The organism is Pseudomonas sp. UBA1879 (genome assembly GCF_002338065.1).
GTDB lineage: Bacteria > Pseudomonadota > Gammaproteobacteria > Pseudomonadales > Pseudomonadaceae > Aquipseudomonas.
Genome location: NZ_DDHJ01000026.1, coordinates 57,672 through 113,709, shown reverse-complemented (window position 1 = coordinate 113,709; position 56,038 = coordinate 57,672). Strand labels below are relative to the sequence as shown.

At 63.2% G+C, this 56,038-nt stretch carries 27 protein-coding genes and 1 pseudogene (1 of these 28 running past the window's edge); 11 read left to right on the top strand and 17 right to left on the bottom strand.

Features of this window, described 5'->3' with window-relative positions:
- The coding region (locus tag B3N48_RS26715; RefSeq protein ID WP_296188837.1) for a DEAD/DEAH box helicase family protein at window positions 1-995 on the bottom strand (995 nt) is incomplete at its 3' end.
- A gap of 338 nt (window positions 996-1,333) precedes the next feature.
- Between B3N48_RS26715 and B3N48_RS26710 the strand changes: the two genes are divergently transcribed.
- Window positions 1,334-2,530, top strand: a complete 1,197-nt coding sequence (locus tag B3N48_RS26710; RefSeq protein WP_296188835.1) for an amino acid aminotransferase — start codon at window positions 1,334-1,336, stop codon at window positions 2,528-2,530.
- Between the two features lie 615 nt (window positions 2,531-3,145).
- On the opposite strand, the gene B3N48_RS26705 is transcribed toward B3N48_RS26710, so the two are convergent.
- Window positions 3,146-4,111 carry an isopenicillin N synthase family dioxygenase gene (locus B3N48_RS26705; protein WP_296188833.1) on the bottom strand — a complete coding sequence of 322 codons (966 nt, stop codon included), beginning with the start codon at window positions 4,109-4,111 and terminating at the stop codon, window positions 3,146-3,148.
- Between the two features lie 415 nt (window positions 4,112-4,526).
- On the opposite strand from B3N48_RS26705, the gene B3N48_RS26700 reads away from it, so the two are divergent.
- From B3N48_RS26700 to B3N48_RS26655, 10 genes are all read left to right on the top strand, one after another.
- Window positions 4,527-5,714, top strand: coding sequence for an alpha-hydroxy acid oxidase (locus B3N48_RS26700; RefSeq protein ID WP_296188831.1), 1,188 nt, complete (start codon window positions 4,527-4,529; stop codon window positions 5,712-5,714).
- 4 nt (window positions 5,715-5,718) lie between these two features.
- Window positions 5,719-7,095, top strand: a complete 1,377-nt coding sequence (locus tag B3N48_RS26695) for an FAD-binding oxidoreductase (RefSeq protein WP_296188829.1) — start codon at window positions 5,719-5,721, stop codon at window positions 7,093-7,095.
- A gap of 122 nt (window positions 7,096-7,217) precedes the next feature.
- A complete protein-coding gene (locus B3N48_RS26690; RefSeq protein ID WP_296188827.1) occupies window positions 7,218-8,069 on the top strand; it encodes a transporter substrate-binding domain-containing protein in 852 nt (283 codons plus the stop codon).
- A gap of 213 nt (window positions 8,070-8,282) precedes the next feature.
- Entirely contained in the window at window positions 8,283-8,942 is a 660-nt protein-coding gene (locus B3N48_RS26685) for an amino acid ABC transporter permease (RefSeq protein WP_296188825.1), read from the top strand.
- Window positions 8,939-9,610 carry an amino acid ABC transporter permease gene (locus B3N48_RS26680; protein ID WP_296188824.1) on the top strand — a complete coding sequence of 224 codons (672 nt, stop codon included), beginning with the start codon at window positions 8,939-8,941 and terminating at the stop codon, window positions 9,608-9,610. The genes B3N48_RS26685 and B3N48_RS26680 overlap by 4 nt, the downstream gene beginning before the upstream one ends.
- A 62-nt stretch (window positions 9,611-9,672) precedes the next feature.
- A complete protein-coding gene (locus B3N48_RS26675; protein ID WP_296188844.1) occupies window positions 9,673-10,497 on the top strand; it encodes an amino acid ABC transporter ATP-binding protein in 825 nt (274 codons plus the stop codon).
- Window positions 10,498-10,700: 203 nt separating this feature from the next.
- Window positions 10,701-11,438 (top strand): histidine utilization repressor, encoded by a 738-nt coding sequence (gene hutC / locus B3N48_RS26670; RefSeq protein ID WP_296188822.1) that lies wholly within the window; start codon window positions 10,701-10,703, stop codon window positions 11,436-11,438.
- Window positions 11,439-11,538: 100 nt separating this feature from the next.
- A complete protein-coding gene (locus B3N48_RS26665; RefSeq protein ID WP_296188821.1) occupies window positions 11,539-11,817 on the top strand; it encodes a hypothetical protein in 279 nt (92 codons plus the stop codon).
- Between the two features lie 531 nt (window positions 11,818-12,348).
- Window positions 12,349-13,710, top strand: a complete 1,362-nt coding sequence (locus tag B3N48_RS26660; protein ID WP_414704293.1) for an MFS transporter — start codon at window positions 12,349-12,351, stop codon at window positions 13,708-13,710.
- 147 nt (window positions 13,711-13,857) lie between these two features.
- Window positions 13,858-14,691 (top strand): oxidoreductase, encoded by an 834-nt coding sequence (locus tag B3N48_RS26655; RefSeq protein WP_296188820.1) that lies wholly within the window; start codon window positions 13,858-13,860, stop codon window positions 14,689-14,691.
- 171 nt (window positions 14,692-14,862) lie between these two features.
- On the opposite strand, the gene B3N48_RS26650 is transcribed toward B3N48_RS26655, so the two are convergent.
- The 15 genes and pseudogenes from B3N48_RS26650 to B3N48_RS26585 all read right to left on the bottom strand — a co-directional run.
- Complete coding sequence (locus B3N48_RS26650) at window positions 14,863-16,224, bottom strand: cytochrome c (protein WP_296188818.1); 1,362 nt, start codon at window positions 16,222-16,224, stop codon at window positions 14,863-14,865.
- 12 nt (window positions 16,225-16,236) lie between these two features.
- Window positions 16,237-18,012: a GMC family oxidoreductase gene (locus B3N48_RS26645; protein ID WP_296188817.1), complete on the bottom strand. Its 1,776-nt coding sequence runs from the start codon at window positions 18,010-18,012 to the stop codon at window positions 16,237-16,239.
- A gap of 2 nt (window positions 18,013-18,014) precedes the next feature.
- Window positions 18,015-18,764, bottom strand: coding sequence for a gluconate 2-dehydrogenase subunit 3 family protein (locus tag B3N48_RS26640; protein WP_296188815.1), 750 nt, complete (start codon window positions 18,762-18,764; stop codon window positions 18,015-18,017).
- A 205-nt stretch (window positions 18,765-18,969) separates the two neighbouring features.
- Window positions 18,970-19,725 (bottom strand): methyl-accepting chemotaxis protein, encoded by a 756-nt coding sequence (locus B3N48_RS27030; protein WP_414704295.1) that lies wholly within the window; start codon window positions 19,723-19,725, stop codon window positions 18,970-18,972.
- Window positions 19,726-19,827: 102 nt separating this feature from the next.
- Window positions 19,828-20,535, bottom strand: a pseudogene (locus tag B3N48_RS27025) (cache domain-containing protein); the annotation flags it as partial.
- A 265-nt stretch (window positions 20,536-20,800) separates the two neighbouring features.
- On the bottom strand, window positions 20,801-21,559 hold the full coding sequence (fhuF, locus tag B3N48_RS26630) for a siderophore-iron reductase FhuF (RefSeq protein ID WP_296188812.1): 759 nt from the start codon (window positions 21,557-21,559) through the stop codon (window positions 20,801-20,803).
- A gap of 42 nt (window positions 21,560-21,601) precedes the next feature.
- On the bottom strand, window positions 21,602-22,435 hold the full coding sequence (locus tag B3N48_RS26625; RefSeq protein WP_296188810.1) for a formyltransferase family protein: 834 nt from the start codon (window positions 22,433-22,435) through the stop codon (window positions 21,602-21,604).
- A gap of 11 nt (window positions 22,436-22,446) precedes the next feature.
- The gene (locus B3N48_RS26620; RefSeq protein WP_414704294.1) at window positions 22,447-23,433 is read right to left on the bottom strand and encodes a TauD/TfdA family dioxygenase; all 987 of its coding nucleotides are present in this window, start codon (window positions 23,431-23,433) and stop codon (window positions 22,447-22,449) included.
- A gap of 44 nt (window positions 23,434-23,477) precedes the next feature.
- The gene (locus B3N48_RS26615) at window positions 23,478-23,678 is read right to left on the bottom strand and encodes an MbtH family protein (RefSeq protein ID WP_296188807.1); all 201 of its coding nucleotides are present in this window, start codon (window positions 23,676-23,678) and stop codon (window positions 23,478-23,480) included.
- A gap of 1,690 nt (window positions 23,679-25,368) precedes the next feature.
- Entirely contained in the window at window positions 25,369-25,497 is a 129-nt protein-coding gene (locus B3N48_RS26610) for a hypothetical protein (RefSeq protein ID WP_296188806.1), read from the bottom strand.
- 228 nt (window positions 25,498-25,725) lie between these two features.
- Window positions 25,726-27,921 (bottom strand): TonB-dependent siderophore receptor, encoded by a 2,196-nt coding sequence (locus B3N48_RS26605; protein ID WP_296188804.1) that lies wholly within the window; start codon window positions 27,919-27,921, stop codon window positions 25,726-25,728.
- A 169-nt stretch (window positions 27,922-28,090) separates the two neighbouring features.
- Window positions 28,091-29,497 (bottom strand): aspartate aminotransferase family protein, encoded by a 1,407-nt coding sequence (locus tag B3N48_RS26600; RefSeq protein ID WP_296188802.1) that lies wholly within the window; start codon window positions 29,495-29,497, stop codon window positions 28,091-28,093.
- A complete protein-coding gene (locus B3N48_RS26595) occupies window positions 29,490-45,641 on the bottom strand; it encodes a non-ribosomal peptide synthase/polyketide synthase (RefSeq protein ID WP_296188800.1) in 16,152 nt (5,383 codons plus the stop codon). Before B3N48_RS26595 ends, B3N48_RS26600 begins: the two co-directional genes overlap by 8 nt.
- Complete coding sequence (locus B3N48_RS26590; protein ID WP_296188798.1) at window positions 45,641-55,384, bottom strand: non-ribosomal peptide synthetase; 9,744 nt, start codon at window positions 55,382-55,384, stop codon at window positions 45,641-45,643. Before B3N48_RS26590 ends, B3N48_RS26595 begins: the two co-directional genes overlap by 1 nt.
- Before the next feature lie 109 nt (window positions 55,385-55,493).
- Window positions 55,494-56,038: the 3' end of a lysine N(6)-hydroxylase/L-ornithine N(5)-oxygenase family protein gene (locus tag B3N48_RS26585; protein ID WP_296188796.1), read on the bottom strand. It continues 784 nt past the right edge of the window; 545 of the gene's 1,329 nt are visible here — the last part of the coding sequence; the start codon falls outside the window, past its right edge — the gene reads right to left on this strand; it ends in the stop codon at window positions 55,494-55,496.

Sequence of the window (56,038 nt, the reverse complement as noted above, 5' to 3'; positions counted from 1 at the left end):
AAGTCGTCCGGGAAGTAAGCCAGCGGGGAGTGCGGGGCGGAGCCGGCGGGACGGCCGTCGGTGTGGCGCGGGTAGTTCTCGATGCCGTTGCAGTAACCGAGTTCGAGGATCATCTCCAGGTCGAATCGGGTGCGCTGTTCGAGCCGCTGCGCTTCCACCAGCTTGTTGGCGCCACGCAAGTATTCCAGGCGCTCCTGCAGCTCGACCTTGATCCCTTCGATGGCGTCCAGCAGCGTTTCCCGCGGCGTCACATAGTGGCTCTTGGGATAGAAGGTGAAGCGTGGCAGTTTGCGGATGACCTCGCCGGTCAGCGGGTCGAAGGCCGACAGGCTCTCGACTTCATCGTCGAACAGCTCGATACGGATCGCTTCCAGGTCGGATTCCGCCGGGAAGATGTCGATCACGTCGCCGCGCACACGGAACGTCGCGCGGGCGAAGTCCATATCGTTGCGGGTGTATTGCAGATCGGCCAGGCGGCGCAGCAAGGCGCGCTGGTCCATTTTGTCGCCGCGGTCCACGTGCAGGACCATGCGCAGGTAGGTTTCCGGGCTGCCCAGACCATAAATGCACGACACGGTGGTGACGATGATCGCGTCCTTGCGTTCCAGCAACGCCTTGGTGGCAGACAGGCGCATCTGCTCGATGTGGTCGTTGATCGAAGCGTCTTTCTCAATGAAGGTGTCCGACGACGGTACGTAGGCTTCGGGCTGGTAGTAGTCGTAATACGAGACGAAGTATTCGACGGCGTTGTTCGGGAAGAACGCCTTGAACTCGCCGTACAACTGCGCGGCCAGGGTCTTGTTCGGTGCCAGCACCATGGTCGGCCGCTGCACCTGCTGGATCACGTTGGCAATGCTGAAGGTCTTGCCAGATCCGGTTACCCCGAGCAGGGTCTGGTGCGACAACCCGGCGTCGATACCTTCTACCAATTGACGAATCGCCTCCGGTTGATCACCGGCCGGCTCAAAACGGGTAACGAGCTGAAACTCGGACATGACGTACCTCTGTGTTCGCCTTCGCTTGCGGGAAGATTCCGAGCCAAGGCGTAATAAGCGCGGACGACTGATCTCGTCAGGAGAAAAGACGTACATGAAGGGGTGAGATGGGACTACAAATGGAGTCGCCAACGCCAGCTTTCAAGCCATCCTCTGGACATTAGTCCGCGAGACAGGACTAACGGTCGAAAATAATCGGAAAAACCCGGAAAAAACCAGCCCTGCCCTGTCGCCCCCGCCCGCGATGGTCTCTATACTGACTCCCCGTTTGCGCACCGCTCCAGTGCATTCGGCCGGAGCGATGCAGTCCATTCACTCCCACTCAGAGCCCCTGCAAAATGAGCCTGTTTTCCGCTGTCGAATTGGCACCACGCGATCCTATCCTGGGCCTCAACGAAGCATTCAACGCCGATACCCGGACCACCAAGGTCAACCTGGGTGTCGGCGTTTACAGCAACGAAGAAGGGAAGATTCCGCTGCTGCGCGCCGTTGCCGAGGCAGAGGAAATTCGCGTCGCCCAACACGTCCCTCGCGGCTATTTGCCGATCGACGGCATCGCAGCCTACGACAAAGCCGTGCAAACCCTGCTGTTCGGTGCCGAGTCACCGCTGCTGGCCTCGGGCCGGGTCATGACCGTTCAGGCCGTGGGCGGCACGGGCGCCCTGAAGATCGGCGCCGACTTCCTCAAGCAGTTGTCGCCGAACGCTGTCGTGGCCATCAGCGACCCGAGCTGGGAAAACCACCGCGCGCTGTTCGAAACCGCCGGCTTCCCGGTGCAGAACTACCGCTATTACGACGCCGCGACCCATGACGTGAACCGCACGGGCATGCTGGAAGACCTGCAAAACCTGCCGTCCGGCTCCATCGTCGTGCTGCACGCCTGCTGCCACAACCCGACCGGTGTGGACCTGACCCTCGAAGACTGGAAAAAAGTCCTCGACGTGCTGAAAACCAAAGGCCACGTGCCGTTCCTCGACATGGCGTATCAGGGCTTCGGCGACGGTATCGATGAAGACGCGGCGGCGGTACGCCTGTTCGCGGATTCAGGCCTGACGTTCTTCGCATCGAGCTCGTTCTCGAAATCCTTCTCGCTGTATGGCGAACGGGTGGGCGCGCTGTCGATCGTCACCGAGTCGAAAGAAGAAACCGGCCGCGTGCTGTCGCAAGTCAAGCGGGTGATCCGCACCAACTACTCCAACCCGCCGACCCACGGTGCGACCATCGTTGCTGCTGTGCTGAACAACCCTGAGTTGCGTCAGAAGTGGGAAGACGAACTGGCTGAAATGCGTGTCCGAATCAAAAGCATGCGCGAAGAAATGACTCAGCGCCTGGCGAACAACGCCGCGGGCCAGGACTTCAGCTTCGTGGCGCGTCAGCGTGGGATGTTCTCCTACTCTGGCTTGACCACCCCGCAAGTCCACCGCCTGCGCAACGAGTTCGGCATCTACGCGCTGGACACCGGCCGCATCTGCGTCGCTGCGTTGAACACACGCAACATCGAAGCCGTGACGCAGGCGATCCTGGCCGTTATCTAAAAGTAGCCGACGCGTTGCGTTGCAAGAGGGGAAGCAGCTTTACGCTGCTTCCCCTTTTTCTGCTGATCGAAAACTACGCCGGTGCTCACCTTGTCGCTTTTCCAGTGGGAGCTGGCTTGCTGGCGAAAGCGGCGTGTCAGTCGCGATAGATGCGTCAGATCCTACGTATTCGCCAGCAAGCCGGCTCCCACAGGGGTCATGCATAGGTCATGAAACCTGCGACCAACATCGTATCCGTGGGAGCCGGCTTGCTGGCGAATGCGATGAGTCAGTGATACCTGAATGACCTGACACTCCGCGTTCGCCCGACCACGGCGCGCACCGGGACGGCACCCACAGGGGTCATGCATAGGTCATGAAATCTGCGACCGACATCGTATCCGTGGGAGCCGGCTTGCTGGCGAATGCGATGAGTCAGTGATACCTGAATGACCTGACACTCCGCGTTCGCCCGACCACGGCCCTCATCAGGACGGCCCCCACAGGGGTCATGCATAGGTCATAAAATCTGCGACCGACATCGTATCCGTGGGAGCCGGCTTGCTGGCGAAAGCGGTTTGCCAGCCAACGCAGAATTGCCCATAGCCCAATCGCTATGAAGATTGCGCAAAACCTTTATTGCGCCTTCTTGCGGTACGCCATCGAGTCGTCGATCCGCTTCAGAATATAGGCCCCGGCGGTCACCGGGGAGTAGAGACAAGCCTCGGTCGCGACGCCCAGATCACAGGGGTCGACCACCGCGCTGAAGGTCGGGTCATAAAACGTGGCGATGGAATAGCGCTCGTGCCCCGACCTATTGATCACCCGGTGCAAGGTGGAGCGGAACCGATCGTTCGACCAGCGCGCCAGTAAATCCCCCACGTTCACCACCAGACTGCCCTCGATGGGCGTCGCCTCGATCCAACTGTCCGTCGACAGCTCACGCACCTGCAACCCGCCGCTGTTGTCTTGATACAGCAATGTGATGCAGCCGTAATCCGTGTGGGGCGCGACGCCGAACTGGTCGGATTCCGCCATGGGTGGGTGCGGCGGGTAATACACCATCTGCGTGCGTTGCAGGCGCTTGCCATATTTCGGCGCGAAGAATCCCGGGGCGATCCCCAGCCCCACGGCCACCGCGCGCAGCAAATCGGCCCCCGCCAGACCGATCGCCTCGTAATAGGCGTCCAGCGCCTGGCGCAATTCGGGCATGAAGTCCGGCCACTGGTTCGGCCCGCGCAACGCCTCCCCTGCCAACACGCACGGGTCGTCCTCCGGCAGTTCCAGGCCCATGCTGAAGAACTCCTTGAAGTCCGGTTTGGTCGCCTCGTACATCAGCGCCCCACCCAACGCATGCCAGCCGCGATGGCGCTTGTTCACCGCCACCTGGCGCTTCACTTCGGTCGGGAAGGCAAAAAAGGTTTTCGCCGCGGCCATCGCGGCGTCGATCACGGGCTGAGGCACACCGTGGTTGATGATGTAGAAGAACCCGGTCTCGCTGCAGGCCTTGCGAATGGCGTCGCCGACCCGCCGAAGTGCGGCCTCGTCGCCTTCGCGGACACCGGCCATGTCGATCAGCGGGAGATTGGCAGTAGCAGTCATACGGGCTCCAGTCAAAGGGGGAAATGGGCTGTATAGACAGGAAGAAGCATTTTGTATGCCGCACCTAACCTCACCGCGAACACTGTAGGAGCGTGGCTTGTCCCGCGATCGCGCCGGGGTCGCGTCTGACGGCAGTCGTCTCAGAAACGGTTCTCGCAGTGTCGGTGAGACAACGTGTCCACAATCAACGACGGGTGCCTCGTCGATCGCGGGACACGCCACGCTCCCGCACCGGGCTGCGTCAGGTGTCGCAACGCCCCAACGGCGGGCATGCTGGACGCATTCGGTGCAACTTTTGGTGACACCCCACGCGCCCTGCACAGGTTGAAAGCCCACTGTCACGCGGCATCGGCGCTCAGTCCCGACTGGCCTGCATCTTGCCTCAGCTGTCTATACAGCTCGTTCAAGGATCCTCATGCGTCGTTATCACAGCGGTTCCGATTATCTGCGCGCTCACAGCATTGCCGAGCTGGCCCACATGGCCCGTCGACGGCTGCCGCACTTCGCTTGGGAATACCTCAACGGCGGCGCAGAAGAAGAACTGACCCTGGCCCGCAACCGCCAGGCCTTCGCCGAGGTCAGCCTGTTGCCGCGCACGCTGGTGCCCTGGAAAACCCCTGACACCCGCCGCACCCTCTTCGGCTGCGAACAACCCTTGCCGATGGTGATCGCCCCCACTGGCTACAACGGCATGCTGCACCGCGACGCGGACATTCACTTGGCCCGCGCCGCCACCGAGCGCGGCTTGCCGTTTACCCTCAGCACCGTGTCGACCAACTCTTTAGAACAGATCGTCAAGGCCGTGCCGGATGTCAATCTGTGGTTTCAGCTGTACGCCATGAGTGACCCGCGGGTGCAGGAAGACTTGCTCGCACGGGCCGATACCGTGGGCTGTCGGACGCTGCTGCTGACCACCGACGCCGTACGGCTGGGTAACCGCGAATGGGACAAGCGCAACTTCAAACGCCCGCGCCAGTTGAGCCTGCGCAACAAGCTCGACGTGCTGCGCCGCCCGCGGTGGATCCGGCAAACCCTCTGGCCCCACGGTATGCCGAGCATGGCCAATCTCGACCGCTACCTGCCCGCCGATCAGCGCAATGCGGCCGGTGCTGCGCATTTCATCGGCGAGAAAATGGAACACCAGTTGAGCTGGGAGTTTCTCGCCCGTTTGCGTGACCGCTGGCCCCATCGTCTGCTGCTCAAGGGCGTCATGCACCCGCAGGACGCCGAACAGGCCGTGCGGCTGGGGCTCGATGGCATTGTCGTCACCAACCACGGCGGCCGACAGCTGGACGGCGTACCCGCCAGCCTCGATTGCCTGCCCGCCATCGCGGACGTGGCCAAGGGCAAACTGAGCATTCTGCTGGACAGTGGCATCCGCCGCGGCGCCGACATCCTCAAGGCCTGCGCACTGGGTGCCGACGCCGTGCTGCTGGGCCGCGCTACCCTGTATGGCGTGGCGGTGGGTGGTCAGGCCGGTGCCGGACATGCGCTGGATTTGCTGAGCCAAGAGCTGCACCTGGCGCTGACCCTGCTCGGCCAGCCCGATCTGAATCACCTGCGCGTCAGCCGTCAAAGCGACGCGACTTTTTCCGTGAGTTGACCCCATGAGCGATGTGCAACAGACCCTCTCACAGTTACGCGCGGCGCTAGGCGATGACCAAGTGCTGACCGGCGACGCCATCAGCCCACGCCACTTCACCGACTGGACCCGCCACGCGCCTGCCTGCCCTGCGGCGCTGATCCTGCCCAAAAACACCGAGCAGGTGGCCGCGGTGCTGCGCATCTGCAACACCGCGAAGCAAACCGTCGTGCCCCAAGGCGGCATGACCGGGCTGGCAGGCGGCGCGGTGCCGCGTCCGACCGACTTCGCCCTGTCGCTGGATCGGTTGCAGGGCATCGAAGAAATCGACGCAGCGGCGGCCACTGTGACTGTGAAAGCGGCCACCACGCTGCAGGCGATTCAACAGGCAGTGGCCGACGCGGGCTATCTGTTTCCGCTTGACCTCGGTGCGCGGGGTTCGTGCCAGATCGGCGGCAACATCGCCACCAACGCTGGCGGCAATGCGGTGATTCGCTACGGCATGACCCGCGATCTGGTGCTGGGCCTGGAAGTGGTGCTGGCCGACGGTCGCGTGCTGAACCTGATGAACAAGATGATCAAGAACAACTGCGGTTATGACCTGAAACAGTGCTTCATTGGCAGCGAAGGCACCCTTGGGGTGATCACCCGCGCCGTGCTGAAGATGGCGCCGCAGCCCGGCCACAGCACCACGCTGCTGTGCGCGCTGCCCGATTACGCCAGCGCCGTGGCGTTTTTGCGCCGCCTGCAACGCAGTGCCGGGACGCCGCAGGCCTACGAATTGATGTGGCAGGACTTCTACCGCATGGGCGTTTCCTGGCTGGAAAACCCCGTCGCGCCGATGCCCGATCACCATCCGCTGTACGTGCTGCTGGAGTCCTCGGCCAGCGCCGAGGGGTTGGAGCAGACGTTGAACGCCGCCCTTGAAGCCGGCGAGGTCGTCGATGCGATCCTCGCCAGTTCGCAGACCCAGGCTCGCAGCCTGTGGAAGATCCGCGAGGCCACGGGCGAATTCCCGGTGCGCCTGGCGCCGCTGAACTTCGACATCAGCCTGCCCATCGGCCAGATCGGTGAATTCGCCGACCTGTGCCGACAGCGTCTGGACCTGCGCTGGCCGGGCAATCGCAGCGTGTATTTCGGCCACATCGGCGACAGCAACTTGCACCTGACCGTGGACCTGAACAGCCTGCCCCAGCCCGCCCCGGTCTTCGAGATCGAGGATCTGGTGTACCGCGCCGTGGGTCAGCTGGGCGGCGCGGTGTCGGCGGAACACGGCATTGGCCTGCTCAAGCGCGAGTTTCTGCACCACTCCGTGAGCGCCGAAGCGTTGCAAACCATGGGCGAGCTCAAGCGAAGCTTCGACCCCAACGGCATTTTGAATCCGGGAAAAATCTTCGGATAAACGCTGTGCGGGTTGTATAGACCGGTATGGCACGCTAACTGCACATTCACATCACACAGACGCTCCACCTGGCCCCGATCACGACGACACAACACTGCATCTGATGAATGAGGAGTGACTCCATGCAACGCGATTCCCGTTTCGGTACACACGTGTTCAGCAAGACAGTCAAACGCCTGAGCGTTGCAGTGGCGTTTGCCCTGCTGCCTCTGGCGGCCCACGCCGACCAATTGGCCGACGTGAAGAAAGCCGGTGAGTTGGTGGTGGGGACGGAGATGCAATTCGCGCCGTTCGATTTTCTTGAAGCGGGCAAGCAGCAGGGCCTGAACACCGAGTTGTTCGCTGAGTTGGGCAAGGAGCTGGGGGTCAAGATCAAATTCCTCGACCTGCCATGGCCGAGCGTGCTGCCAGGCCTGGAAGCGAAGAAATTCGACGTCGTGGCCGGGCCGATCATCGTGACCAAGGCGCGCAAGGAGCGCTACCACTTCGTCTCGCCGATCGCCGAAGCCACCGTTGCGTTGATGGTCGGCGCCAAGGACGACAGCATCAAGAAACCAGAGGACATCGCCGGCAAAACCGTCGGTGCCGGCAAAGGCTCGGCGCAGCTGGAAGAGTTGAAAACCTTCGCCGCGACCCTCCCGGAGAAGGTCACCATTCGCGAATACGTCGACAACAACCAGGCTTACGCCGACCTCGCCGCCAAGCGCATCGTCGCGGTGGCCAACTCGCTGCCGAACATCTCCTTCGTCGCGGCGCAGAAAGCCAATCTGTACAAAGTGGTGCAGCCGCCATTCGGCAAGAAATCCTACTTCGCCTACCTGGGCCGCAAGGACGCCGATGCCGACAGCCTGATCGCCGCGCTGGACGCCGCCGTAAACAAAATGCACGACGACGGCCGCCTCGCCGCGCTGCAGAAAAAATGGCTCGGCGCTGAGATGGACGTGCCGAAGGGTGATTTTGAGCCGACGTGGTAAGCCTTCGCGTCGTTCCATTTCCACTGGAACGACGCGCCTCCCTGTAGGGGTGAGCTTGCTCGCGATAGCGGCTGGGTTATGGCCAGTGATGTGTTTGACCTACCGCTATCGCGAGCAAGCTCACTCCTACAGTGTTTTGAGCCGTGTTCAAGATTGAGCGCGATCTGACTGCCAAGATCTTCATAAGCACCGATCCAAACCTGGAGTCACACCGTGTTCGATTGGCCTTTGCTGCAACAGAACGCACCGTTATTGCTCGACGCCCTGTGGGTGACATTGCAGGTGTCCATCGCCGCGCTGGCCATCGGTTTCGTCATCGGCGTGGTCGTCGGGGCGTTGCGGCTGTCGCCGATTCCCTCGCTCCGCCGTCTGGGCGGTGCTTACATTTTTGTGTTCCGCGGCATCCCGCTGTTGGTGCAATTGCTGTTCATTTATTACTTCCTGCCCCGCGTCGGCCTGCCCAATGTGTCGCCCACGGTTGCCGCGGTGATCGGCCTGTCGCTGGCGGCGGGCGCCTACACCGCCGAGATTCTGCGGGGCGGGTTTCTCGCCATTCCTGGCGGCCAGCTGGAAGCCGCAGGATTGCTGGGCCTGAGCGCCAGCCAGATGCTGGTGCGTATTCGCGTGCCCCAGGCCGTGCGCTTGACCCTGCCAGCGTTGATCAACGAAATGATCCTGCTGATCAAGGCCTCGTCACTGGTCTCGGTGGTGGGCCTCGCCGACCTCACCCGCACCGCGCAAAACCTGGCCGCCAGCGACTACATGTTCGTCCAGGACTACCTGATGCTCGCGGGCTTCTATTGCCTGATCAACATACCGCTGGCCTGTCTTGGCAGCGTGCTGGAACGCCGGTTGAAGGAGCAAGGCGCATGATCTTCGATCCGACAATCATCACCGATCACCTGGACGATATCGGCTCCGGTTTCCTCGTCACTCTCGGCACTTGGAGCAGCGGCGTGGTACTCGGCATCGTGCTGGGCATGCTGATCGCTGTCGCGCAAATCTTCGGCAACGCCCTGATACGCGCCCCATTGCGAGTGTTCATCGAACTGATCCGCAGCACGCCGTTTCTGGTACAGCTGTTTCTGGTGTATTACGGCGGTCCCTCCTTCGGCCTGAGCCTCGACCCGATCCCCGCCGGCATCCTCGGACTCGGTGTCTACGGCAGCGTGTACTTCGCCGAGATCTTCCGCTCCGGTTTCGATTCGGTGGCCCGGGGTCAGCTGGAAGCCGCGGATTGCCTGGGCATCACCCGCCTGCAATGCATCTGGCGGATTCAGCTGCCACAGATGCTGGTGATCATCCTTCCGGCGCTGATCAACATGATCACCGTGCTGTGCAAGGAAACCGCCGTGCTGTCGATCATCACCATTCCGGAGCTGACGATGGTCCTCACCGGCATCGGTTCGCAGACCTTTGCCTTCGTCGAAACCCTGCTGATGCTGTGCATCGGCTACCTGATACTGGTGGAACTGTGCTCGCGGCTGGGCATGTTTCTGGAACGCCGTGTCGGCCACTTCATGAGCAGGCAAACCCGATGAACAGCTTTCTGATTCCCAACGGCGCCGTGTCCGCGAGCACCGCCGAGCAACCAGGTGAACGTATGAAGACTTCGGCAGCGAGCCCCGATCAGCAGCCCACCATCCTGACGCTGAGCAAGGTTGGCAAAAGCTTCGGCAACTTGCGCGTGCTCAAGGGCATCGACTTGCAGGTTCGGCGTTCGGAAGTGGTGTGCCTGATCGGCCCCTCGGGTTCCGGCAAAAGCACGCTGTTGCGCAGCATGGCGTTTCTCGAAGAGTACGACGAAGGCGCGATTCACATCGAAGGCCAGTTGCTGGGCTGGCAGGACACCGACAAGGGTCGTCGGCGCGCGCCGCAGTCGCAGATCAATCAGGTGCGGCGCAACGTCGGCATGGTCTTTCAGCAGTTCAATCTGTGGCCGCACATGACCGCGCTCGGCAACGTCTGCGAGGCCCTGCGCCGGGTGCGCAAACTGTCCGCCGATGAAGCGAACCAGCGTGGCATGGCGATGCTGGACAAAGTCGGCCTCGCGCACAAGGCCTCGTCCTATCCGGCGCAGTTGTCGGGCGGTCAGCAGCAGCGCGTGGCGATTGCCCGGGCGTTGGCGATGGAGCCGCACATCATGCTGTTCGACGAGCCAACCTCGGCGCTCGACCCGGAACTGGTGGGTGAAGTGCTGCAGGTGATGAAGACCCTGGCGAAGGAAGGCATGACCATGGTCGTGGTCACTCACGAGATGGGGTTCGCCGCGCAGGTGGCGGATTCGGTGATCTTTCTCGACCAGGGCGAAGTGGTCGCACGGGGCACGCCGCAGCAGATTTTCCACAACGCCGAACAACCGCGGTTGCAGCAGTTCTTGCAGAATTATCTGGACCGCAATGCGTTTTGGCAGGATGGCAAAGCATAAGGTTGGTGCGGATCAACCGCCTGTAGGAGCGTGGCTTGTCCCGCGATCGCGCCGGTGGCGCGGCCGACCGTAGCAGCCGTAGATTCAAGCGTATTGGCCATCTCAGGCATGGCCGCGCCCAATGAATTTACGACGACTTCGTCGCCGATCGCGGGACAAGCCACGCTCCTACAAAAGGACATACGTCAACTCAGGAGGCGCTGATGGACAAGCCCGCACCTCAGGCCCTGTACCGAAAAGCCAAGGATTTCGTGCTGGGCAAGCTGGTGGCCGGGGTGTGGAAACCCGGCGATCTGATCCCCTCGGAGAACCGTCTGGTGCTGGAACTGGGCATGTCGCGCATGACCGTCAATCGGGCCTTGCGCGAACTGACCGAGGAAGGTCGTCTGCTGCGCATTTCCGGGGTCGGCACCTTCGTCGCCGAGAGCAAGCCGCAATCCAATCTGCTGCACATCACCAACATCGCCGACGAAATCCTCGCTCGCGGGCACCGCTATCGCTGTCGCGTGCTGCACCTGGCCCGGGAATCGGCATCGATGCCCATTGCCGCCGCCTTGGCGCTGCCCACCCGGGCGTCGGTGTTTCATCTGCTGTGCGTGCATTACGAGGACGACGTGGCGGTGCAACTGGAGGACCGCTACGTCAACCCGCAGACCGCGCCGGCATTCCTGCAACAGCCCTTCGGCGACACGTTGCAGTCGGCGCGCTACCTGCTGCAGATCCTTCAGCCGGATGAAATGGAGCACATCGTCGAGGCCAGCCATCCCTCTGCGGAAGAACGCAAGCATTTGCAGATCGAGGCTGACGAGCCCTGCCTGGTGCTGATCCGCCGCACCTGGAACAATGGCCGCGTGGTGACCTACGTGCGTCTCGCCCATCCTTCCTCACGCTACCGCCTCGGCAGCCGCCTGCCGGTGACCGGGGCTTACCGCGACAGCTGACCCCTTTACAACCGCCCGGCAGATTCATCGAACGCCTGCGCTGCGCTGCCCTCAATATCGCTAAGACCCGGAGAACCCGGGGTATCGAGAAGAGGTGCCTATGACTGCCCAAGATCAGCAAATCCCAGAACGCAACGACCCCGCCATCGACCCGGATACGCCTGATAACGATATGGGTCAGGACAAGGCTCCGGCGTCCCAAGGCCCGCAAAGCCAAAGCAATGACGGTGCGGAACGTCAGGAGAGCCATGGCGGCCAATCAGGGGAGAACAGCTTCACCCCGGATTTTGAGCCTGAAGAACACGAGTCGCCGGATAAGACCAAGGAAGAAAACCGGACCGGGGATACCGACGGCGATATCGATACCGCCGGGGGTTGAACCCGAGCTTGCGAAAAGAGTACGGGGCCGGCTCGCTGGAGGGGGTGGTGTGTCATTCAGCACTGTTGTGCCTGATCCCACGCATTCGCCAGCGAGTTGGCTCCCGCATACCTGATGTCGGTCACAGAGGGCGTGACCTATATACAGCCTTGCTGAAATCGGTTTGCTGGGGGAAACGGTGTGGCGTCCGGCAATGATGCGGCTGAGCCATTCGCCAGCAAGCCGGCTCCCACAGGAGATAGCGATTTGTTATAGGGCACGCTTGGCCGCGGGGTTCGTGGAGTGTGGTGTCACACGGTGTGCGGCTGGCGGTCGGGCGTTATCGCGGGCAGGCGCGTGCCTTGACGTCCAATGCCCTCGACCGGTCCTTTGAATGTTCCAATAATCCGCTTCAATCCCGGCGATCTGTCCATTGCATAGCCCCCTAACAAACCGGCACCATACGCGTTGGTTTTGCCTGCACCCGTCTCCGGAGCGTTGTCGATAATGGTCCAGCCCGCAACCCAGCCCGCCCCTCAAGATGCCCCGCCCATGAATGATAAGCTCACGTCACGCGAGTTTCGCGGCATGCTCGCGATTTTGCTGTCTATCGCCCTCGCCACGCTCGACACCGCTATCGCCAACACAGCCCTGCCCGCCATCGCCGCCGATCTCAACGCGTCCCCTGCCGCATCGGTGTGGATCATCAATGCCTACCAGTTGGCTGCGGTCGCGACACTGCTGCCGTTTGCTGCGTTGGGCGGAGTGCTGGGGCAGCGCAAGGTGTACCTCGGTGGCCTGATTCTGTTCGTAGTGTCGTCGGCGCTGTGCACCTTCTCCTGGTCACTGCCGACCCTGACGGTCGCCCGCGTGCTGCAAGGCATCGGCGCCAGCGCGATCATGAGCGTGAATGCCGGACTGATCAGCTCGATCTTCCCTGCCGAGCGCCTCGGTCGTGGCCTGGGCATGAATGCGCTGGTAGTGGGTACGTCATTCTCCATCGGCCCGACCATCGCCTCCCTCGTGCTGTCGGTGGCGCATTGGCCGTGGCTGTTCGCGATCAACATTCCCATCGGCCTGTTCGCGCTGGTGTTCGCCTGGAACTCGCTGCCGCTGACCAAACCCGGCAGCCTGACCTTCGACCGCGTCACCGCGATTCTCAACGTCATCACGTTCGGGGCGTTGATCTTCGCGCTAAGCCAAGCCGCGCAACTGGGCTCGATGAGCAGCGTCCTGATTGCCCTGGCTGTCTTCCTGGTGGGCGGCGCGGCGATGCTCAAACGCGAAGCCGGGCATCCGGCGCCAATGTTTCCGCTGGACCTACTGAAACGCCCGATGTTCGCCCTGTCGGCGCTGACTGCCTTTTGCTCGTTCGCGACCCAGGGCCTGGCGTTCGTGTCGCTGCCGTTCTTTTTTGAAATCACCCTGGGCCGTGACCCGGTGCAGACCGGGTTTCTGATGACGCCGTGGTCGGTGGTGGTGGCGATGATTGCGCCGGTCGCGGGGCGTCTGTCAGACCGCTATCCGCCGGGGTTACTGGGCGGGATCGGGCTGGCGATGCTGTGCATTGGCATGATTTCCTTGGCGACCATGCCCGCCGACGCCAGCGTCCTCTCGATCACAGCGCGGATGATTCTGTGCGGCATCGGCTTCGGCTTCTTCCAGGCGCCGAACCAGAAAGCCCTGATGACCAGCGCGCCGAAGGAGCGTTCCAGCGGCGCCAGCGGGACCATCGCCACCGCCCGTTTGATCGGGCAAGCCACCGGCGCGGCGTTAGTGGCGTTGAGTTTCGGCATTTCCAACGCCCACGGGCCGGTGCTGGCGTTGAGCATTGGTGCGGGGTTCGCGGCGGTGGGCAGCATTGCCAGCGGGTTGCGGTTGGTGAAGAAAAATACGCTCATTCCTCGGGTATGAGTCACGACGTTTCTACCCACACAGCCCTGCAGGAGCTCACGGCAGGATCAGGCAATCATCGCGTAGAACTGGGTGAGCGGGTTTCGCTCTGCCGTTCCTAGCATGGGGACTTTCAGCCACCGCAACGCGCTTCGAGAGGGAAACGTTATGAGTTCGACGAAAACCCTGTTCATCACCGGCGTCAGCACAGGTTTCGGCAAGGCGCTGGCCGCTCAGGCACTAGCGGCGGGACATAAGGTCATCGGCACGCTGCGCAACCAGGACGCCATTGAAAGCTTCGAAGCCCAGGCCCCCGGCCGCGCCCATGGCGTGCTGCTGGACGTGACTGAATTCGCCGCCATCGACAGCGTCATCAATGACGTCGACAAGGCCTTCGGCCCGGTGGATGTACTGGTCAACAACGCAGGTTATGGCCACGAAGGCGTGTTCGAGGAATCGACGCTGGAGGAGATGCGTCACCAGTTCGAGGTCAACGTGTTCGGCGCGGTGGCCATCGCCAAGGCCTTTGTGCCGCTGTTCCGTCAACGCCGCAACGGCCACATCATCAACATCACCTCCATGGGCGGCTTCATTACCATGCCGGGGATCTCGTTCTATCACGGCAGCAAGTTCGCGCTGGAGGGGATTTCCGAGTCGTTGGGCAAGGAATTGAAGCCGTTCAACGTGTTCGTGACGGCAGTCGCACCCGGCGGTTTCCGCACCGACTGGGCCGGTCGTTCGATGCAGCGCTCGCCACGGCAGATCGCCGATTACGACGAGAGCTTCGACCCGATCCGCAAGGCCCGGGAAGAACGCAGCGGCAAGCAACCGGGTGATCCGGTCAAGGCCGCGAACGCGATCCTGACGCTGATCGCCAGCGACGCCCCGCCTGCACACCTGCTACTGGGCAGCGATGCGTTGAAGCTGGTGCGGGACAAGCTGGAACAGCTGCAGGCTGAGATCACGGCGTGGGAAGCGGTGACCAAGTCGACGGATATCTGATGCCATGGCTCGTTCGTGCCATTGATGTCGCCTGAAAAACCGTTCGCGAATGCATTCGCTCCCACAGGGTAGATCGCATGGCGAAATCGCGCGCAAACCTGTGAGAGCGAATGTATTCGGGATGCGACCGTCCAGACACCGTTGCAGCGTCCGGATGATCGCTTCACGTGGTTACGGCTTGGCTATGTCCGTACGGTCCACCGCCGGCGACGGCTCGGGCAAGGTCGCCCGCAGCTGCGCCACCTGCCCCGCGTTGACGGCAGGCGCGTGGTTACCCCAGCTGCTGCGGATGAAGGTCAGCAGTTGCGCCACTTCCTCATCCGACATCCTCCAGGCAAAACCGGGCATGCCCAGTTCCGAAGGCGCAGTGGCGGTGGCCGGCAGTTTGCTGCCCGCCAGCACCAGGCGGATCATCGACACCGGGTCTTCCGAGAGTACCGACGAGTTACCGGCTATTTTTGGGAACACCCGCTGATAGCCCTGGCCGTCGGTGCGGTGGCAAGCTGCGCAGTTGTCGACGTACAGCTCGGCACCGCGACTGCCTTCTTGTCCCGCCTGCAGGGCCTTGGCGGTGGATGGGTCGGCGTTGAACGCGGACACCTGACGAGCACTCGCCGGCAGGGTTTTCAGGTAGGCAGCCACAGCCTTCAGGTCTTGGTCGTTGAGGTGCTGAGTGCTGTGCACCACCACATCGCCCATCGCCCCGCCGAGTACCGCGTGGGTCTCGCTGCGCGCGCTGCGCAGGGTGGCCACGATGTCATCGGCGCTCCAATTACCCAGACCGTCTGCAGGATTGCCACGCAGGTTCACGGCCAGCCAGCCATCAATCACTGGCCCACCCGACAGGAACGCGTCGCCGGATTCATCCAGCGCCTTCTCCTGCAGGGTCAGCGCCCGTGGCGTGTGGCAACTGCCGCAATGCCCCAGCCCTTGGACCAGATAGGCGCCGCGTGCCACTTGCGGGTCCTGATACCGCGCCGGGTTGAATGCCACGTCTTGCGGGGCGGGTGCGAAGACCTTGCGCCAGACCGCCAGCGGCCAGCGCATCGACAACGGCCAGGGCACGTCGTTGGCGCGGTTTTCGGCGTAGACCGGCGCGACACCGTGCATGAAGTACGCGTACAGCGCCCGCACGTCGTCGTCGCGGGTGCGCGCGTAAGCCGGATACGGCATCGCCGGGTACAGGCTGTTGCCATTGGCGGCAATCCCATGGCGCAGTGCGCGGTCGAAGTCGTCCAGCGTGTAACTGCCAATGCCGGAGGCTTTGTCAGGCGTAATGTTGCTGCTGTACAGCGTACCGATCGGTGACGCAATCGGCAGACCGCCAGCGAATGGCTTGCCGCCTTTGGCGGTGTGACACGCCGTGCAATCACCGGCATCGGCCAGGTAACGGCCTCTTTCGATCAGCGCGGCTTGATCGGTGGACGTATCGGCGGCCAGTTTTGGGGTGGACGTTGGCCAGAAGGCAACGCCAAGCACCCCACCCAACGCGACGACGGCAATGACGAGCAGACTTGAGAGAAGCTTTTTCATGATCGTCTCTCCTTAGGCCTGAACCAGCGGGCCGGGGTTTCTCAGGTATTGCTCGCGAATGGCCTTGGCCGACCAGTACGCCAGTGCACCGACCATGCCGGTCGGGTTGTAGCCGTTGTTCTGCGGGAAGGCGTTGGCGCCGATGGCGAACACGTTGTGCACGTCCCAGCTTTGCAGATAACGGTTCAGCGCCGAGGTCTTCGGATCGCTGCCCATGATCGCGCCGCCGCAAGTGTGGGTGCTCTGGTACTTGGTGATGTTGTAGTGCTCGCCCGGCTTCTTGGCGTCGCCAGACAATGCGGTCGGGTTGAGGATTTTCGACATCTCCATGGCCTTGCCCACCAGGAACTGCGAAGCCTTGACCTCGTTGTCGTGCCAGTCGAAGGTCATGCGCAGCAGTGGCCGACCGAAGCCGTCCTTGTAGGTCGGGTCCAGGCTCAGGTAATGCTGCTTGTACGACATGCAGGCACCCTGCACTTCAAAATAGAACGAGTGGCGGAAGGCGTCGCTGGCGGCCTGTTTCCACGCCGTGCCCCAGTTCGGCGTGCCCGGCGGCACGTTGATCCCGCGCACGGGCCCCGCCCCCGGCTGTCGCGCCCAGATGATGCCGCCGCCGACGAAACCGGCCTTGGCATTGTCCAGCTGGTTGCCGTTGAGGTTGTCCATGGTCGTGCCCGCGCCACCGATGCCGATGAACTGATTGGCCTGCACGTCCTTGTTGAAAAACAGCACCACGCGGTTGAGGTTCTGGTACGAGTAGTTGCGCCCGACCGTGCCCTCGCCTGTCTGTGGGTCGTAGGGTTTGCCGATGCCGGACAGCAGCATCAGGTGCACGTTGTACAACGAAAACGCGCACAGCAGCACCAGATCCGCCTGCTGCTCGACTTCGCGGCCCTGGGCGTCAAGGTAGGTCACGCCGGTGGCTTTCTTGCCGTCGCTGTCGAGGTTGACTTTGAGCACCTGAGCATGGGTGCGCAGTTCGAAGTTCTTGCGCTGGCGCAGCACCGGCAGAATGCTGATGTTCGGGCTGGCCTTGGAGTAGTTCAAGCAGCCGTAATCGCTACAGAAACCACAGGCGTTGCACGGGCCCATCTGGCAACCATACGGGTTGACGTAGGGGCCGGAGGCATTGGATGCAGGGATCGGATACGGGTCCCAGCCCATTTCGCGCGCGCCTTTGTAGAACATTTCCGCGCCGAGGTAATTCGGGTTTGGGCCCAGCGGAAACTCCCGAGAGCGAGAGCCTTCGAAGGGGTTGCCACCGATCTGCTTCACGCCGTTGAGGACCCCGGCCTTGCCCGAAGTGCCGCAAACGTATTCGAAGTGATCGAAGTGCGGTTCCAGGTCCTCGTAGGTGACGGGAAAGTCCTGAATGCTCATGTCCTGAGGAATGAACTTCGCGCCGTAACGCTGCTCGACGTTGCTGCGCAGCTTGAAGTCTTCCGGGAGGGCGCGGAAATGACAGCCCGACCAGTGACTGCCCGCGCCGCCCACGCCGGTGCCCGGCTTGAACGAGCCCATCTGCCGATATGGCACAGCGGTCGAGGTGAGGTTGTGCCGTGCGGTCACGGTCTCTTGCGCCAGGCTCTGCAAGTAGCGTCGATGCACCGAACCTTCCAGCTCATCCACCACTTTGGGGTAGGCGAAATCCGGCTGGGTATCGCGATCGGCGCCGCGCTCCAGCACCACCACATTCAGGCCGGCGTCGGTAAGTTCTTTGGCCAGAATCGCACCAGTCCAGCCCATGCCAACAATGACGGCGTCCACTTTCGGTTTTGCGTTCGCCATGTTCAGCCCCTCCGTCCGGCCAGATCGACCGGTGGCAATGGATACGGCTTGTCGCGCACCGTGATCCAGTCCATATAGTCAGCGCGCATGCCGGGGTAGCCGATCATCTTCCAGGCGCCCATGTTCTTGTTCCCGCCGTGGGAAGGGTCGGCGAAATAGCCGTTGCGCACCTCGTTGAGCAGGCTGCTGAAAAACAGCTTCGAGGCGATGTCGTCCAGAGCCAACTTGCCGCTTTCGGCGGACTTGAGCAGGTCTTCCTGCTGGGCCGACGACAGCTCGGCGAACGCCTTGCCCGAGAAATTCTTCCTGCAGTTGGCGTTCATGGCCTTGATACCGATGCGCAGGGTCTCACGCAGGTTCAGGCGGCCCTGATAACCGAACTCGGGAGCGGCCTCCAGAAACGGCCCCTGCATATACCAGATGCCGCCGTTCGCGTAGGGCGTCTGCATGTGGCGGTCGAGAAACTCGGGAACTCCCAGCTCCACAGCGCCAGGGCCAACGTGGTCGGAGGGGATCAGGCGATCACAGGCGGCAATCAGGAAAGCCCATTCTTCGGGGGTGAAGAACGTGGGCGTGTAATTCCCTGCGGACGAGGCAGGGACTGCAGCGGGCTTGGCCGCTGCATCGCTGGCCGGCGTCTGGGCGAACGTACTGGAAGGAAGGCCGGCACCGGCCAGGGTTACGACGGGGATGAGGGTCAACGATTTGCGTAGAAAATCGCGACGCGCCGGGGAGGTGTCGTCATCGAACATCTTTCATTTCTCCTGAGACTGAACACGGGTGTGCTTCTTTTTCTGGTGTTTCTTGTTGTAGGGTCGCCGTGCGCCGCCTGCTGCAATGACAGACGGCCACCGGGGATTCGATTGCCAGCTATTAATTACCTAGCTAAGCATCTACACGTTACTTAAACAGCTTCCACTGCCGGAGACTACCTGGGTCGCAGGGTTAAACGATTCATCAGATCTTGAATTGCCCGACCAGCGCGCTGAGGTTGCCGCCCAGTGCAGACACGTCGCGCATGGTGCGGGCGCTCTGCTCGGTTTCCTCGGCAAGGTTTTCAACGGCTCCGGCGATCTGATGCACGCTGCGGTTGATCTCTTCAGCCACTGACGTCTGCTCTTCGGCGGCGCTGGCGATCTGCGCGTTCATCGCATTGATGGTGCCGATGAGGCCGGAGATGGAGTCCAGCGAAACTCCGACTTCGTTGGTCTGCTGGTTGGCGCCCTCGCCCGCTTCGGTGGAACGGCGCATCGCTGCGACAGAGGCATGGGTGCCTGTTTCAAGGCGCGTGATCATGCCCTGGATTTCCTGGGTGCTCTGCTGAGTACGGCTGGCCAGCGCCCGCACTTCATCGGCGACCACGGCAAACCCGCGACCGGCCTCACCAGCCCGCGCAGCTTCGATGGCGGCGTTGAGGGCCAGCAGGTTGGTCTGCTCGGCGATCGAACGAATCACATCGAGCACCGACACGATGGAGCGCACGTCCTGCTGCAGGTTGTCGAGGCTGGTGCCGCTCAAGCGAATGTCGTCCACCAGCGAACTCATGCCGATGATGCTGTTGCCCACCACCTTGCGCGCGGCCTGGCCTTGGTGATCGGTTTCGGAAGCCGCCTCAGCAGCGCGTTGGGCGCTGTGGGCCACTTCCTGAGCGGCAGCGGACATCTCGTGAATCGCCGTGGCCACCTGATCGGTTTCTTCGCGCTGACGCTGCATGGCTTGCTCGGATCGCAAGGTCTGTTGCGTGGCCTGGTCGACGAGGCCTGCAAGGTCGGTGGTCATCTGCGCGACTTGCCGGACCATGCCGTGGATCTTGTCGACGAAGAGGTTGAACGAGGTGGCCAGATCGCCCAATTCGTCGCGACTGGTCACCACCAGACGGTGGGTCAGGTCGCCATCGCCAGCCGCAATGTCATCCAGATTGGTCTTGAGAACGCGCAGCGGGCGAACGATGCCGTTTGCGGTCCAGATCCCGGCCGTAGCGGTGATCAGGAGCAGGATCAGGGTGACCACGAACACGCTGGTAAGAATGCTGTGGGTACGGTGGGTGACGGCTTGCTGCTCCAGCACCATGGCGGCATCGATGTCGTCCATGTTGATCGCGCTGCCGAGCACCATGTCCCATTTTTCCAGGTACACGGTGTAGCCGAGTTTGGGCACTTGCACGGCCTCATCGCCCGGCTTGGGCGCGGCATAATCGATGTAATGCTTACCGTTTTTTGCGACCTCGACAAAGGTCTGGTAATGGTAGGAACCGTCCGGATCTCGGGTGTCCCAGAAGCTTTTGCCGACGCCTGCGGGGCTGTCGCCACGGAAGACCCGCACACCCTTGGTGTCGTAGCCGAAGAAGTACCCGTCGTCGCCATACTTCATAGGCTTCAGCAGCTCTAGCGCCTTGTCCCGCGCGGTCATGTCGCCCTGAGCGGAAGCATCGTGCAGCGGCTTGATCGTGGTCAGCGCCACGTCGACGTAGTTCTTCAACACTTGGCGGTTGCGCTCCACCAATTGCTCACGGGTTTCCTTCATTTCCTGATCGGCGCTGCTCTGCAACATCCACGAAGCCACGGCACTGAGAATCAGGGCGAACAGCAAAGCGGGAATGATGGCTAAACAGAGCAGTTTGCCCTTCACGGTAAGCTTCATGGTACGAATCACCTCCTGGTCGTATGGTTATTCACTATCGGCAGGAGATCGTACATCTTGAAAAGTTTTGCTGGCATTTTGACGTCAGCCGTTTGACTTAACCGTTTCAGCGTCCCGTTTTCCGAGGCGTCAGGCCACGCATTTTTTGTCAGAGGTCGGTGATCAAGGTCATCTTCGGCATACAACGGCGTTGTGCGCTCAATGGGCAGTTGTCACAGGCGACCAGTCCACCGACACGATACCGCAGGCAACAGACCCGCCGCTGGCGCTTCATTTCGGTTTGTCCCTCAACCTTGAGATAACGCACCGGCTGATACAGTGGATTACGTCGGCCATCGGGCAGATGCTTGGCGTTGAGCAAGTCATGCCCATGGCGCAAATCGGCGTGAGGCATCGCCCCCGCCAGTACGCCCAGCAACCATTCAACATAATTGCCCGCGTTGCTCCACAGCACGTGGGGTGACAGCCGTATGCAACGCGTCACACCCTCAATGAAGGGGCGCAGGTGATGCTCGATCAGGTCTCCGAAACGCTGAAATCCATCGTCAGGTTCAGGCATCCAGCGCTCGCCGGAGTCCGGCAGCTTGAAGCCCAGCGGCATGCCCTGCCCGTCCAGCATCAGGTGCAGTTCATCGAGGTCCAGCGGCAGCCGATGATCCAGGATCAGCGAAGCCGCCACCACAGGTGGAACCAGTTTCACGAAGTAATACTTGGCCCAGATCGAGGCCAACCCACGTTGGTCGCTGTCGGGATATTGCTCGCCGAAACGGCTCAGGGTGTCGTCGAATGCACCCGACGTGAAGAAGATGCGCAGCGGCATGCTCGGGCGTGGATCGTCGTCGAGCACGAGCACGTCGCGGTAGTGTGCGAAATCGGCAATGAACAACGGCGCCAGCGCCGGGATCACGATACGAATCCCCGGGCCGACGCCGCTTTTTTTAGCGGGATGTTAATGAGGCTGACGCCGCGCCAACACCAGCAATCCCTGCTCCAGCGCCGGAAACAGACTGTTGTTGAAGTTGTTCCAGCGCAATTCGAGGATCGTGTCGTCCGGTGCGATGGGCGTGTCCAGCACATCGAAAATCACCTCGCCGGAATCGATGCCGTTGTCGACGTAGTGAAAAGACGCGCCGGTCATGTCCACCACCGGAATGTCGAGGGTTGCCCCGGTCTTCCAGTCGACCACCTTCTTGCCTCGCGCACCGAACAGCGCATCGAGAGTGGCGTAGGCGCCGCGACGTTCATAGGGCGATTCCAGTCGGGTGATGCCCGGGTGGATGTTGACGATGCGACGATGGAAATCCGCGCCCGGACGCACCAGTTCGTCGAGGATCACCAGCAGCCCGTCGAGGACCACGACTTCGGCTTGCAGCGCTTTCAAACGCTCGCCCAGACGTCGCTCGAAATCCGATTTCCCCGCGGGCCGTTGGCTGTCGTCCAGCGCCAACGCGCGGTAGGTCGATGGCACGTTTTCCAGCAACTCATTGACCGGACGCCCCTGCACCTTGAGGTCTGCCGGGTAGAACCAGTGCTGACCCTGCCCCGGCGCGAAGCCGTAATCTTTGATGTTTTCACGATCCCGCGCCGACTCGGGGTTGTCGTCGCAAATGATGCCTTCCAGGGAGTAATGATCGCCCAGTGGCGTGTCGTTGAGCGCCTGGACGAGGTATTCCAGCGGCGACTTCATGTAGCGTTGCTCGCCGTGGTAATCGACGTATTGACCGGCCTTGTCAGCGGCGGCATTGCGCAGCGACCAGACGTACACCAGTTTGGTTTTTTGCATGGGTTTCGAACTCATGGGGTGTTGAGCAGCGCGTCGCCACTGACGCCTTCGGCCATCGCCACGACCACTTTGCGTTCGCCGCTGAAGGGCTTGCGCGAGTGGGCAGTGAGCATGTTGTCGAGCATCAGCACGTCGCCGGTGTTCCAGGGGAAGACCACTTCGCACTCGCCGAGCACGCCGCGAATCTCCGCCAGTGCGTCGTCTTCCAGTGGGCTGCCATCGCCGTAATAGACATTGCGCGGCAGGCCTTCCTCGCCGACGGTGTCCAGCAGGATGTCCTGCATTTCGGGGTCGAGGTTGGAGAGGTGGAACAGGTGCGCCTGGTTGAACCAGACCCAGTCCTTCGTGCGCGGATGTTGGGCAACGCCTTGCACGAGCTGTCGGGTGCGCAGGTCGCCGTCTTCGTTCCAGTCGCACTGAATGCCGCGCTTGCGACAGTAGTCCTCGACCTCGCTGTGGCGCTCGGTGTTAAAGACCTGTTGCCAGGTCAGGTCGAGGCCGTTGCCGTAGTTGCGCACGTACATCAGACGCTTGTCCTGGAAGTGCTTGCGCAGCGCCGGGTTGATCCGACGGAACACCTCGCGGCTGTCGGCAATCGGCGTTTCGCCTCCGCTGGCGGCGGCCTTGGCGCAGTAGAACCAGATGCGCATGGGCCACTCGTTGGTGTAGGCCTGTTCATTGTGCAACGGGATAGAGCGGTGCGCCGGGTATTCGGTGGAGGTGTAGACCCCTTTGCCGTCGACCTGACTGCGGGGGGTCGAGCCGAATTCATAGTTGAGCAGCGGATGGCCGAACGCAGCGGCGAAACGCTGGAAGCCTTCGACGCCCTCAGTGTCGAAGCCGCTGAACAGGATCGCGCCGTCGCGTTCGAGCTGGCGGTCGACCACCTCTCGCAGAGCTTCAAATTCAACGGCAAGGGTCGCGCCGGTCTGGTCGGGGTACACCCGCAGCGGGAAGCCGGTTTCGACGTGGAGGGTGTGTGGCGTGAGCATGCGCATGTTCATGGGCAAGACGCTCCAGGGCAGCAGTTCAAAAGGATGGATCAGGCCATGGCGTTGCGCAGGCTCAGGGGGCGCATGTCGGTCCAGGTGGTTTCGATGTAGTTGAGGCAGGTCTGTTTGTCGCCTTCGACGCCGACACTTTTCCAGCCTTCGGGGATGGCTTTGTAGTCGGGCCAGATGGAGTACTGTTCTTCGTGGTTGATGACTACGCGGAATTGGGTGTTTTCGCCGTCAAAGCTCATGGGGGGTGCCTCTTGGTGATGAGTGGCCGCGTGTGATGCGGGTTTATCTAGAAGACGAATGAGGGGGGCGGATGATTAGTGTTTTTTTTCTTGAAGCGGGTCATTGGGGGTGCATCGTTATGTGTGTTTATCCATTTGCGGTGGCGACACTGCTTCACCTTTCCGCCCCCCCGGCGGGTCACTTTTCTTTCGGGAAAAGTAACCAAAACCATTTGCTCCTGGTTTGGCCCTGACTTCGTCAGGGTTCCCTCACTCCGGCGATGCTCCGTGGGCCCGCGCCGAACGGACATCCATGTCCTTGCGGCGCTCTCGCGGCATCCATGCCGCTCGACCCACTCCGCACCGCCTGCGTTCGGCCTGCACCCAAGTCGCGATCGGCGGTGTCTGATCCATCGCGTTCGAGAGCAAAGGCAAAGGCAAAGGCTGTGGGTTTTGCGTTTCCATAGCTTGCACATGTCTGACTGAACCCACGCTTTCATCGTAGGAGCCGCCGGAGGCACGACGGCCGCGAATGCGGTGGGTCAGACCGGGCATCTGCAACTGACCCACCGCGTTCGCGGCCGTCGTGCCTCCGGCGGCTCCTACAGGTACAGCGGCGTCCTGTCACCATGGGATCAAATCCCGCAACGTGCGGGGGTCATGCGACCGGTTCACGCAACGGTGGCGTTCGGGTGGCGTGCGACCGATCCACACAACCGATGCCCTCATACGTTCCCGCTGACCAAACACGAACCTTGTAGGAGCCGCCGGAGGCACGACGGCCGCGATGGCGGGGTGTCAGGCCACTCATATGCAATTGACCCACCGCATTCGCGGCCGTCGTGCCTCCGGCGGTTCCTACAGGTACAGCGGCGTCCGGTCATCATGGGAACAAACCCTGCAGCGTACGGGGGTCATGCGACCGGTTCACGCAACGGTGGCGTTCGGATGGCAGGCAACCGATCCACACAACCCCTGTCCTCATACGTTCCCGCTGACCAAACACGATCCTTGTAGGAGCCGCCGGAGGCACGACGGCCGCGATGGCGGGGTGTCGGACTGGGCATCCGCAACTGACCCACCGCGTTCGCGGCCGTCGTGCCTCCGGCGGTTCTTACAGGTACAGCGGCGTCCGGTCATCATGGGAACAAACCCTGCAGCGTACGGGGGTCATGCGACCGGTTCACGCAACGGTGGCGTTCGGATGGCAGGCAACCGATCCACACAACCCCTGTCCTCATACGTTCCCGCTGACCAAACACGATCCTTGTAGGAGCCGCCGGAGGCACGACGGCCGCGATGGCGGGGTGTCAGGCCACTCATATGCAATTGACCTACAGCATTCGCGGCCGTCGTGCCTCCGGCGGCTCCTACAGGTACAGCGGCCTCCGGTCTTCAGGGGAACAAACCCCGCAGCGTACGGGGGTCATGCGACCGGTTCACGCAACGGTGGCGTTCGGATGGCAGGCAATCGACCCACACAACCCCTGTCCTCATACGTTCCCGCTGACCAAACACGATCCTTGTAGGAGCCGCCGGAGGCACGACGGCCGCGATGGCGGGGTGTCAGGCCACTCATCTGCAATTGACCTACCGCATTCGCGGCCGTTGTGCCTCCGGCGGCTCCTACACATCTGCCCCTCCAAGAAATTTGACACCCATCCAACCGCTGGCGCAGTTCAGGAATAACGTCCACATTCAAGCGCGGCGTTCACTCTTGCTCTTGATCTTCACGCGCGAACGCCCAGACACCGCTGAACGCGACTTGGGCGTAGGCCGAACGCAGGCGGCGCGGAGTGGGTCGAGCGGCATGGATGCCGCGAGAGCCGCGCTGGGCCATGGATGGCCCTTCGCGGCGGGCCCACGGAGCGTCGCCGGCGTTCGGGAACCCGAGGAACGAGGGCCAAGCCAGGAGCAGGGCCTTTTTGGTTACTTTTGTGGCTCTTGACAAAAGTGACCCGCCGTAAGGGCGGAACCGATATCAGCCACACCCGAAGAAATGGATATGGACGCAAAAAAAAGGGCAGCCACGTCACCCGTGCCTGCCCTTCTCTTCAACCCCTGACCCTTACCAGCGGAACGCCACCGTCCCCAACACGGTACGCTCCTCTCCCCAATAGCACCGCCCGGCGTTGTTGCACCCGCTGACATACTCCTTGTCAAACAGGTTCTTCGCGTTCACATCCACCGACCAATGCTTATCAATGTCATACCCGACCAACGCATCCACCAGCGTCACATCGCCCGTCTTCAACTTGCCGTACAGCGTCGGTGCGGTATACGCGAAGGTGTTGTCGAAATACCGCACCCCGCCGCCTACACGAAAGCCACTCAACGGACCGTCGAGGAAACGATAAGTCGCCCAGCCCGACGCCTGATTGCGCGGAATGCCGGTCAACTGATGATCCTCGTACAACGAGCCCGGCGCATCTTTCGTCACGCGGGCATCGGTGTAGGTGTACGACGCCGTCAGACTGAGGTTCTCGGTGATGTCGCTGTTGGCTTCCAACTCGATGCCTTTGGACTTGCTCTCACCGACCTGCTGGCTGAAACCGTTGGCACCGGCCACCACGTCATCCGTCTTGGTCAGTTCGAACACCGCTGCACTGAACGTGGAGTTCCAGCCCTTCGGTTCGATCTTCACCCCGGCTTCGTATTGGTGACTGAGGATCGGATGCAGCAAATCCCCATTCGGCTGCGACGACTGTTGCACCGGGGTGAACGCCGTCGAGTAGCTGACGTACGGCGAGATGCCGTTTTCGAACTGGTACATCAACCCGGTCTGCCAGCTGAAACGGTGGTCCCAGCCGTCCAGATCCGCCAGGCCGCTCGTGGTGCCCGCGCGGTTGCGGTACTTGCTGTTCACGAAGTCCTGACGGCCGCCGAGCAGGAAGATCCAGTTCTCGTATTTGCTCTGCAACTGGCTGTACAGCCCGTACATCTGCTGGTCGAGCTGCGAGTTCTGGATCGTCGCGATCATCCGCGGATTGCCAGCCGGGAACAGCGGGTTGAAGGCGTTGAAGGTGCCGCCGTTGCCCGCTGCCCAATCCTGGTTGAACGAGGTGCGGTCGTAGCTGGCGCCCAGCAAGACAGTGTTTTCCAGCGCGCCGGAGGTGAAGTGGCCTTCGAACTGGTTGTCGAGGGAATAGGCAATGGACTTGTTGTCACGGTCATAGGCCGTGCTGGTCAGCGTGCTGCCGAAGCCGCCGTTGTTTAGGTTGTTCGGCCAGGTTTCGTGACGATCGATGCGCGATTCCATGTAGCGCGAGTTCTGACGGAACTGCCAGTTCTCGTTCAACTGGTGGCTGAACTCATAGCCCAGGGTCCAGCTTTCGCGTTCGAAATCGTCCCAGTTCGGGTTGCCGTTGAACTGGCTTTTGCCGATTTTGCCGTTGACGTTGTTGAGCAACGTGCCGGCCGCCGGGTAGCCCAATAACAGCTTGGTGCGGTCGCGCTGGTACGAAGACAGCAGGGTCAGCGCGGTGTCTTCGTCGAAGTTGAAGGTCATCGACGGCGCAATGTAAAGACGGTCGTCGGGCACCGAATCCACTTGGGTGTCGGCGTTGCGGCCGAGCATTACGACACGCCCCAGAATGCGGTTGTCGTCGGTCAGCGGGCCAGAGACGTCAAGGCCGAGTTGACGACGGTTGTTGCTGCCATAGGAGAATTTGGCTTCACCCTGGGCCACTTCGGTCGGGCGTTTGCTGACCAGATTGACCAGCCCGCCCGGCGCGTTTTCGCCGTAGAGGATCGAGCTCGGGCCACGGAACACTTCGGTGCGTTCCAGGCCATAGGGTTCGGTAGTGGTGTCGTAGCGGTTGCCTTGCAGGCGCAGGCCGTCTTTCAGCAGACCGTAGCCGTAGTCGGTGGCGTTGTAGCCGCGAATCGAGAACAGGTCACCGGCCAGGCCGTCGCCCACGGCGAACGGTGGCGCGAAAATGCCCGGCACGTAGCCGAGGATGTCGGTCAGGGTCTGCGACGCCTGATCCTGCATGCGCTGACGTGTCACCACCGACACCGAACGCGGCGTTTCCGATAATGGCGTGCTGGTTTTGGTGCCTGCGGTGCTGTTCTTCGCTTGGTAACCCACATCCGTTTCGGCGACCGGGGCTTCACCTGACACCACCGAATTCTGTAACTGAATGGCGCCATTCGCTGGTTTCGCAGGGGCATTGTCAGCCCATGCCACGCCGTGGCAAGCGACCGCGGCGACCAGTGCTGCCAGGGCTTTCACCTTGAATTGTTGTGTGTTGTTACTGACCATCCGAACTCCCCCTCCCTTTGAAAAACCCAGGGCCCCTCGCCCCAAAATTTGACTGGATATGTCAAAAAAGCGTGAAAATGTAACAAAGAAACGTTCTCATTACCATTGTTGTTCCGCATAAAAGCGAAGTGCCATCCCCGTGGTACTCCGCTCATAGGGTCGCGACTTATCAGGTATGGATGGCGGCCGAGACAGCGGCGCGGAAAATCTCGGCGATCTGGTCGATCTGCGCCGCTGTGACGATCAGCGGCGGGAGGAAACGGATGACGCTGGAATGACGGCCGCCGACTTCAATGATTAGCCCCCGTTGCAGGCAATGGCGCTGAATCTTCGAGGCCAATTCGCCGCTGTGGGGAAAACGCCCCAGCACGTCCGGACGGCCCTCGGGGTCGACCATTTCCACGCCGAGCATCAGGCCCATACCGCGCACGTCGCCCATTTGCGGAAAGTCTTTTTGCAAGGCACGCAGATGACCGCTCAAACGTTCGCCCATGGCAGCAGCGTGTTGATCCAGTTGCTGCTCGCGCACGATGCGCAGGGTGGTGGCACCGGCCACCATCGCCAGTTGGTTGCCCCGGAAAGTCCCGGCGTGGGAACCGGGTTTCCAGACGTCGAGCTTCTGGTGATAGACCACCACTGCCATCGGCTGACTGCCGCCGATGGCCTTGGACAGCACCAACACATCGGGCACGATACCGGCGTGCTGGAAGGCGAACGGCTTGCCGGTACGGGCCACGCCGCACTGGATTTCGTCGAGGATCAGCGGCACCCCCGCCTCGTGCGTGATGCGACGAATCTCCCGCAGCCAGTGGGCCGACGTGGGCACCACACCGCCCTCCCCCTGCACCGTTTCAAGGATCATCCCCGCCGGTGGCAACACGCCGCTTTCCGGGTCGGTCAGTTGGTTCTGGATGTAATGCAGGCCGATGCGTTCCCCGGCCTCACCGCCTACACCGAACGGACAACGGTAGTCGTAAGGGAATGGCAGGAACTGCGCGTTCGAGGCCATGCCGTCCAGATACGCTTTTGGCCCCAGATTACCCATCAGGCCCAGCGCACCCTGAGTCATGCCGTGGTAGGCACCATGAAAGGCCATCAGGTTGCTGCGCCCGGTGGCGGTGCGCACCAGTTTCAGCGCCGCCTCGACCGCGTCGGTGCCCGCCGGGCCGCAGAATTGAATGCGCGCGTCCTTGGCGAATTCCGGCGGCAGCAAGGCGTACAGCTCGCGAATGAAGTCGTCCTTGGCCTCGGTCATCAGGTCGAGGGTGTGGAGCGGGCGCTGACCGTCCAGCAGGTTGCGCATCGACTGCACCACCTCGGGGTGGTTGTGGCCCAACGCAAGGGTGCCTGCGCCGGCCAGGCAGTCGATGAACCAGCGCCCTTCGCTGTCTTGCACATGAATGCCCTGGGCGCGCTTGAGTTCCAGCGGAATGCGCCGCGGGTAACTGCGGGCGTTGGATTCCACGGCCGCCTGCCGCGCCAGTCGCGCGTTGGGCGCGAACCGGTAATCGGCGTTGATCAATGCGACCTCTGGGCTCAGCTCGCCAATGGACGTGACGTTGTGTGGGCTATGCATATTCCTGCTCCTGAAAATCCTGGGACTGAGGGCGCTCGTTGACCTGCGCGAGGGACTCGGCCAATTGGGTAATGAACGACTGATCACGGACGATCGAGAGGTGGTCGGCATCGATCCAGGCCGAAACCTGCATGCGCCCACCCATGCCCTGCTCCAGAAGAGCCGGTGCGTTTTCGTTGTTTTCCGGCGACTGCTCGGCCCACCAGGCGTACACCGGCACGCGGAGCGTCGGGATGTCCCGGCATTGGTTGGCCAACTGGCGCATGTGCCGCTCGACGCCGAGCAACTGCTGCCAGTGTTCGTCGCCTTCGGCCTCGCCGTCAGCTAAGGATTGAGGCGCCGTTTCTGGCACTGGTGGACGCGGCTGCCCGGCGCCTGGCACGTAGCCGTCGATCAGGCCGATGAACGCCACGCGTTTGCCCAGGCGGGTCAGCAGACGGGCCATTTCCAGCACCATCGTGCCGCCCATCGACCAGCCGATCAGGCGATAGGCCGCGGACGGCTGCTGCTCCAACAGCGCCTTGACGTAGTCGCGGGCCATTTGTTCGATGGACGTGTCGCGCCACTGGCCGTCCAGCACCTGACGGTTCTGAATCCCCCACACGTCCCACTGCGCCGACAGACGCCGCGCCAGCGCGTAATACCCGACCACCGTGCCGCTGACCGGGTGCACGCAGAACACGGCGGGCTTGTCGCTGGCGCCGCTGCTCAGGCGGATCAGCGGGTTCGGGGTGCCAGAATTGCTCGCCGGTTTGGCCTGTGCGACTGGCGAGGCGTTTTTGATCGGCAGGCCATCCAGCAACTCCACCAGCGCGGCGCGAAACGCCACTTGCAGCCGCTCGATGGTCTCGCGCCCATAACGCTGACCGCTGAAACGGAAGGTCAGCCCGAGTTGCCCGGCGAAGACCTGGCCGTTGATTTCCAGCTCGCGATTGAGCGGCGTAGTCGGGTCGATCAGGTCACCGGCAGGCACCGTCGATGGCGCGAAACGGCCATCGCCCAAATCCTGATCGAACTGGCCGAGGTAGTTGAACACCACCTTCGGCTCCGGCAGGGCGGCCAGTCGTTGACGCACGGATTCGCTGCCCAAATAGCGCAGCAGGCCGAAACCGACGCCTTTGTCCGGCAGCCCTCGCACGACGGCGCGCACCTGATCGACGGTCCGCCGAATGTCGCTCGCCGCCTCGACCCGCACCGGGAACAGGCTGGTGAACCAACCCACGGTGCGGCCAACGTCCAGGCCTTCGCTGAGCGCTTCACGGCCGTGCCCTTCCAGTGCAACGAGGTGCTCGCATTGACCGGTCCAGCGGCCCAAGGCCTGAGCCAATGCCGCCAGCAGGATTTCATCCACCCGCGCCTCCAGCGCCGCTGGGGCTTCGCGCAGCAGGCGGCGGGTCAATTCCGTATCCAGCAGCAGTTCGGTCTGTTCGAGGTCTTGCTGGGTGGCGCGACCTTCGGCGTGGTCCACCGGCCAGACGCCCTCGCCCTGCCCGATTCGCTCGACCCAAGACGCCACTTCGGCTTCTCGCTCAGCGGCCTGCGCCGCTTGCAGCAGATGCTGCGCCCAGCGTTGATAGCTGCTGGATTTCGGACCGAGATGAACGTCGCTGTTCGACGCCAGTTGCGCGTAAGCGCGGGACAGGTCTTCCAGCAACACACGCCACGACACGCCATCGACCACGAGGTGATGGGCCACCAGCAACAGGCGTTGACCTTGCGGCATCTGCGCCAAGACCAGTCGCAGCAGCGGCCCGTTGTCCAGATCGAGGCTGCGTTGAGCGGCCTGACACAACGCCGTCAACCCGGCGTCATCGGCCACATCGCGCACCCACAGGCTGCCGCTCGCCGGCGTCTGGCGATACGCCTGTTGCCAGCTGCCATCGTCGCGCTGAGTGAAACGCAGGTTCAGCCCGTCATGATGGCGCAGCACGGCGTCCAACGCTCGGCCCAGCACGGCCGCCTCCACCGGGCGTTGAACCTCTAGCAGCAGCGCCTGGTTGAAATGCCCGCGATTGACCATCGGCTGTTCGAAGAAATGCGCCTGAATCGGCGTCAGCGGCAGCTCGCCGGTTGGCGTTTCATCGACGATCACTTGCGCGCTGGCTTCAACCGCTGTCAGCCGCAGGGCCAGGTCTTTCAGCCGTGGATGGCTGAACACGTCCTTGGGCACCAGTTTCAAACCGATTTGGCGCAAGCGGGTGATCACCGCCAGCGACTGAATCGAATCGCCGCCCAGCTCGAAAAAGCTGTCCTGGCGGCTGACGCTGTCGATGCGCAGGAGCTGCTGCCAGACCTGCGCCAATTGCGTTTCGCGCTCACCTTGGGGCGCTTCGAAGGCGTGGCTGCTGATCTGCGGGTTCGGCAGCGCGTTGCGGTCGAGCTTGCCATTGGGCAGCTGCGGCAGACGCTCCAGAATCACGATGTGCGCGGGCACCATGTATTCCGGCAGCGTGCGGCCTAGTTGCTGCTTGAGGCTGTCTTCGCTCAGCGCGTTGCCGCCGACGTAGCCCAGTAGCTGTTTGCCGCTGGCCCCGTCGCGGACGATGACCAGCGCCTCACGCACGCCCTTGCAGCCCTTCAACGCCGCTTCGATTTCGCCTGCTTCGATGCGGAAACCACGAATCTTGATCTGGTGATCGATGCGGCCCAAATACTCCAGCAGTCCTTCGCTGTTCAGGCGCACGCGGTCGCCACTGCGGTAAATGCGCTCACCGGCGCGGAACGGGTGCGGCAAGAAACGCTCCGCGGTGGCGCCCGGACGGTCCAGATAACCTCGCGCCACGGCGCCGCCCAGATACAGCTCACCGGCGATGCCTTGCGGCAGTGGGTTCAAATCCGCGTCCATCACGTAGCCCTGACGGTCGCCCACCAAGTCGCCAATCGGCGCGTAGGCCGTGGTGAAATCGGCGGTCTCCGCAGAGGCCAGCCACAACGTCGGCGTGACCACGGTTTCGGTCGGCCCATAGCCGTTGATGATCCACAGCGGCTGCAGGTTGCGAATCACGTCATGCAGCATTTCGCGGCTGAACGCTTCGCCAGCGAAGCAGTAGGTTTTCACCCCCGGCCCCTTGCCCTGCAAACCGGCCCAATCCGACAGCTGACGCAGATAGCTCGGTGGGAACGAAGCGACCGTGATGCCTTCGCGAATCAGCGTGTCGTAGGTCTGCTCCACGCTCCACAGTTCCTGGTCGCGCAGGACAACACGAGCGCCGTAACACATCGGCATCATCCAGCCTTCGTGGGCGCCGTCGAAGCTGATCGACAGGAAGTGGAATTTCCGGTCCTCGGCGGTGAAGCGGTAACGCTCGCCGATGGTCTGGATATGCATCGAAATGTCACCGTGGGCGATGGCCGCGCCTTTGGGCTTTCCGGTCGAGCCGGAGGTGTAAATCAAGTAAGCCAGCTGTTGCGGATGGATCGTGACGTTTGGCGCGGTGTCCGGTTCCGATGAAACGTCCAGCTGATCCAGATTGAGCAACGGCACGTCACCCACCGGCACGCGATTCAGGGCTGCGTCATGGGAAATCAGCAGCTTCACGCCGCCATCTTCAAGCATGTAACGCAGGCGCTCGGTCGGATAATCCGGGTCCAGCGGGATGTATGCGCCACCCGCCTTCAGCACCGCCATGAACGACACCCACAGATCGACCCCGCGCTCCATGGCAATCGCCACCCGCACTTCGGTGCCGATGCCACGAGCGCGCAAGGCGTGGGCCAGTTGGTTGGCGCGACGGTCGAACTCGGCGAAGGTCAGGCGCTGTTCACCGTGGACCAGCGCGATGCTGTCAGGACGCAAGTGGGCATGATCGGCGATCAGTTCGTGAATCGGTCGATCCACGTACGGCGAGAACGGCGGTGTGTTCCACTGATCCAGCGCGGCCAGATCGGCCTCACTGAGCAACGGCAAGTCGCCGATGGCCGTTTCCGGTGCGGCGCAGACGGCGTTCAGCACGGTCAGCAGTTGGTCGTACAGACGCGCCACGGTCGCGGCGTCAAACAGGTCGGTGGCGTAGTCGAGATAGCCGCTGATGCGCCCGTCCTGATGTTCGAAGGTGCCGAGCACCAGGTCGAACTGCGCGCCCTTGATGTCCCATGGCTGCGCTTCGATGCTCAGGCCGTCGAATTGCAGGCGGGACATGTCCGGCTGTTGCTGGTGGTTGTAGCTCACCTGGAACAGCGGGTTGACGCTCAGGCTGCGCGCCGGTTGCAGTGCTTCCACCAACTGCTCGAACGGCAGGTCCTGATGGGCATGAGCACCCAGCAGGTTGTCTTTCACCTGAGCGAGCAGTTCCGTGAACGGCTGATCGCCCCTTACCTGCGCGCGCAGCACCAGAGTGTTGACGAAGAAGCCGATCAGGCCTTGAGTTTGCAAGTCAGCCCGCCCCGCCACCGGCACGCCGATGCGCAGGTCGCGCTGGCCGCTGAGGCGATACAGCAGCGTGTCGAAAGAGGCCAGAAACAGCATGAACAGCGTGGCGTCCTGCGCCTTCGCCGTGCGCCGCAGCCGGTCGGCAAGCTCCTGCGGCAACACGAAGGCATGGCGCCCGCCCTTGCCGTCACGCTCGACGGGACGGGAACGGTCAGACGGCAATTCCAGCACCGGCTGCTCATCACCCAGCGCCTCGCGCCACCAACTCAGCTGCCGCTCGCGTTCACGACCGCTCAGGTAGTCCCGCTGCCAGGCGGCGTAGTCGGCGTATTGAATCGTAAGGCTCGGCAGTTGCGCGTCCAGACCTTGGGAGAACGCGCGGTACAGCTGCGCGAAGTCGTCCAGCATGACCTGCACCGACCAGCCGTCGGAGACGATGTGGTGCATGCACAGCAGCAAGCGCCATTGATCGTCCGCGATCCGCGCCAGCCCGACCCGCCACGGCGCACGCTCGGCGTCGAGGTCGAACGGCTGTTCCATGAAGGCGTGCGCGAGTTCAGCGAAATCGGCCTCAGGCTGGTCGCTGTCGCGCAGGTCGTGACGCGCAACAGGCACCGGTCCTATCGGCAAAATGCGCTGCAACGGCACGCCCTGCTGGCCCGGTGTGAAGCAGGTGCGCAGGCTTTCGTGACGGGCCGCCAATGCCTCGAAGCTGCGCTGCAAGGCGTCGACCTTCAGCGTGCCGCTCAGGTTGAGCACACACGGCAGGTTGTACGCGGCGCTCTCCGGCTCCAGTTGCGCGAGGAACCACAGCCGCTGTTGGGCGAATGACTGCGGCGCGAACTCACGGTCGCTGCCGGGCAGCAACGCGGGCATGGCGGCCTGCTCGGCGCAGGTGCTGAGGTACTGCGCGAGATCGGCCAGCACCGGCGACTCGAACAACGCTCTCAATGGCAGCTCAAGCGTGAGGTCGCGACGGATCTGCGCCACCAGCTGAATCACCAGCAACGAGTGACCGCCCAACTCGAAGAAGTTGTCCCGACGCCCGACCTGCGGGATGCCGAGCAGGTCTTGCCACAGTTCCGCCAGTTCGCTTTCGACGCCGCTCAGCGGCGCTTCGAAATCGCGCTGTTGCAGCTGCGGTTCGGGTAGCGCCTTGCGGTCCAGCTTGCCGTTGGCCGACAGCGGGAAGCGGTCCAGCGTAACGAGATAAGCCGGCACCATGTACTCCGGCAGGCGCTGTTTCAGTTGGGTGCGCAGCTGCTCTTCATCGAACGCTCGGGCAACGAGGTAGCCCACCAGCTGCGTGCCAGTGGCGAGTTGGCGGGCGACCACGACCGCTTCGTTGATCGCCGGATGGTCCAGCAGCGCTGCTTCAATCTCGCCAATCTCGACCCGCAGGCCGCGCAGTTTGATCTGGTGGTCGAGGCGTCCCAGGTATTCAACGGCGCCATCCGCACGCCAGCGCGCCAAGTCACCGGTGCGATACAAACGCTCACCATGGCCAAACGGGCTGGCGACGAAACGCTCGGCGGTCAGGCCGGGGCGTTGGTGATAGCCGCGCGCCAGACCAGCGCCGCCGATGTACAACTCGCCCGGCACGCCGATGGGTTGCGGGTTAAGGCGGCTGTCCAAAATGTGAATCTGCAAATTGGCAATCGGACGGCCAACCGGCACCGACGCGCCGGGCTCGGTGGTGCAGGTCCAATGGGTCACGTCGATGGCCGCTTCGGTTGGGCCGTAGAGGTTGAACAGACCGGCATTCGGCAGGCGTTGCAGGGTTTCCCGCGCCAGATCGGCAGGCAGGGCTTCGCCGGAACAGACGATGCGTTTCAGTGATTCGCAGCTGCTCAGATCGTCCTGAGCCATGAACGCGGCGAGCATCGACGGGACGAAGTGCAGCGTGGTGATCGTGTGCTGTTTGATCAAAGCGGTGAGCAACGCAGGGTCGCGATGATCCCCGGGCTGGGCCATGACCAATCGCGCACCGACCATCAGCGGCCAGAAGAACTCCCATACCGAAACATCGAAGCTGAACGGTGTTTTTTGCAGCACAGCGTCGGAGGCGTCCAAACCGTAGGCGTCCTGCATCCACGCCAGGCGGTTGAACAGCGCCCCGTGGGTGTTGCCTGCGCCTTTCGGTTTGCCGGTCGAACCGGAGGTGTAAATCATGTAGGCCAGTTGCTCGGGGTGAATCTCTACAACAGGCGCTGTTGCTGGTTGATCGTCGAGAGCTAGGCGATTCAGATTCAGCACCTGCAACCCTTCCACAACAGGCAGTTCGTTGATCACTGCGTTGTGGCTCAGCAACAAGCCAATCCCCGCGTCTTCCAGCATGTAGCGCAAACGATCAGCCGGGTATTCGGGGTCCAGCGGCACATACGCAGCGCCCGCCTTCACCACGGCGTACAAGGCGACGACCATTTCCACCGAACGCAGCGCCGCCACGCCCACCAGCGATTCACGCCCCACGCCCTGCCCGCGCAGGTAATGAGCGAGTTGATTGGCGCGCTGATCCAGTTGCGAGTAGGTCAGCACCTGATCCCCGCAACGCAACGCTTCACGCTCCGGATGCAGCTGCGCCAGACGCTCGAACTGACGGTGAACCAACAACGATTCGTCACCCCTATCCCGCGCCGTGCCATTCACCTGAACCAACTGCACCCGGTCCTGCGCATCCAGCAATCCAAAGTCGCCTATTGCCGCCTCAGGCCGCGCCAGCAAATCATCAAACAGCTGCACAAAACGCTGGTGCAGACGCTCGACGCTGCGGTGATCGAACAAGTCGGTGGCGTAATTCCACGACCCGCCCAACGAACCGTCCACGTCCTCCCACGTGTTCAGCGCCAGGTCGAACTGGCTGCTGCCATCGTCCAGCGGTAACACCTCGGCGGACAGCCCCGGCAGACCGGCGAGCGGTTCGAAGTCCCGTTGCTGATGGTCGTACGCGACCTGGAACAGCGGGTTGTGGCTGAGGCTGCGGTCCGGTTGCAGCGCTTCCACCAGTTGCTCGAACGGCAGGTCTTGATGGGCCTGGGCGCCGAGGGTCGTCGCCTTGGCCAGCGCCAACACGTCGTGGAAAGTCAGTTCGGCAGACACTTCGGCACGTAGCACCTGGGTGCTGACGAAGAAGCCGATCAGGCCTTCCACCTCCAATCGCGAACGCCCGGCAATCGGCACGCCGATGCGCAAATCGCTCTGCCCGCTCAGGCGATACAACAGCACCTGATACGCCGACAGAATCGCCATGAACGGCGTGACACCCTCGGCCTTGGCGAACGTGCGCAGGCGCTGGCTGAACGCGGTATCGAAGCCAAACAGCAGGCGATCACCCTGATAGCTCTGTTGCGCGGGACGCGGCCGGTCGCCGGGTAATTCCAGGACCGGGTGCTCATCGCCCAACTGCTCGCGCCAGTAGCGCAGCTGCCGCTCGCCCTCGCCCGCCGCCAGCCACTCCCGTTGCCAGACGGCGAAATCGGCGTACTGCACCGGCAACGGGTTCAGCTGCGGCGGGCGACGTTCCACGGCAGCGCGGTACAGCTCGCTGAATTCCTGCAACAGCACGCGGACCGACCAGCCGTCAGAGATCATGTGGTGCAGGCACAGCAGCAGACGTTGTTCGTCCGCTGCGACCCGCACCAGCGCCACACGCCAGACCGGGCTGCGCGACAGATCAAAGGGACCTTTGACGAAGCTCTGCGCCAGTTCATGGAATGCGGTTTCAACATCGGCTGCGTGGCGGATGTCCAGATGCTCGATCGGTACCGCACTCGCCGGTTCGATCTGTTGCAAAGGCACGTCGTCCCCCGCGACGAACCGGGTGCGCAGCACTTCATGACGCGCTGTCAGCCCATCGAACGCCGACTGCAATGCGGCTTCGTTCAATTCGCCCCGCAGGCGCACGGCCCCCGGCAGGTTGTAGGCGTGGCCGCCCGGTTGCAGTTGATCGAGGAACCACAGCCGCTGTTGCGCAAAGGACTGCACCGCACGGCTGGCGTGACGCGGCGTCAGCTCAAGTTGCAGTTCAGGCTGTTCAAGCTGAACGATGCGCGAGGCGAAATCCACCAGACGCGGCGCGTCGAACAGCGCGCGCAACGGCACGCTCAGGTTGTGTTCGTGGCGCAGGCGGGAGATCAGTTGCATCGCCAGCAGCGAGTGGCCACCGAGTTCGAAGAAGTGATCGAAACGCCCCACCGCTTCGAGCCCCAGCAGCGATCGCCAGGACGCCGCGAGCTGCTGTTCCAGCGCGCCTTGGGGCGCTTGATAGTCACTGGAACTGACCTGCGGGTCTGGCAGCGCATTGCGGTCGAGTTTGCCGTTAGGCAGTTGCGGCAGGCGCGCCATGACGATGATGTGCGCCGGAATCATGTATTCCGGCAGGGTCACCTTGAGTTGCTGTTTGATCTGCTCGTCGTTCAGGCCGTTGCCGCCCACATAACCCAGCAGCTGTTTGCCGTTCGATGTGTCACGGACGATGACCAGCGCTTCACGTACGCCCTCGCAGCCTTTCAACGCCGCTTCGATTTCGCCTGCTTCGATGCGGAAACCACGAATCTTGATCTGATGATCGATGCGGCCCAGATACTCCAGCAGCCCTTCGCTGTTCAGCCTTACGCGATCGCCGCTGCGGTAGAGGCGTTCACCGGCGCGGAACGGGTGCGGCAAGAAACGCTCGGCCGTGGCGCTCGGACGGTCCAGATAACCTCGCGCCACGGCGCCGCCCAGATACAGCTCACCGGCGATGCCTTGCGGCAGCGGGTTGAGATCCGCGTCCATCACGTAACCCTGACGGTCACCCACCAGATCGCCAATCGGCGCGTAGGCCGTGGTGAAATCGGCGGTCTCCGCAGAGGCCAGCCAGAGCGTCGGCGTGACCACGGTTTCGGTCGGCCCATAGCCGTTGATGATCCACAGCGGCTGCAGGTTGCGAATCACGTCATGCAGCATTTCGCGGCTGAACGCTTCCCCGGCGAAGCAGTAGGTTTTTACTCCCGGCCCCTTGCCCTGCAAACCGGCCCAATCCGACAGCTGACGCAAATAGCTAGGTGGGAACGAAGCGACCGTGATGCCTTCGCGAATCAGCGTGTCGTAGGTTTGCTCCACGCTCCACAATTCCTGGTCGCGCAGGACAACACGAGCGCCGTAACACATCGGCATCATCCAGCCTTCGTGGGCGCCGTCGAAGCTGATCGACAGAAAGTGGAATTTCCGGTCCTCGGCGGTGAAGCGGTAACGCTCGCCGATGGTCTGGATGTGCATCGAAATGTCACCGTGGGCGATGGCCGCGCCTTTGGGCTTTCCGGTCGAGCCGGAGGTGTAAATCAGGTAGGCCAGTTGTTGCGGATGAATCACAACGTCCGGCGCAGTGGGCGGCTCAGCCGAGACGTCGAGCTGATCCAGATTGAGCAACGGCACGTCGCCCACCGGCACGCGATTCAGGGCTGCGTCATGGGAAATCAGCAGCTTCACGCCGCCATCTTCAAGCATGTAACGCAGGCGCTCGGTCGGATAGTCCGGGTCCAGCGGGATGTACGCCCCGCCCGCTTTCAGCACCGCCATGAACGACACCCACAGATCGACCCCGCGCTCCATGGCAATCGCCACCCGCACTTCGGTGCCGATGCCACGAGCGCGCAAGGCGTGGGCCAGTCGGTTGGCGCGGCGGTCGAACTCGGCGTAAGTCAGGCGCTGTTCGCCGTGGACCAGCGCGATGCTGTCAGGACGCAAACGGGCGTGATCGGCGATCAGTTCGTGAATCGGGCGATCCTCGTATGGCGAGAACGGCGGCGTGTTCCAGGCGTGCAGTTCGCTGACGTCGCGCGCGGTGAGCATCGACAGGTCGCCGATGCACGCGTCCGGGAAGCGACAGATGCCATCCAGCAAGGCCTGAAAATGGCCGCACAGGCGGTCGATCTGTTCGGCGCTGAACAGGTTGCTGTGGTAGTTGACGTGAATGTGCGCCCGCTCGCCCGCCACCACCGCGAGGCTCAGCGGGTAGTGGGTCTTGTCGCTGAGTTCGACCGTCCCAATGTTCACGCCTCCTGCCTGCTTGTCCCGCAGCACGGCGTCCACCGGGTAGTTCTCGAACACCACCAGGCTGTCGAACAGGTCGCGCCCGGCATGCCCGGCGAAGCGCTGGGCTTCGAACAGCGGCGTGTGTTCGTGTTCGCGCAGTTCGAGGTTGTGCGCTTGCAGCTCATTGAGCCAGTCGCCAACCTTCTGCTGTGCGTCCGGCGCCTGCACCAGTGGCAGGGTGTTGATGAACAGGCCGAGCATGCGTTCGATGCCCGGCACCTGGGCCGAGCGACCCGACACCGTGGCGCCGAAGGCCACGCGTTTTTGTCCGGTGTAGCGCTGCAACAGCAGCACCCAGACCGCTTGAATCAGGGTGTTGGCGGTGACGTGCTGACGGCGGGCGGCACTGTTCAGCAACTCGCTGTCGAGGTCCATCGACCTGACCTGCACCTGAGTCGGCAATGGCTCGCCCGTGGTCGAGGTCGGCGGGGTCAAGGCTGTGGCCATGAGGGTCGGCTGTTCGAAACCGGCCAGATGGGTCTGCCAGAACTGCGCGCTGCGCTCGGTATCGCGGCTCAGCAGCCACTCGACGTAATCGCCGTAATGCCCGGCCGGCATCGGCGCGGTGTCTGTCATCGTCGCTTGAATCACTTCGCCCAGCACGGCCGCACTGCTCCAGCCGTCGAGCAGGATGTGGTGGAAGGTCCACACCAGTTTCCACAGGGTCTCGCTCTGGCGCACCAGCAGCACCCGCATCAGCGGCGCCTGGTGCAGGTCGAACGGCGCTTCACGCTCGGCGGCCAGGACCTCGGACAGCGATTCGGTGCCGCTGCGCAAATCCAGCTCGCGCACCGCCAGCATGGCGTCGCGGCGGATCAGCTGGACCGGTTGCTGGCTGCCGCTCAGGCGCAGGAACGCGGCGCGCAGGATCGGGTGACGCTGCACCGCCGATGTCCACGCCGATTTGAAGCGGGCCAGCGGCAGGTGATCGATGTCCAGCGCCACTTGGTTGATGTACAGGTCGCGGGCATCGTCGCCGGACTGCACGGCGCTGAGTTCGCTGTGAAACAGCAGGCCCTGTTGCATCGGCGTCAGCGGGTACAGCTGCTCGATATCACGGGGGGGAATCGGCAATGCATCCAGCTGCGCCTGGTTCAGCCCCAATGCCAGCGTCAGTGCCGGAAAATCAGACGGCGTGACGGCCGAGTGGCGGCGGCAATGTTCGATCACCTCGTTCAGCGCCACGGCGTAGGCGTCGAGCAGGCGCTGAATCGACGCGCTGTCGTGACGTTCGCCGCTGTAGCTGCACGTCAGGCTGAACTGGCCGTCGCGCACCTGCGCGTCGAGGGACAGCTCGCACGCCAACGGCGCGTCGGCAGCACGCTGGGCGCCGCCGCTTTCGCTTGCCAGATCGAACAGACCGCTGCTGTTTTGCACCCGCCCCATGTAGTTGAACAACACGCAGCCTTGCAGCGACGGCAACGCTTCGCCACGCAGGTGACGCAGCAGGCCGTAACCCAGGCCGCCGTGGGGCACGGCCCGCAGGGTTTCCTTGGTGTGTTTCAGCGCTTCATCGAGGTTGTCATGGGCGTGCAGGCTGACCGGGTACAGGCTGGTGAACCAACCCACGGTGCGCGAGGGATCGACGCCGTCGAACAGGTCTTCGCGACCATGGCCTTCCAGCGCGATCAACGCACGGGATTCGCCGCTCCAGCGTTGCAGGGCGCGGGTCAGTGCGGTGAGCAGCAAGTCGTTGATCTGCGTGCGATAGGCCGCTGGCGCTTCATTCAGCAGCGCTTGGGTTCGGGCAGCATCCAGTTGCAAATGTCGCTGCTGCACGACGCTCTGCTGCGCCTTGCCTTGAGGATTGGCGCACGGCAGTGGCGGCGCGCTCGGCAAGTTGCGCCAGTAGTCAGCCTCCGCCAGCACCGTATCGCTGTAGGCGAAATCCAGCAGGCGATTGGCCCAACGCTGGAACGGCAGGCCCTTCTCGCCCAGATCGATGTTCAACCCGGCCTGCGCCTGAGCGTAGGCGTTGTGCAGGTCGTCCAGCAGGATGCGCCACGACACACCGTCCACCACCAAGTGATGCACCACCAACAGCAGACGTTCGCCACCTTCGGCCAATTGAAAATGCACCGCGCGCAGCAACGGGCCGTCCTTGAGATTGAGGCTGGCCTGGGCTTCGTCACAGGCGTGAGTCAGCTGAGCGACGCTGATTTCGCGCTGCCACAGCAGTCCCTCAGCATTCTCTTCAGGGCGATAGCGTTGCTGCCAGTGGCCGTTGTCCTGTTGCGTGAAGCTCATGCGCAGGGCGTCATGATGATGGATCAGCGCTTGCAGGGCCTGGGCCAACGCCGGCGTTTCAAGCGCTTCGGTCGGGGTCAGCAGCAGCGACTGGTTCCAGTGGCTGCGTTGGCGCATGGGCTGCTCGAAAAACCAATGCTGGATCGGCGTGAGCGGAATATCGCGGTTGAAGGCGATGCGCGCCAACGCGGCGGCCTCATCACGATTCACCACCTGCGCGACCTGCGCCAGTTCAGCGATGGTCTGGCGCTCGAACATCTGCCGGGGCGACAACTGAATGCCGCGTTTCTTGGCGCGGGCGATGATTTGCAGGCTGAGAATCGAATCACCGCCCAGCGCGAAAAAATTGTCCTGACGGCCGACTTGCTGAACACCGAGCAGGTCTTGCCACAGTGCGGCCAGTTCGCTTTCGACGCCGTCCAGCGGCGCTTCGAAATCGCGCTGTTGCAGCTGCGGTTCGGGCAGTGCCTTGCGGTCCAGCTTGCCGTTGGCCGACAGCGGGAAGCGGTCCAGCGTGACCAGATGGGCCGGCACCATGTAGTCCGGCAGGCGTTGTTTCAGTTGGGTGCGCAGCTGCTCTTCATCGAACGCTTGGGCAACGAGGTAGCCCACCAGCTGCGTGCCAGTGGCGAGTTGGCGGGCGACCACGACGGCCTCGCTGATCGCCGGATGATCCAGCAACGCGGCTTCAATCTCGCCAATCTCGACCCGTAGGCCACGCAGTTTGATTTGGTGATCGAGACGACCCAGGTATTCAACGGCGCCGTCGGCACGCCAGCGCGCCAAGTCACCGGTGCGATACAGACGCTCACCATGGCCAAACGGGCTGGCGACAAAACGCTCGGCGGTGAGGCCGGGGCGTTGGTGATAGCCGCGCGCCAGTCCGGCGCCGCCGATGTACAGCTCGCCCGGCACGCCGATGGGTTGCGGGTTAAGGCGGCTGTCCAAAATGTGAATCTGCAAATTGGCAATCGGACGGCCAATCGGCACCGACGCGCCGGGCTCGGTGGTGCAGGTCCAATGGGTCACGTCGATGGCCGCTTCGGTCGGGCCATAGAGGTTGAACAGACCCGCATTCGGCAGGCGTTGCAGGGTTTCCCGCGACAGATCGGCAGGCAGGGCTTCGCCGGAACAGACGATGCGTTTCAGTGATTCGCAGCTGCTCAGATCGTCCTGAGCCATGAACGCGGCGAGCATCGACGGCACGAAGTGCAGCGTGGTGATCTGCTGATCGGCAACCAAAGCGGTGAGCAACGCAGGGTCGCGATGATCCCCGGGCTGCGCCATGACGAGACGCGCACCGACCATCAACGGCCAGAAGAACTCCCACACCGACACGTCGAAGCTGAACGGTGTTTTTTGCAGCACGGCATCAGTCGCGTCGAGCGAATACGCTTCCTGCATCCACGCCAGGCGGTTAAACAGCGCCGCATGGGTGTTGCCTGCGCCTTTCGGCCTTCCGGTCGAGCCGGAGGTGTAGATCATGTAGGCCAGTTGCTCGGGGTGAATCTCCACGACTGGGGCAGTGATTGATTGATCGTCGAGGGACAGGCGATCCAGATTCAGCACCTGCAACCCTTCCACAACAGGCAGATCGTCAATCACAAGATCGTGGCTCAGCAACAAGCCAATCCCCGCGTCTTCCAGCATGTAGCGCAAACGATCAGCCGGGTATTCAGGGTCCAGCGGCACATACGCAGCGCCCGCCTTCACCACGGCGTACAGCGCGACGACCATTTCCACCGAACGCAGCGCTGCCACGCCCACCAGCGATTCCCGCCCCACCCCTTGCCCGCGCAGGTAATGAGCGAGTTGATTGGCCCGTTGATCCAGTTGCAAGTAGGTCAGTACCTGATCCCCACAACGCAACGCTTCACGCGCCGGATGCCGTTGCGCCAGACGCTCGAATTGACGGTGAACCAACAACGATTCGTCACCCCAATCCTGCGCTGTGCCATTCACCTGAACCAACTGCGCGCGGTCCTGGGCATCGAGCAACTCAATATCGCCAATCGCCGCGTCAGGCCGCGCCAGCAACTGCGCAAACAGCTGCTCGAACCGCTGATGCAGACGCTTGATGCTGCCGTGATCGAAAAGATCCGTCGCGTAGTTCCAGTTACCCGCCAGCTCACCCGCCGCGTTTTCCCACGTGTGCAAGGCCAGGTCGAATTGTGCGCTGCCGCTGTCCAGCGGCATCAAGGTCGCGTCGAGACCGGGCATCAATTGCAACGCTTGGTCCTGACGCTGCTGATGGTTGTACAGCACCTGAAACAGCGGGTTGTGGCTGAGGCTGCGCTCGGGGGCCAGCGCGTCCACCAGTTGCTCGAAGGGCAAATCCTGATTGGCTTGTGCGCCTTGGGACGCCAAGCGCACGTGGTCGATGAGTTGGTTGAACGTGGCGTCGGCCGTGACCTCGCCACGCAGAATCTGGGTGTTGACGAAGAAGCCGATCAAGCCCTCGGTTTCCGCCCGTTGACGCCCGGCCATCGGCACGCCAATGCGCAGATCGCTCTGCCCGCTCAGGCGGTGGAGCAAGACTTGGTAGGCAGCGAGCAGCACCGTGAACAGGGTCACTCCCCGTTGTTTCGCCCGTTCGCGCAGGCGTGCCGACAGTGCGGCGTCGAAGCTGAACGGCAGGCGTGCGCCGCGAAAGCTCTGGCGCGCCGGACGCGGACGGTCGGCGGGCAGTTCCAGTACGGGCGGTTCATCGCCGAGCTGCTGTTTCCAATAGTCGAGCTGACGATCCGCCTCACCCGCTTCCAGACACGCGCGCTGCCACAAGGCGACGTCGGCGTAGCTCAAGGGCAACGGTTCAAGGGCGCTGTCGTCACCTGCGAGCGACGCGCGATAGGCCTGAACGAAGTCCAGCAACAGCACCTGAATCGACCCGCCGTCGGCGATGATGTGGTGCAGGCAGACCAGCAGCACGTGTTCGTCATCGCCCAACGTGACCAGCGCCACTCGCCACAGCGGGCCTTGGGCGAGGTCGAACGGGCGGCGAGCGAAGGCCTCGGCCAGCGTTTGCAACTCACCTTCATCGGCGGCATTCACGTGTTCGAACGGCATCGGTTGGGATGCCCGAATCACCTGCTCTGGTGTGCCGTCTTCAGCGGTGCCGAACACCGTGCGCAGGCTGGCATGCCGCTCAGCTACCCGGACGAACGCCGAGTGCACAGCGGCCACCTCCAGCGTACCTTTCAGGCGCAAGGCACCCGGCAGATGGTAGGTGCTGTTGCCCGGTTCCAGTTGCTCAAGGAACCACAAACGCTGCTGGGAAAACGACGCCGGACTGCGTTCCCCCGCCACGCCCGCTGGAATCGGCAACGCCGACGCGTCCAGCCCCTGCTCGCGCAGCTTGCCCAGAAACACCCGACGCTGTGCGGCGTTGAGGCTGAGAAAGCGGGTGGCGAGAGCCAGCAGCTTGCTGTGCGAAGTCATGCTCGGTTGCGACATCAGTTGCTTTCCTCCAGCTCATTCATGAACTCGTCCAGGGCATCGAGCCGGTCGAGCGTCAGGGTCTGCCCCTGCAAGGTGTCGATCAGGGCGGCCTGTGCGGCGACGGTGGTGGCTTCGAAGGCCTGCGCCAGCGGAATGCTCACCCCGAGGCGCTCGCGGATGCGTGACAACAGACGCGTTGCCAGCAGCGAGTGACCACCCAGTTCAAAGAAGTTGTCGTCACGTCCGACCCGCTCGACGTTGAGCAAGCCCTGCCAGAGTTCGGCGAGAGTTTCTTCGCGCTCGCCCCGCGGGGCTTCGAAGTGGCGTGCCTGCATCGTCGGTGCTGGCAAAGCCTTGCGGTCGAGCTTGCCGTTGGCGTTGCGCGGCAGACGCTCCAGCAACAGCACATGGGCCGGGACCATGAACGCCGGCAGTTCCTGCGCCAGCGCGGTTTTCAGCACATCGACAGACAGCGCCTGTTGCGCTTCGGCGACTACATACGCCACCAGTTGCGGGCCGTGGGCGGTGGCGTGCGCACTGACCACCGCGTCGCGCACCGACGATTGGGCGAGCAGCACACTCTCGATTTCTCCCAGTTCGATGCGCTGGCCGCGAATCTTCACCTGGAAGTCGGCCCGGCCGACGTATTCCAGCGCACCCTCCGCGTTCCAGCGCGCCAGGTCGCCGCTGCGGTACAGACGCGCCCCCGGCTCACCGAACGGATCAGGCAGGAAGCGCTCGGCGGTAAGGCCGGGACGCGCCGCATAACCGCGACCGACCCCCACGCCACCGATGTACAGCTCGCCCACCACACCCGGCGCGGCCAGTTGCAGGCTGGAATCCAGCACGTACAAACGGTTGTTGTCGGTGGGGCCACCGATAGGCATGTTGGCTTTGGCAGCAGGCGCGCCGGTGAGGGTGTGCAGCGCCACATCGTCGGCGCATTCGGCCGGGCCGTAGGCATTGACCAACGGCACGTTCGGATAGTGGTTGAACCAGCGGGTCGCCAGGTCCACGGTCAGCGCTTCGCCGGTGGGCATCAGCCAGCGCAGCGCATCGAGCCGCTGGGGTGCAACCGCGAGCATGCCGTCGATCACGGCGGGCACGCACTCCAAAACGCTGACTTGGTTCGCGACCACTTCTTCCAGCAGCCGTTGCGGATCCTGCACCACGGCGTCCGGCAGGATTTCCAAGCGCCCCCCGAACAGCGGCGCCGTGAGGAACTGCCACACCGAAATGTCGAACCCGGTGGCGGCGGTCTGGGCGATCACGTCGCCCTCGCCCAATCGCAGGTACGGCAGCTTCGACATCTGGTTATTCAGCATGCCGCGCTGGTTGACCATCACCCCTTTCGGCTCGCCGGTGGAGCCCGAGGTGTAGATCACGTACGCCAGTTGTTCGGCGCTCGCATAACGGCGCGGATTGTCATCGCAGTCGGTGGCCAGCAGGTCTTCGAGGATCAACAGACGCGACGGTGTTTCCATCAGGGCCAGAATCGCTTCGACCTGCGCCAGACAGTCACGTGGGGTCAGCAGCACCGGGGCACCGCTGCTCACCAGCATGCGCGCACTGCGGCTGGCGGGATGACGATCGTCCAGCGCCAGATACGCGCCACCGGCCTTGAACGCGCCGATGATCATACTCAGCAGCGGCAGACCACGGGGGGCGAACAGCGCCACCACGTCGTCGCCCTGCACACCTGCGGCGATCAGGCCGTGACCGATGCGGTTGGCCTTTCGGTTGAGCGCGTCGTAACTCAGGCGCTCGCCTTCGCAGCGTGCGACCTCCCGTGCCGGATGGGCCTGAACCCGCGCCTCGAAGCGCTCCAGGTAGCTGATCTCGTACCAGTGTTTCTGCACCGCGCCCTGAGCCTGTTCCAGCAGCTGCTCGCGCTCGGCCTGTTCCAGCAGTTGCAATTGACCGAGGGCCTGTTGCGGGTTGTCGATCAGTTGCGTCAGCAGACGGCGGAAGTGCCCCACCAACGTCTCCATGTCGGTATGGTCGAAGTGACGGGTGTCGTAGGTCAGCTGCAGTTGCAGCGACTCCCCGGGCAACAGCACCACGGTCAACGGGTAGTTGGTATGGGTGCGGTTGGCGAGCGGCTGGATGCGGTATTCGTTCACGGCCTGCTGAACCTCGGCGCCCAACGGAACGTTTTCAAAGACGAACAGGCTGTCGAACAGCGGCTGACCGCGCGGGGTGTCGGCCAGCAGCTGAATGTCGGCCAGAGACAGGTGTTCGTGCTGACGCATCACGGCGTTTTGCGCCTGCAGGGCCTTGAGCAATTCCAGCGCCGATGCGCCCAGGCTCGGACGCTGGATGCGCAGCGGCAACGTGTTAATGAACAGCCCTAGCGCGCCTTCGATCCCTTCCAGTTCGGTCGGACGCCCGGCCACGGTGACGCCGAACAACACGTCTTCACGGTCGGCGTGATGCATCAGTAACAGAGCCCATGCGGCTTGCACGAAGGTGTTGGCGGTCAGGCGATGCTGACGGGCTTGATCGGCGAGTTTCGCGGTCTGCGCATTGCCAAGGGCCAGGGTCACGTCGCACATCTGCGGCTGGCGCTCTGGATGACGCTGCAGGCTATGGCGATACGGCAACGGCGTGACGTCGGTGAACCCGGCCAGCGCCTCGCGCCAGTAATCGCGGCTACCGGCTTCGTCCTGTTCGGCCAGCCACGCGAGGAAATCCCGATACGGGCGAGCGGCAGGCAAGCTCACGTGGCGCCCTTCGAGAAAGGCGCGGTAGTGAGCGAAGAACTCGGTGAGCATCAGGCCCCGGCACCAGGCATCGATCAGCGCGTGGTGGTGGCTCTGCACGATGCGGAAATCCGCCTCGCCGAACTTCACCAGACGCAGGCGCAGCAGCGGCGCCTTGGCGAAGTCGAAGCCCTGCTCGCGCTCGGCGCTCAACACCGCTTCCAGCTCGGCCTCGGCAGCGGCGCGGGACAAATGGCTGAGGTCGATGAGTTGCGCAGGCGATGGCACGCGGCGCATGACCACCTGACGCTGCACGCCGCTTTCCAGCCCGTGAAACGCCGTGCGCAACGCCGGATGACGCTGCACCACCTGCTGCCATGCGTGCTTGAACGCCTCGAAATCCACCTCGCTGCCGACGGCGTATTGGTCCTGCATCAGGTAGATGCCGTTGCCCCGTTCCAACAGGCTGTGCAGCAGAATCCCTTGTTGCATCGGCGCCAGCGGCAGGATGTCTTCGATCTCCCGCGCCGGGATCGGCAAGGCGTCCAGTTGCGTTTGAGAGAGGCCCGCCAGCGGAACGTCCGAAGGGGTCAGCCCCGCATGACGCTCGTCGCTGCAATGCTCGATCAGTTGCAGCAGTTGCGCGCGGTACAGCGCCACCAGTTGCTCGATGGTTTCTCGACTGAAACGCTCGCGGCTGAAGGTCCAGTCCAAGCGCAACTGGCCGTTGCGCACCTGGCCGTCGATGGCGAGGGCATTGGCCAACGGCCCTTGCGGGTCGCGCAGGTGCTCAAGGGTCTGGCTCGACAGGGAGAACAGCGCGTCCCCGGAATCAGCTGAACCATTGTCAAAGCGGCCGAGGTAGTTGAAGGTCACGCCCTGCCCCACCAGCTCCGGCAGCTCGGCACCGGCGAGGTATTTGAGGACGCCGTAGCCGAGGCCTTTATCCGGCACGGCACGCACGGCTTCCTTGACCGATTTGAGCGTGGCAATCGCGTCGTCATCCGCTTCCAGCGCCACCGGGTACAGGTTGGTAAACCAGCCGACGCTGCGGCTCAGATCCAGCCCGTGACCGTTCTCAACGACGTTTTCACGGCCATGACCTTCAAGGCTGATGACATGGCGACGACGACCGCTCCACTGCCACAACGCCTGAGACAGCGCCGCCAACAGCAGGTCATCGATGCGCGTGCGGTAGGCTGCCGGGGCTTCGCTGAGCAGACGACGGGTGTCCTGTGCATCGAAGGTCAGGCTGACGGTCTCGCCTTCGCCCACCCGACTATGAACCGAGGTGTCGCCCGGCAGGCAGGCATCGGCCGTCGACAGACGCTGCCAATGGGGCAATTGCGCCGCCAGATCAGGGTTACGCCCCAAGTCGTGCAGGGACTGCGACCAGCGTTGGAAGCTCACGGTTTTCTCGGCCAACGCGACGGATTGCCCCGCGGCCAACTGGGTGTAGGTGTGTTGCAGGTCTTCCAGCAGCACGCGCCACGACACGCCGTCCACCGCCAGGTGATGGATGGCAATCAACAGACGCCCCTCACCCGATGGCAAGCGCGCATGCACCACGCGCAGCAGCGGACCGGTTTCGATGTTGAGACTGCGCTGGGCTTCGTCGCTCAGGGACGCGAGGTCATCTTCGCGACTCAGTTCGCAGGTCCACAGCAGGCGTTCGGCGTTTTCAGCGTCGCGATACCGCTGTTGCCACTGGCCGTCATCGCCCAGATGAAAGCTCAGGCGCAGGCTGTCGTGGTGCGCCACCAGCAGCGCCAGCGTTTGCTGCAACAGACTGACGTCCAGCGCGTTCGGTAGGTTCAGCAACAGCGACTGGTTCCAATGGGAACGCTGGGGTACGGGCAACGCGAAAAACCGCGCCTGAATCGGCGTCAGGTCGAAGTCACGGGGCAAAACCGGCGCAGACACGGGGGCAGCGACCGGTTTGGCCTCGGCCAGCAGCGCCACCTGGGCCAGTTCGGCGATGGTCTGTTTCTCGAACAGTTGCTTGGGGGTCAGGCGAATGCCCTGACGGCGCGCGCGGGCAATGATTTGCAGGCTGAGAATCGAGTCGCCGCCGAGGGTGAAGAAATTGTCGTGACGGCCTACGGCGTCAACCTTGAGGGCGTTTTCCCAGAGCGCGGCAAGGGCCGCTTCGACGCCTGCGTGGGGGGCTTCGAAGCCGTGCGACACGCGGTCTGGCGCAGGCAGCGCAGCATGGTCGAGCTTGCCGTTGGCGGTGAGCGGGAACGTCTCCAGCGTCAGTACGTGGTTCGGCACCATGTAATCCGGCAGTCGGTCGGCGAGTTGCGCCCGCAGCGCTTCGCCCTCGACCTGCGCGCCTTTGTCGATCAAGGCATAGGCGATCAGTTGGCCTCGGTCATCCACCCGCACATGGGCATCGCGCAGGCCGTCCAGTTGGCGCAGACGCTGGGCGATTTCACCCAGGGTCACGCGGTAGCCGCGCACCTTGACCTGATCGTCAGCGCGCCCGAGGAATTGAATCTGCCCGTTGGCCAGCAGTCGCGCCCGATCGCCGCTGCGGTACAGACGACGTCCACTGCCAGTCGGATCGGGAATGAACGCCGCTGCAGTCATGCCAGGCCGATCGTGATACCCCCGCGCCAGACCGGGGCCGCCGATATACAGCTCGCCGATGTCGCCCTGCACCACCGGTTCCAGATGCTCGTTGAGAATCAGCGCAGTGGCGTTGGGCAGCGGACGGCCAATGGGCGCATTGTCGCCTGCGGTGTGAAGCGCTGCCAGTTCGTTGCTCAGCACGCCGACCGTGGTTTCGGTCGGTCCGTAGTGGTTGATCACCCGGCACGCCGGTTTCAGGCGCTGGATCTGCGCCACCAGCGCCCACGGCAAGGCATCGCCGCCGAGGATCAACGCCTGTTGTGGCAGCACGTCAGCGGGATTGGCCGCTTGCAGCAGGCCGCTCAGGTGGGTCGGGACGATTTTCAGCACACCGACCTTGTTGTCGGTCATGTAAGCCGCGAAACGGTCGGCGTCGCTGATGCGGTCCGGGCTGATCAAGTGCAACGTACGCGCCGAACACAGGGCGCCGAACAGCACGGTGTGGCCGAGGTCAGCGCCCACGGTGGAAACCATCGCCATGCTCGCATCGGCGTTCAGATCCAGGCGCGTGAGCAGGCCCTGAACGTAATCGGCCAGCGCGCAGTGGCTGATGACCACGCCCTTCGGCGTGCCGCTGGTGCCCGAGGTGTAGATCAGGTACGCGGCATGTTCAGGGTGCAGCGGCAGGTTCAGCGCGGTGGCCGGTTGGGCTCGCCATGGGGCAGCGACCCCGACATCAATGACGTCGCCTTTAAAATCAGCAGGCGCAGGCCCATCGCTGATCAACCAGCGAGCGCCGCTGTCAGCCAGTACGAAGGCCTGACGTTCAGCGGGCCATTTCGGGTCCAGCGGCACGTAGGCGGCACCGCTCTTGAAGACGGCCAGCAGACTGACGACGAACTCCACCGAGCGTTCCAGCAGCAGGCCGACACGGCTTTCCACGCCCACACCGGAAGCGCGCAGGTGCTGGGCGAGTCGATTGGCGTCGGCGTCTGCGCTGGCGAAATCGATGCCGTGCGCTTCGCCCTGCAATGCCAGCTTTTGAGGCTGCGCGTTGACACTGGCACTCCACAGCGTCAACACGTCGCTGGCCGGGAATGACATCCGCTCGGCATTCAGCTGCGACGGCACAGCAGAAACCTTCAGGTCCGCCAGTCGCGCGTTGGGGTCTGCCACCCCTTGCGCGCAAATGCGCAACAGGTCGGCGGCGAAACCAGCGACACGCGGCTCGTCGAACAGGTCGCAGGCGTAGGTGAATACCGCCTGAATGCCGTCTGGGCTGTCGGTGATGTCGAGGCCCAGATCGAAGTGCGCAGAGAAGTCGTCCAGCTGGTTGACGTCCATGCGCAGCCCGCCCATGTCCGCGTTTTGCGGCAGCGGGAACTGCTGGGTGAACTTCACCTGACATAGCGGGTTGTGGCTGAGGTTGCGCGACACGCCCAGCGCCTCGACGAGTTGCTCGAACGGCAGGTCCTGATGGGTCTGAGCGCCCAACGCCGTGTGTTTCACCGCTTCGATCAAGGTGCTGAACGACTGCTGCGGCGAGACCTCAGTGCGCAGCACCAGCGTGTTGACGAACAGCCCGATCAGGCCTTCCGCCTCGGTGCAGGTCCGCCCCGCCACGGGTACGCCGACGCGCAAATCGGTCTGGCTGCTGTAGCGCTGCAACAGAGTCTTGTAGGCCGCGAGCATGACCATGAACAGCGTTGCGCCATGAGCGCTGGCGAGGTCGCGCAGACCTTGACTCAGTTGGCTGTCGAACGCGAGGGCATAACGGGCGCCACGGTGGCTTTGCTGCGCAGGACGCGGACGGTCCGCAGGCAGTGTGAGCACCGGATGGATGTCGCCCAGCCGTTCGCGCCAGTAGGCCAGTTGCCGCTCACCTTCGCCCCCAGCCAGACGTTGGCGTTGCCAGGCGGCAAAGTCGGCGTATTGAATCGGCAGCGGCGCCAGCGCCGGAATTCGTCCTTTGGCGTAAGCGGTGTACAGCGCGGCGAACTCCTTGAGCATGACCTGCACCGACCAGCCGTCGGCGATGATGTGATGCAGCACCAGTACCAATTGCTGCTGACCGGGGGCCAGTCGCACGTTCAGCACGCGCCACAACGGCCCGGTCTGTAGGTCCATCGGTTGCTCGACGGCAGCCTTGGCCAGTTCGCCCAGGGCTTCGAGGGGTTGCGCGTGCAGGCTCAAATCGTGCTGTTGGATGACCACCGGTTGGGCGGGATGAATGCGCTGCACGAGCACTTCATTGGCATCGATGGCGAAGGTGGTACGCAGACTTTCATGGCGCGCGGCCAGGTCGTCGAAACTGCGTTGCAAAGCAACGTCGTCGAGGGCGCCGCTCAAGCTCAACTGGCCGCACAGGTGGTAGGCGCTGCTGTCCGGCTCCAGTTGCGCGAGAAACCACAAACGCTGCTGGGCGAACGACTGCTCAGGCGCGGTATCGCGGGAAATACGTACCACGGCAAGCGCGCGTTCGGCGCTGCGGGTCTGACGTGCAACGTGGGCACTGAAGGCCCCAAGGGTCGGCTGTTCGAACAGGTGCGCGGGTTCCAGCTTCAGGCCCAGTTCGGCATTGAGGCGCGACAGCACTTGCACCACGCCAACCGAATCGCCGCCACGGGCGAAGAAATGGTCGCCCGCTTTGAGGTCGTCCTTGCCCAGCACTTCACGCCACGCGGCGACCACTTCAGGCAGCAGCGGGACGTCATCCGCCGGCTCGCCCTCGGCACCCAACAGAAGACCGTCCTGCCAGACCGCGAAGCTGTCGAGGCTGCCGTTCTGCCAGCCCACGCGGCAGGCAGAGCGCTGCAACTTGCCGCTGGTGGTGCGCGGCAAGGCGCCGGGTTCCAGCAGCACGATGACGTTCGGTGCCACGAGAAACAGTTCAGACACGGCATCGCGCACCGCATCGCAGATCATCTGAGGCTTCACCAGACGGCGCACATTGCGGCTGATTTCCAGGGCCAGACCGACGCCCTCGCCCCCCCGTTCATCGGTCACCGGGAACGCGGCAATACGCCCGCGACGCAGCAGCTCGACGCGCTTTTCCAGCGACTGTTCGATGTCTTGCGGGTAGAGGTTCTGGCCATTGAGGATGATCAAATCTTTCAAGCGACCGGTGATGAACAGCTCGCCGGCGCTGGCGATGCCGAGGTCGCCGCTGCGCAACCAACGCGTGCCGTCGGCCTGCACGAAGGTCTGCGCGGTGGCCTCGGGATTCTGCCAGTAGCCCTCGGCAACGCTGGGGCCGGCGATCCAGATTTCGCCGACCTGCCCTTCCGGCAAAACGGTCTGGCTGACGGCATCGACGATGCGCAGCCTGTGGTCGTCGCGGCACCAGCCACAACCGGGCAAACGACTCGTGGCGTTCTGGTGGGCGAACAGCGCTTTGTCGGCGTCACCGGCGGCCAGTTGCTGGCCGTCGAAGCGCTTGATGCCGAAGGGCACGGCGCGGTGGGCGGCGGCGACGAACAGCGTGGCTTCGGCCAGGCCGTAACTCGGGGTCAGGGCGCGGCGGTCGAAACCGGCGGCCGCGAAGTGTTCGCTGAAGGCGTCCAGTGTGGCGATGCGGATCGGCTCGGAACCGGAAAACGCCAGACTCCAGTTGTCGAGTTTCAGGCCCTTCACCGCGCTCGGTTTGACCCGCTCGACGCACAGGCGATAGGCGAAATCCGGGCCGCCGGAGAAGGTGCCGTTGTATTCGCTCATCACTTCCAACCAGCGCGCGGGGCGGCCAAGGAAATAATTCGGTGACATCAGCGTCAGCGTGCCACCGTAGTACAGCGGCAGCAGCAGGCCGCACATCAGGCCCATGTCGTGGTAGAGCGGCAGCCAACTGACCCAGCTTTCAGTGGACGCGTCGGTGACGAAATGCCGGGCCATGGAGACTTCATTGGCCATGAGGTTGTCGTGGGAGACCATGACGCCCTTCGGCGCGCTGGTCGATCCCGAGGTGTATTGAAGAAACGCCAGCGACGAGGTGTCGATCAACGACGGCTGAAACGCGCCCTGCCCGCTGCCTGCGTCCTCGATGGCGATAAACCGCCCGCCTGCAGGCATGAAAGGCTGCAACTGGGGCTGGAATTTATCGAGGTCTTCACGGCGGCCCAGCACCACGCGCGGCGTCGCGTCCTGAAGGATGCCGGTCAGCCGGTCCAGGTGGGTCTGGCGATTGTACTCCGGGGCGAACGCAGGGACGGCAATGACCTTGGCGTACAGGCAACCGAGAAACGCCGCCGCGTAATCGGCGCCGGTGGGCAGGATCAGCACGCAGCGGTCACCGCCCTGGGTGCCCAATTGATGCTGGAGCGCAGCCGCAACGGCTCGGGCCTGGCGATCCAGCTCGGCGTAGGTGGTCAGCAGCGGTGCCTGATCTTCGTGGACGATGTGTCGAAGGGCAATCCGGTCCGGCTGGCGCTGCGCATACAAGCTCACCAGTTCGGGAAAATGCGCGGCCTGATCTCGTATGGATGTCATGCTTTCACCTGTTTGTTTCGGCAAGGCTCAACCCACGGAGGGCCGACAAGGCCTCCCGCAACGTTGTGATGAATGAAGGAGGTGACCGCGAACGGCCACCACTGCGGCGCTAGCGCGCGAGCTTCAGCGCGACGCGCTCATGGGCGTGGGCCGGTCGGGCGGAACAGGGTTGCGCGTACTCGGCAAAGATCGACTCGACCACTTCCTGGGAGCGCACCGCTAGCACCGACAGCAGCGTGTCGCTCAGGCCATGGCTGTCCTCGCAGCAGCCTTGCAGGAAGATCCCCGCTTCGCTGCCCGCACTCAGCGGCAGGCGATAGTGACGGTCGACGCTCGTGCCCTGAATGTGCTCCTGCAAACCGGCGAGCAATTCGAGGTGATAGTCGCGGCGGTAACCGGTGGCCAGCACCACGACGTCGAATGACTCGCTGTGCATCTGGTCATGGGGCGCGTCGCGAAGGAACAGCTCGACGCCCGCCGCGCTGACTTCGGCGTGGGCGACTTCGCGGTTGGTGAGCAGACGGTGGCGTTGCTCGCCGCGGACTTTCTGTTGATACAAGCGTTGGAAGATGGCCTCGATCAGGTCGGTATCGACCACTGAATAATTGGTGTTGCGGAACTCGGTGAACAACGCGCCGCGCCGCGCCTCGCTGT

Bases quoted from the DNA above. Each gene is read 5' to 3' on its own strand.
- B3N48_RS26655 (WP_296188820.1), top strand. From the start codon at position 13,858: ATGAGTTCGACGAAAACCCTGTTCATCACCGGCGTCAGCACAGGTTTC.
- B3N48_RS26605 (WP_296188804.1), bottom strand. From the start codon at position 27,921: ATGGTCAGTAACAACACACAACAATTCAAGGTGAAAGCCCTGGCAGCA.
- hutC (WP_296188822.1), top strand. From the start codon at position 10,701: ATGGACAAGCCCGCACCTCAGGCCCTGTACCGAAAAGCCAAGGATTTC.
- B3N48_RS26665 (WP_296188821.1), top strand. From the start codon at position 11,539: ATGACTGCCCAAGATCAGCAAATCCCAGAACGCAACGACCCCGCCATC.
- B3N48_RS26675 (WP_296188844.1), top strand. From the start codon at position 9,673: ATGAAGACTTCGGCAGCGAGCCCCGATCAGCAGCCCACCATCCTGACG.
- B3N48_RS26610 (WP_296188806.1), bottom strand. From the start codon at position 25,497: ATGGCCCAGCGCGGCTCTCGCGGCATCCATGCCGCTCGACCCACTCCG.
- B3N48_RS26615 (WP_296188807.1), bottom strand. From the start codon at position 23,678: ATGAGCTTTGACGGCGAAAACACCCAATTCCGCGTAGTCATCAACCAC.
- B3N48_RS26590 (WP_296188798.1), bottom strand. From the start codon at position 55,384: ATGACATCCATACGAGATCAGGCCGCGCATTTTCCCGAACTGGTGAGC.
- B3N48_RS26645 (WP_296188817.1), bottom strand. From the start codon at position 18,012: ATGGCGAACGCAAAACCGAAAGTGGACGCCGTCATTGTTGGCATGGGC.
- B3N48_RS26625 (WP_296188810.1), bottom strand. From the start codon at position 22,435: ATGCAAAAAACCAAACTGGTGTACGTCTGGTCGCTGCGCAATGCCGCC.
- B3N48_RS26620 (WP_414704294.1), bottom strand. From the start codon at position 23,433: ATGCGCATGCTCACGCCACACACCCTCCACGTCGAAACCGGCTTCCCG.
- B3N48_RS27030 (WP_414704295.1), bottom strand. From the start codon at position 19,725: ATGCAGCGTCAGCGCGAAGAAACCGATCAGGTGGCCACGGCGATTCAC.
- B3N48_RS26700 (WP_296188831.1), top strand. From the start codon at position 4,527: ATGCGTCGTTATCACAGCGGTTCCGATTATCTGCGCGCTCACAGCATT.
- B3N48_RS26660 (WP_414704293.1), top strand. From the start codon at position 12,349: ATGAATGATAAGCTCACGTCACGCGAGTTTCGCGGCATGCTCGCGATT.
- B3N48_RS26710 (WP_296188835.1), top strand. From the start codon at position 1,334: ATGAGCCTGTTTTCCGCTGTCGAATTGGCACCACGCGATCCTATCCTG.
- B3N48_RS26680 (WP_296188824.1), top strand. From the start codon at position 8,939: ATGATCTTCGATCCGACAATCATCACCGATCACCTGGACGATATCGGC.
- B3N48_RS26640 (WP_296188815.1), bottom strand. From the start codon at position 18,764: ATGTTCGATGACGACACCTCCCCGGCGCGTCGCGATTTTCTACGCAAA.
- B3N48_RS26650 (WP_296188818.1), bottom strand. From the start codon at position 16,224: ATGAAAAAGCTTCTCTCAAGTCTGCTCGTCATTGCCGTCGTCGCGTTG.
- B3N48_RS26695 (WP_296188829.1), top strand. From the start codon at position 5,719: ATGAGCGATGTGCAACAGACCCTCTCACAGTTACGCGCGGCGCTAGGC.
- B3N48_RS26595 (WP_296188800.1), bottom strand. From the start codon at position 45,641: ATGTCGCAACCGAGCATGACTTCGCACAGCAAGCTGCTGGCTCTCGCC.
- B3N48_RS26690 (WP_296188827.1), top strand. From the start codon at position 7,218: ATGCAACGCGATTCCCGTTTCGGTACACACGTGTTCAGCAAGACAGTC.
- B3N48_RS26705 (WP_296188833.1), bottom strand. From the start codon at position 4,111: ATGACTGCTACTGCCAATCTCCCGCTGATCGACATGGCCGGTGTCCGC.
- B3N48_RS26600 (WP_296188802.1), bottom strand. From the start codon at position 29,497: ATGCATAGCCCACACAACGTCACGTCCATTGGCGAGCTGAGCCCAGAG.